This is a genomic window from Mesorhizobium sp. WSM4806 (assembly GCF_055811635.1).
Window position 1 is genome coordinate 1 of sequence record NZ_JBVVQZ010000008.1, and the last position, 57,671, is coordinate 57,671.

The window sequence follows — 57,671 nt, forward strand, 5'->3', positions numbered from 1 at the left end:
GAGGAGGAGGTGGCTGGGGAGGATAGCGTTGAATGGCTGCTGCAAGTAAGCCAAACAACTAGAGAATTCTGCAGCCAAGTGGGTTCACTTGGCGTCGCAGGAATGCGGCTAAATCAAACAGATAGAGCTGGATGCTCAGTTCAATTTGAACGTATCCCGCTCGCGGATACGGGCTACGATCTAACTTGCATCCGCTGATTGGCGCAGCGCCTCTGTCTCTGCCAACTGGATGCCCATTTCGACAAACGCGGAAAGAACTGAAAAGCGGTCCTCCAACGCAACACGTGCCAGTCCGGCCAGAACTCCCGCACTCACCGCGCGGGCGGCTGGCGGCAAGGCTGGCGCCTCCACAGCTGAACCGTTGCCATGCCGTCCTGCAGCCAGGGCAATCCAGGCGGCCGGCGTTGTTGGCGGCATTGCCGCAGCCTTGCTCACGTCCGGGCGATGGTGAGGGCTCTCCGGTTCGCTGACCCAGTCACGAACAACCGCGAGCAATTCCTGATCCCTGCTGTCGAGCAGAACGGTGAGGTGGCTCAGGCATTCATGTGCCCACCACACCGCAGCCCGCTCGGGTAGCAGATAGGCACAGAACGTAATCGCCTCCTCGGGCACCCGCCCGGCCAGCAGGGCGCGGCAAAATTCGATTGAAGGCTGTTCGGTCGGAAGTGCCACCATGTCCCTGGAAACAGCGGGGCAGGCCATGAAAAGGTCCCGTGCCGTTTTGAATCGAAGCTCATTGGCCATGGCGCCACGCTTTCCCCCGGGAACAATCGACACTGAAGCCCTGGGCGGGGCGGGTCAAGTCTCCAGTCCCTGGCAAGATGCAACGGCCCTCCATCACTCGTATGCTTGACGTTTATTGACAGACAACCGCTTCGCAATTTGGTATTGTCCGCAGTCGATGAAATCGATGCTCAAGACAGGAGTAACCGTTATGCGGTTGGGCAGTTTAGCCTTCGTGTTTACGGTCGCGTTTTATTCGACCCACGCTTTTGCTGATCCACTTCAGAAATCAGAAGACATCGTGAAGTTTTTTGACGCGGCGAGCGAGCTCGGCCCGCCGCGTGGAATTTGCGTCGGCACCGAAGAAGAGTGCAACAGCAAGAACAAGGCAGCGCCTGCCGAAAAAACCAGCCTCGACATGCTGATCAATTTCGGCCTTGATTCTGCGGAACTCGATGCGACTGCCCGCGCTGAACTGGACGAGTTCGCCAAGGCACTGAAGGACCGCCGCCTGAGCACTTTGAACTTCGTTGTCGAGGGTCATACCGATGCAACCGGCTCGGAGCGCTACAACGAGGGACTGTCGGAACGCAGAGCCAGATCGGTAACAACCTTCCTCACCTCCAACGGCATCGATCCTGCCCGCATCAAAGCGACAGGCCTGGGCGAAGCGAGTCCGCGCAACCCCAATCCATTCGATCCGGTAAACCGCCGGGTGGAAATGCGGATAAGGACCGAGTAGGGCCGCTCCGACCACCGAGGCACGGCCCGCGTCGACACGCCTGAAACTGGCTCGTCAGTTGTTGTTGAGCACGCCACCCACGGCCACACCGGTGCCGAAAATCAGCGCCTTGGTCAGGAAGTCGTTGTTGTCCGGCGGCGGAACATCCCGTCGAACCTCGACCTGCTGCCTGCGGGGCTTCTGTGCCACCACCGGCTTTTGTGTGCGGGCCTTCTGTGCCACCGGCTTCTTTGTGCGGGCCTGCTGCACCTGTTTCTTCGGCTGTGCTCGAGCCAGATCGGCAGCGTAGCTGGCGCGCACCGATTCCATCATTGGATCCGTCTGGATCACCAGGAACGTCAGTTGCTCGCGTGTCAAAAAAGTCGTCTGCGGCAGGCCGTTTTTCGCTTGCCAGATGCCGATCGCCTGGCGGGTTTTTGGGCCTATGTTTCCGTCGATACGGCCAAGCTCGTTGCCCAAGGCTTCGATGCGCAACTGCAGATCGATACGGCCCTGGCGATCGAGACCGATCGCGCTTTCCGTCAACTCGGTGCCCGGGGCCCGCTTCACCTCGTCCGAAACTCCAACCGAGGTGCGAACGGCTGAGCCGGAAATTGCGTTGGCCTCGTCCTCATCGACTGCCGCGAGCTGCCGATCTTCGGCCTTCGGTTCGTTCAACTGGTCGATGTTCAGCCGTGCCACCGTGGCGAAGCGGCCGCTCGGAAACTGTTCAAGATAGGCTTCGTAGAACGGAATGGAATTGCGCTTGGAAGCTTCGTCCCACAGACGCTGCTCAACCTCCCAGGAAGGAGGCTCGTTGGTCACCGGGGCAGGCGCCGGTGTCATCGCGCCGGACGCACCAGCGATCGGTTTTGTGGCAGGCGCCGCTTCCGCTTTGGACTGTCCCAGGAAGACCTCGCGTCCCAGTGATGCGTTGTGCCAAGGTCTTTGGCGACCTTGTGTCGTTTCGGTCACCTGGCCGCGCACACGCGTCAGCGCGCTCTGGATTTCAACGCCAGGTTCAGTCAGGTGTCTGGCGAGCGCCGCGGAGTAGGGACTGTTTACGCCGTTGCCGTCGAAAGCGATGGCGCCGGGGTCGGTTGCATACGCAATCAAGACTCCGCCGGTTCCAACGCCGTCCGATCTTGCTTCAATCGGCGCCAGTCCGGAGCCAAACGAGGCGGAACGGCTCTTCGGCATCGAGGCGGCCAGCGTCCTGGCCAATGGATTGTCGCGGCAGGCATCGAGGATGATGACGCCGATCGCCGGCTCGGCTGGTAACGCCGCCATGAAGTCGTCGATCTGAACGGTGCGGGTCTTGAGATGAGCGGGCGATGTCAGTTCGGCGTCTATCGGAATCAAGAAATTCTTGCCGTCGACCTGCATGCCGTGGCCGGCATAGAAAATGACGGCGAGCTCGGCATCGTAGGATTGCTCGGTAAACCGACTGATGAGGCTGTGCATGCCCGCATTGTCTTGATCGAGCCCCTCGATCACCTGGAAGCCGGCATTGCGTAGCGTGGATGCGATGAGGTGCGCATCGTTGGCGGGATTGGGCAAGGCAACGGCATGGACATATTTACTGTTGCCGATGACCAGTGCCACGCGTTTGGCATCAGGCGCGGCAGCCTCGGCTCCAAGCGACGTGACAAACAGGACAAACCCGCTCAGAAAGACGGCAAATGCTTTCATGGTCCAGCCCTCCGCCCCGCCGGGGCGCACTATCGATGTCTGCGCATGCCAAAATGGCTCCTGGGCGTATGTGATCTCGACCACAGTTTTGGTTCACAAAGGCCCAAAAAAAGTTGGTTATAGTAGCACTTGGCAGCAGGAACGCCAATGGACTAACGGCAAACTCGCGCGCCTCGAGAAGCACGTTCAAAGGGTATTCTGCATCGAGCCTATGAGAGCCGTGATCGCCTGCTTGTATTTTTCGAACTCGGGCGATGTCTGCCGGACTTCCGTCGTTGTCGTTGTTTGTTGGCTCACTTCAACCATCGCCGGGCTCAGCTTCCGCCCCATTTTCCTTTCGGCCCAGCTCACGACATAGCTGGCGGACTTGCCGGTGAGAAACGGGTTGGCTTGAATGACGGCCGATCCGAGCACGGCGCTCAATTGCGCCGAACCCGGCGACGACAACACTTGATGGGCGCCTTCCATTCCCAGGAAATGACAGAGATAAAGCCGGCCGGCTGTGATCTGGTGGCCGCGTGCCCGAAGATAGGCTTCGCCTTCGCGCGCCAGATTGCTGACCATCTCGCGCGAGATGGTGGCGTCAAAACGCAGAGCGAGCAGGTCGGCGGTTGACAGTGTGCGCGCCAGTTCGGGGCGGTAGGTGTTCATCATCCGGATCCACGTCTTGGTTATGAACTGACCGGCGCCGGTCGCCGAAGAAAGTGGGTTCTTGGCGCGGGCCTTGCCGCCACTTTCGACTTGAACGATACGCTCGGTCAGCGTTTCGACAGCGGAAGCGTCCGTCGCGATTGCCGTAACCGTGCCCAGCGGATCGATCGCCTGCCCATTGCGATAGAGTTCGAAATGCAGGTGCGGCCCGGTCGAAAGACCGGTGGTGCCGATGTAGCCAATGATATCGCCTGCCTTCACCTTCGCGCCGACACCGGCCTTGTCAGCGAATTTCTGCATATGCGCATAGCGCGTCTCGCTGCCGTTTCCGTGCGAGATCTTCACCAGATTGCCGTAACCACTTCCATCACCCTGAAAGACGATTTCGCCGTCGAAGGCGGCGGCTATCGGCGTGCCCAGCGGCGCCGCCCAATCCACGCCCTTGTGGATGCGAACGGTTCCGAGGATTGGGTGCTTGCGTGGGCCGAAAGTCGAGGTCATGACCCCGTTGACCGGGGTGACCATGCCGTTGGCGACTGTCAGCGAGCGAACCTGATCGTCGCCGCTGACGCATGCAAACTGGCCGTCGGCCTCCTGGAACACGAAACAGTCGAGGCTTTTTTCGCTGCCCTGGACGCCAACATACAGCACCCGTCCGGCCGTCTCTTCCTTGCCACGCGGCCTTTGCGAATAGATCAGGATCAGACGCTGGTCTTCGCTGGCGAAGGCATCCAGATCCTGTCCTCGCGACAGATACATGATCGCCTCTCCGATCACGCCGGTCGGGACTTTGTTGCGTGCTGCTGTCGAGTAGATCGCGTCGAGCAGCCGGTATTGCCTCTTGTGCGTGCCTTGCGCCTGTGCGCCCGAGTAGTTGAATAAATCTTCGCGGACCCAGGGGTCGACACCAGACACAAACACACCGGCGGCATTGCGCGTCAGCGTGCCGACAAATACGTTCTTGGCGTAGATCGAAACCTGCATGAGGGACGTGGTTGTCGTCTCGCGCGTCGGCCTGAAACCGCGCATGGCGACGACATGACCTGGCTCAAGGCTTTCCCGATTGAAAAGCGCCTTCAGGGCCTCGCCTGCCAGCTTGGCATCCTCGGCGGAGAAATGCGCATCCAGGGCGACACTGTCCAAGCTGCGGTCGTTGAGGATCTTTACGAAAATGTCCTCGGTAGCCTGGTATCGTTGATGTTCACTGATGACATTTGCAACGCTGGTGTTGTTTTCGATCTGGGTTTTCTGGAACGCGGGAAGGGCTGCCTTGCCTGAATCGATTGTTTCGCCCCAGCCTGCTTCGGCATCATCGATACCCCCCTGCGGGTCAGAAGCAACCGGAGCCTCGTTTGGAACGGGCGGTGGCTGAACGTCGTTTTGCAGCTCGTTGGATGGCGCCGGCGCGGTCTGTCGCTGCGCCTGGAAGAATGCGAAATCTTCTTGCGTCGACGGTATCGTCGTCATGAACTTTTCGCTGGCGCTAAGCATCACGTCGGACAGAATTTCGATCTGCGGAGAAACGCCGGCCTGATCCAGCTCTGCCGGCCGCGGGATCACTTGGCTTTTTGTTGCGCCGCCGGTGTCGGGCGCAAGGGTGATCCACATCGGGTCGCCTGCGAGATCGATGATGGCAGGCACATAGACAGATGCGTCGGCTGGCACATCGTCGGTTCCCTCGACGGCGTGCAACTCCTCATCTTCGTCGCCAAACGACCAATAATCCGCGGTGAGATAGAAGCCGGCAGCGATCGACAACAGGACAGCCACAGCAAGACCGGCAAGAAGCCTGCGCCAGAGCCTGCGTCTGCGCAGGGCGGCGCGCGCCTGCTTTTTCAGCCTGAAGCTTGTGTCGATACTGTGCGTCACGGATTGCTTCCGGTCAGAAAAAAGGTCCACCGCACCTGTTCAAGCGTATCGACTTCGAGAAATCGTGCGGCGATATGGCCGCGCTGCCAGCATTCATCGATGCCGCGTATCGAGAAACGCCGCCGGTCGATGCACATTTCGGTCGACCCGGTCAGGGTCGCATGGCCAAAAACGTCCGTCGCATAGATGTAGATGTAGCGGTTGGTGAGTTCCTCGCGGATGACGTTCACGCACTGATTTGCGCCGATGGTCCACCAGCCATCGGTCTGGTCCGCATTGTCGACCTTTTGGCCGACAGCGAGATTGACGACGTCGAGCGTCTGATTGCAGACGGTGAATTCGGCGCGCGCTTCGTGGGACGACAGGAGAGCCAGCAATGTCGCGCCCAATATCACCGTAAGTCTCATACGGCCTGTCAGGGCAAGCAGGCCGCGAAGCCAGTCACGCTGATTGTTGGGCGGGACAGCGGTCAGAAAGGAAAAACGCGAGCTGCGGAGGTCCATCGGCGTCCATGCTACCCGCCGAGCCGGAAGTACTTTGCCGTGGCGGAGAACTCAGCTCGATTGGCGTCGATCTCTTCGAGAATCCTGGGCAACAGCAGCGCGGCTGGTGTCGGCTCGGAGAACGCCGCAGCGTGAATATCCTGTGGACCCGTGATCACCATGATGATCTGCGGCACGACCTTGCCGGCCGCCTTGTCGGCTGCGCCAAGATCGATCGGAATGTTGAAGGTCGCCTTGTCCGCTTGCGCCAGGATAAGATCGTCGAGGCTGAATGCCATGCCCCTGTGGTCGATCAGCAGCACGCTGGAAATAAGGCCGCCATGCGTCACCAGCGAGCCGCCGATCGGCGAGCCGCTCGGCACTGTCGTTCGATCGAGAACAAGCTGCGGCTTGTCAGCCGGCATCTGGTCCAGAAAGCGCAGAAAGTTGGTGACTTCGCATTGAGCCGGCTCAATGAGGCGGACGCTGATGTCCGGTTCGACACGGAATCTTGCCTGGAAGTCGGACAGCATTCGTTCGAACGGCTGGACCTCGGTGCCCAATCCTTCGATGGCGACGGCGGCCTCGGCTGCCGACGTCAACGTCGCATAGAAACAGTCGCCGCCGTTGAAGTCCCGCACCCAGGAGACCCGTTGCGCAGCGGGGTCGAGGCCATTTTTCGGCTGCAGTTTTAGGTCCGGTTTCGGCACGTTCAAGGCAACAGTGGCTTCGCCCGGCTGTTTGCCTGCCGCCGGCTCGTCCTGCTGCCGTTTTGCGTTCGCATCATCCGTCTGGTTTTCGGCCCGCGCGTGCTGGCTGGCCGGCCGATCGGGCCTCCGGCTCTCCATAATTTCGGGCCGGACCGCTGAGGGCGGCGAGGTCTTGTCGGCCGGCGGCATTGGCGCGACCTGGATGTGCGGCGGGACCGGGCTTTCCTCGGCTGGCGAAAGGACTTCGGCGGGCCGTGTCGGCTCCAACTTTTGATCCGCCGCGGCATCTGCCCGATTTTCAGCTGGCGATGGCGCCTCGGCTGCCGCTGGCTCCGAGGTGTCCTCGGTTGGCGAGAGCACTTCGGCGGGCCGCGTCGGCTGCAAGCTTTGATCCGCCCCGGCATCTGCCTGACTTTCAGCTGGCGGCTGCGCTTCGGCTGCCGCCGGCTCCGATCTTTCCACGGCTGCCGCCGGCTCCGGGTTTTCCTCGGATGGTGAGAGGACTTCGGCGGGCCGTGCCGGCTCCAACTTATGATCCGCCGCCGCACCTGCCTGACTTTCGGCTGGCGGCGCAGTGGCTTCTGTTCGTGACTGCTCAGGTGGAACTGCCTTTGCCGGCTCATCGCCCGGCGAATTTGCAGCGCTGGCCGTCGGGGCAGGTTTGGATGCTTTTGGCGACAAAAACGATGTATCACCGGCGGTCGGCGTGGAAGGCGTCATCACGCCGCTGAGATAAACGCCTGCACCCGACGCGACAGCCAATGTCGCCAGGACAGCGATCGCGATCGATCGGGTCCTGGCGGACTTTGCCGGGACCTTTGGCAAGACCGCCCGAGCAGGACCGGCAACTGGCGACGGCCTTGGCTCGGACAGAAGCGCCGGCCGGACATGCGGAACGAAGCGCTGCTCACCGGCGGCCGCCGGAGATTGACTTGCAATCTTGGGGCCGGCAATCTCGGGGCCGGCAAGCCTGGGGCCAGGCGCGGCGGTTCCCCCGGTTCGCGGCGTCCGGTCGCGCGGTGTGATCGACGTTGGCGGCCTTGTCTCCTCGTCCGTGTCGTCACGTGTCGCCCTGGCGATATCGGCCATGCTGATCGGCCGGTCTTGTGGGTCCGGCTGCAGCATGGCCTCGACAATTCCACGAAAATCGGCGTCGATGTCGGAGAGGTCCGGAACGGTTCGGCGTTTTTCCACGATCTCGTACTGGGAGCCGCCCATGTCGATCGGTTTCCCGCGCAGAGCAGCGGCCAGCACCAGGCCCAGGCTGTAGATGTCGGATTGCTCGCTGACATCGCCGCTGTACAGCCCGAGTTGCTCGGGAGAAACGTAATTGTACTTTCCCGCGAACTTTCCGCCGATCAGCGTCTCGCCGCCGACGGTCGCCGATCGCGCGATGCCAAAATCGATGATCTTTGCGCGATCGACCCGGCCTCCTGGCAGGATGATGTTATCCGGGGAGAGGTCGCGGTGTATCGCTCCGGCCTGGTGCACGGCGCTCAAGCCGGAAGCCAGACGATGGCAGAGCTTGCGCACGTCTTCCGTCGGCATCGGGCCACGTCCCATGATATCGAACAGCGATTGGCCGTCGACGAACTCCATGGCGAGGTAGGGGCGGCCGATACCCGGGTCGATCGTGAAGACGTGATAGCGCACGACCGCGTCGTGCGACAAATGATTGAGGATCGTCGCTTCCTTGCGGAACAGCGACAGGATCGTCTGGTCACGGGCGAACTCGGGCAATACGATCTTGATGGCGACATGGTCGCCGGTCTGGATGTTGTGGCCACGGTAGACTTCGCCCATGCCACCGAATGCGATTCGCTCGTCCAGTTCATAGATGCCGCTGAGTTGCGTGCCGACCGCTGTGGTGGCCACGTCAGGCGATATCCGCGTCTTGTCGTCGGCGCTCATCGGCCTCAGCCTTCCGCTCTGGAAGGACCGGGATAGGCCCCATTGCGCCCGTCTCCGATCTTGACGAGCACGATCGTGACATTGTCCGTTCCCCCGCGCGCCAGCACCATCTGCAGCAGGTTTTCGCAGGCCGCCTGAGGTGTCGCCGACACCGCCGCCGCCTCGATCTCGGCGTCTGTGACATGCGCTGTCAGCCCGTCGGTGCTCAACACGAATATGTCGCCCGGCATGATTTCGCCTTGCTGGAAATCGATCACGATCTCGTCGCTGACGCCGACCGCATGGGTGATGACGTTGCGGCGCGGCCAGGCGAGTGCTTCGGCTGCGCTGATCATGCCCTTGTCGAGAAGTTCCTGGACTTCGGTATGGTCCTTCGAAATCTGCGAGATCGAGCCGTTGCGGATCAGGTAGACGCGACTGTCGCCTGCCCACAGGCAGGCAAACCGCCCATCCATCGCCAGCAGGGCGGCGACAGTGGAGCCAATGGTTACCCCACGGGATTGCGATATCCTGCGGATTTCGGCGTTGGCCCGGCTCAGCCGGTCCTCGAAGCGCGCGCGCAGATCCGGTGCAGAGCTTGCAATGCCGATCGTTGCCAGATGATCGACGATGCTGGCCGAAGCGACTTCCCCGGCATCATGGCCACCCATTCCATCGGCTACCACCCACAGGCCGGTTTCCGGCTCGACCAGATAGCTGTCTTCGTTGAGCTCACGGACACAGCCTCTGTGGCTAACGCCGAAGCTTTCAAAGGGAAGGGCGACAGTGTTCACTTTGCCACCAAGCGCTTCTCAAGCGTCCTCTGCGGCGCCCCGTCAGGTGCTCGCTCGCGCCAGTTTGCCACAGGCTCGAACGTTAGAGTATCGAAATAAACGTCCGCCCATCTGTTGCCGATGGACAGCCGCACCGTGTTGGGAAATTCAAAAATCATCTCAAAACGCCTTTGGACAGCTGAACCCGGAAAGCGCAGGAAGGAAGAGAGGGTTTTGGTCCGAACTGGCCTGGACCGTATAGGCGACATCGCGTCCGCCGATCACGAAGCGGGCTTGCGTGTTGCCGCCGGTGCTGGTGATATCGGCCTTGTCCAGCAGGCGCTTCAGTGCCCACGGACCGTCGAACTTGATCGCGGACTCACGGCCCGGCATTTCGGGAATGAGGCTCAGGCTCGCCGACGCGGAAGCCATGCCGCTCGGCCAGGTCACCGTGCTTGGCGCGTTGCCGGCCTGGTTGCTTTGGACGATCTGGCCATCGACGTCGAGTACCGCCGTATCGGCATCGCCATGCAGTGAAAACGGTGTAAAGGTGACACTGACCGACGGCACCGAACCACCTGAAGGAAAGAAGGCGTTGCGGATTTCCGCCGCCAGCTGGAAGTTTTTCAAGGTCGACTTCGACAGGTCGCGCCCGAAACGCGCATCCTGCTTCCAGTTCCAGTCCTGGCCGGTCATGTCGATCAGCGATGCGAGATTCTGTGCGAAGAACCGGTCCATCAGCCCGCCTGGAGCGAACAGTTTCGCAAAATCCGCCATCGCAATATCCTCCGGGCCATCGCTGGCGAAGGGATAACGGCCCTCGACCATCTCCTCGCAGGCGCGCGTGACCGTCTGGTCGAGCAGCTGGTTCAAATTCGTCAGCGAGGTTTCTGCGACGTTGCCGTCAAGCTCGTCGGCGGTCGCAGTAACCATTCGGGCGAGTTGCTTGGGCAGCCGCGAGACATTGGCGCGAAGCGTGGATATCTGCAGCTGCAGATTCATGTTGGCGCGTTCCGTTTGCGAAGGGATATCGGCCGCCAATTGCAGGCTTTGATGGATGTCGCGGAAATTCTGGGTCAGTGCATCGATCGGGCGGCGCCCAGTGGGACCGCTCACCAAAGCCTGGAATGATCTGAATTGCGCTTCGATGTTCGCCCCGGGGTACTGGTTTTGCGCGCGAGCGGACCCCGTGCCGGCCCGGCTTTGCGATTTGCCGCCGGCGATTTGAATGCCGATGCGGGCCAATCCGCTGGCGATATCTGCAGCGTTTTGCGGCTGGTTTTGAAGCATGCCGGCTTCGGCCCCGGAGCCTGACTCTTCACTGGAACCAGCTTCTCGCGTCAGCGCTGTTTCGTCGGCTATCGCCGTAAAAAGCTGGTCGATTGGCGAGCTTGGTGACGCGGCGGCGGAGAGCGCGATATAGTCCGGCTTGTCCTCCAGCATTGGCTTGAACTTCAGCTTTTCGAGAACGCCGTTCCACGCCGCGGCGAACTCCCTGCCATAGCGCTCGACAAGTTCGGGACCGAGTTTTGGCAATTCCTGGTCGATGCCGCCTTGCTCGGCGCCGCCGCCGAGAACCCACTGGTCATCGACAAGCATCTGCGCGATGCGCGAGAGTTGTGCGAGATAGAAGTTGTTGAAGCCGCTATAGGTGTAGATACCGGGAACGCGCAGGCCCGACAGATCGCCACCATCGACACGCTCGAACAACAGCTGCGCTTCCGGGCCGCCTTTGACGGAGACTGAAAAATCGTCCAGTGCTGCGGCGTATACCGCCGACTTCACCAGGGCAGAGGCACGATCGGCAAGGCTCATGCGTCCGAGCGAGCGTTGAGCGGCTTCGACAAGTGGCTGGTTGAGTTCGAAAACCGGATCATAGGCGTCGTCCAACGCCAGCATGGCGCGCAGATGCTTTTCGAGTTGCGCCCGTCCCTCGCGGTTGTTTTCACCCGGATACCGGTTCTGCTCCCAGTCCTGCCTCATCCACGACACGATCAGTTCGTCGTCGACCTTGGGCGCCTTGCCGCCAAGCATCATGTAGATCTTCAGCGGTTCGTAGAGCGCGGTGGGATCAGCCATCCTGGCCTGGATCGTCCGTTCGGCCTGAAGCAGCAGGCGCGAGCGGAACATGCGCTCCAGCGCCTGCCGGTAAGCTGTCTTTGATGCCGAAAGCAGTCTTTGCCGCTGACTGAGACCGAACGTCTCCTGGATCGGGATCGGCAAGGCACCGGTGTCAAACCCGGCCGGCAGTTCGCGTAACTGGTCGAGCGGGCCGATGACGTTTTCAAGGTCGACGTCGGCGACTTCAGTGCTTTTGAGGAGCGGGTCTGCCGTCTCGCGATACTGGCTTGCAGCTTGCGTGGTGGAAGCGATCAGCGACCTGTTGGCTGAAAAGCTCAGGGCCAGGGTGCCCAGAGCCGCAGCAGCCATCAATGCTATTGCGCCAAGGCCGCCATACCTGGCGATCGCTGCACGCCTTTCAGCCGATTTGTCGTATGAAACCCAGCCGGATTCCGCGAAAATGACGCCGGTCAGAAGATCATGCAGGAAGAAGCTTTTGCCGGTGCCGGAAAGATGGGCGCGAGAAGCGCTGCCGAAACTGCGACCGATTGCGCCCAGCACCTGGTCGATCGGCGTGCCCTCCTGCGTGCCTGACGAAAAATAGAATCCGCGCAGGCTGACATTCACCTGGCTGCGGGCCGGATCGAATATGCTGGCGACGAAACCGGCAATACGGCTTTTCAGCGCGTCGAATTGAGCTGGAAAGCCAAAGATGGCTATGCGCGCGACCGGATCGGCCTCTTCCTGCAGGCGGTCGGCCATCTCCTCCGCCAGGCGCTTTGCCAGTGCGTCGAATTCGGCCGGTGCCTCACCGGCCATGTTCTTGCTGCGATCGGCGGTCTGGAATGTCGCGCCCCACACTTTGCGGCGGCGCTGCTCGTTGAAGCCGCCAAAATAATCCATGAAACCGGAGACAAGGTCGGCCTTGGTGAAGAGCAGGTACACCGGGAACTGGATTTTCAGTGTTTCGTGAATTTCGCGCAGACGGCTGCGTATTTCGACGACATGGGCGTCAAACTGCCGATCATCGAGGCTGATGAGATCGGCAAGGCTGATGGCCAGAATAACCCCGTTTATCGGTTGCCGGGTGCGGTATCCCTTGAGCAGCGACAAGAAGGCGAGCCAGCTCTTCTTGTCGCTCTGCGCATTGGAATCCTGCGTGGTGTAGCGCCCGGCGGTGTCGATCAGCACCGCCTGGTCGGTGAACCACCAGTCGCAGGATCGTGTGCCGCCAACGCCGGCCACTGGCTGGGCGTCGCCCGAACCGGCAAGCGGAAAATTCAGGCCCGAATTGACCAACGCCGTTGTCTTGCCGGCACCAGGCGGGCCGATGACGACGTACCAGGGAACCTCGTAGAGGAAATTGCGCTTGCCGCTCGACCGCTTGAGCGCAGCGATGGCTTCATTCATCCGAGTCTCGAGCACCTGCGAGTCGTCGTCCCTGTCGTCGTTGCGGGCGACTATCGTCTCGAGCGCCTTTTGCGCCTTTCGCTTTTGCCAGAAACGCACGCCATAAAGCAGCGTCGCGATCGCAACGATCACGCCGATGATCGTCACGCGCAGCCAGACGGGTGCCAGTGGACGCGTGTCGGCAAAGCGGATCAATGGTCCGGCAAACCAGACGGCTGCCGCGAAACCGGCCAACGCGATCGCGCTGAATATCCGCAGCAGCCAGCGCGTCATCGGCGCTTCCAAATGGCCGTGCTCACAGCGTTTCCTCCTTGGGGATCATCAAGTCGACACGGCGATTCTGGGCGCGGCCTTCCGGCGTCGCATTGTCGGCGATCGGTTCGTCTTCACCCTTGCCGTCGACGGTGATCCGGGAAGGCTTGCTGAACCGTGGCGCCATGACAGCTGCGACGGCCTTCGCCCGGGCGATGGAAAGGTCGAAGTTGGATTTGAACGGGCTCGATTTCCGCGGCTTCACATTGTCTGTGTGGGCGACGATCATGATCGGTCCAGGCTCCGGTTCCAGCGCGGCGGCGATGTCCGCGGCGATTGGTCCAAACTCCGGTTTTATCTCGGCCCTGCCGGACGGGAACAGCAGGACATTGTTGATCTCCACGATGATGAACCTGCCCTGCGTGCCGACGCTCAGCCCGCCGCGCGCGATAGTCTTGGCCAGTGCCGCATGGATGCGGTCGAGCTGGGAACGGGTAGGGGCGACAGGCGGAGCGACTTTCACCGGCGCAGCCGACGGCACCACGCTGGCGCGTTCGATGGCGATCGGCGTCGACGGATCGAGCGCCAGCAACCTGCCGGCAAGGGCATCGCCCTCGTTGGTAATGAAGATCCGCAATGCGAAGAATGCCGCCGTCAGCAGCGCCGACGCAGCCGCCGCAATCACCCAGAGCGGCAACCGGGCCGACGACTGTGGGCTGGACACCGCCAGGCTTTGCCAGTGGGGCGAGATGTCGTCGTCGGCGCGCGCCCTGAAGTAACGAAGCGTCTCGTAGACGTCGCGTCGAACGCGTTCGAGATTGTTGTCCTCGCGCGCAAGGCCTCGGTACTGGCCTTCGAACCCCAGCGACAGGCAGGCATGCATCAGTTCAAGCAAATCGTAGTGTGCCTCCGGCGCAGCCAGTATCTTGTTCAGCGCTTGGTAGAAGCCCGAGCCGGTGGGCACGACTTGAAAGAACTGTGACAGCATGCTGTGCTGCGCCCAGGCGTCTGTCTGGGGCCAAGGCAGGTTGCCGATGAGGTCGTCAGCAGTTTCGCAGAGAGCAAATTTTGCGATCCGTGCATCTTCTTCGGGAACACCGGCTTTCTCCATTGTCCGGTCGAATTTTTCGATCGCCTCGGCGACATGTTCCGCCAGTTGCTCCGCCTGCCTTTCGACAGCCATAAGCCTGAGCTGGCCAAACAGCATCAGCAAAGGAGCGGCCGCGGCGAGGATCTGATTTGCTGCGGAATATCTGACGTTGTCCGTGGCATGCAGCAGGATGTCCTGCTGAATGCCCGGCGCCGCCGCAACTGAGCCGGTTGCCGCCGCTGCGCCGGGGTCTGCCCCCTGATAAATCACGGTTCCGGATGTCCACCCCGGCGGTGCATGCCGAGCGACACTCGGATCGAATACCGTTGAATCCTTGACCCGCGAGGAACCGGGCTGCTCGTCGTCGGGAACAGGTCTGTGAGGAGCCGGCGCTGATTTCTCAGCGCGGCGCGGTGCGCGAAAAACGGTCTTGCCCGCTGGGCCGAAAGGATCGTCCTTCGAGCTCATCGCCATACGTCCGTCCACGCGTCAGTGCGGCGTGTGCGCCACATCAGGGCAAGACGGTCCCCGGCCGGGCGCAGGGACTGCAGGCGCAGGAACTGCAGGCGCTGCTGACGAGGGCAGTGTCTGGAGGAAGATCGACTAGATCTTTCTAACCCGCCGTAACATGACATGTGCCGCAGACCCCCAGGTCAATCAGCCTTACCCGCTGGCGAACTGTCGAAAATGATCGTAAGCTTAGAAACGGTCGATTGGAACCAGATGCAGCGCTGCGAAAGGATTTTTCTTCGCCAACGACAGCGCCGTATCTTTGGGCTCGCCAGGGATACATTCCACCTGGTACGTGATCCGCTCCGCAGCCGAAGCTAAGCGCAGCAACCGATCCGATTTTCGGGGCACCTGCCAGGTTCAGTGCTCCCGGTCTACTTTTGCTTGTCGGCTTTGGCATAGGCTTCGCTGAAATAGGCCAGGAATATGTCCAGCATTCCGTTTTCGTGTGCTTCCTCCATGGTCCGCCATTTGGCGACGAAGGCGTCCCAGGCCAGGCCCTTCTTCGATGTGAACGACGTCGGTGGGAGTTTTTTGCTGATCGCCTCAGGCGACAAATCGTCAAGCAGCCGGGAGAGCGCAGCTTGCATGGCTGCATAGGTGGCAAATTCGTGCGTCTTGAGATCGCGGAACGCGTCTTCGACACTGTGCCTGGCATCAAGGTAGCCGGATCTGCGCCGCGCAAACATGATTTCGAGGATGTCGTCGGTTCCCGGGACGAACTTTAGGGGATTGTTGTCGGCAGCGCTGATCATCGTCCGGTGCGTGCTCTTGGCCAGTATTTTCGCAGCCGCACGAGCCTTCAGCAGCTGGGCCAGCTCCTCGACAACCGTCCGCAGCACCGCGCCGATTTCGGCGCCCACTTCATGCGGATCACGCGATTGAAGCAGTTCCGGCGCGATGCCGGCTGCGATCGCGATGTCCCGCAGCACCTCGTCTCTGGTCGTAGCGAGAGGCGCGGGCGGCGAAGCCACCGGTGCTCTCTGCCCGGGCCGTTGCTCCACCGGCTCGAAGAAAGCCTGGTCTGCGAAATTCTGCGGCCCGCCGGTTGCGACAGGCATTTGTCGCTGCGTCGAACCGTGGCTGCTTCGAGGATCACTTGTCGCGGCGCGCTCGTCATCAATCGAAACCAGGACGACATAGCGGCCGATCAGCAACCGGTCGCCTTGACCGAGCCGGTGAGGGCCGGCCATGCGCTGGGTCGATCCGTTGATGAATGTGCCGTTGCGCGAGATGTCGTGCAGCCAGAACGCGCCTCCCTGGTAACGCACTTCGCAGTGTCGGGCGGAGATGAACTTGTCGGGGTCGGGCAAGGTCCAGTCACAGGCCTCGCGGCCGATTTCAAAGCTGCGATCACGAGCGGAGTAGCCAGTCGACAGACCGGCGGGCAGGGAGACGACATTGTTGATCTGCAGCCTGATGAACATTCAAAATCGCCGTCGATCCTGTCGGGAAACTCGCCCAGGACACCCCATTATACCAGCAATTTCTGAGCGCGGCGGCACAGAAGCGTTCAAGTCGATGATTCGACAGGCGACCAGGCTGCAGCCGCCAAGGGTCCCCTTTGGTCGGTGCAAGACATGTGCTAGGCTCAGGCAGAAACGAGCGGCGGGAGGGGGCACGACCCATGCCGAACGAACGTGCCACGGTTGTGCAGACGCCGGTTGGCGCTGACCTGTTGACCTTCACGCATCTTGTCGGGCGCGATGAGATCAGTCGTTGTTTGGCCTATACGGTCGGGTTCGTAAGCAACAGCCCCGACGTCGATCCGCTGAAGATGCTGGGCGGTGCGGTTTCGATCGAAGGTGAATCCGATCCCAAACGCTGGTTCAGCGGCCTTGTCTCCGAGTTTCGGCTGGCCCGGATCGAGGACCGCCTGGCTTACTACGAAGCCGTCATCAGGCCATGGCTCTGGTTTCTTGGCAATACCACCGATTGCCGTATTTTCCAGAACATGAGCGTCATCGAAATCGTCGAGGAGGTTTTCTCGAAATACAGCACGGCAAAATTCGAGAAGCGCCTGCAAGGGTCTTATCCGCCGCGTGAGTACTGCGTCCAGTATGACGAGACCGATCTCGATTTCGTGCAGCGGCTGCTCGAGCACGAAGGCATCCTGTATTTCTTCGAGCATGACGAGGGCAAGCACACGCTTGTGCTCGCCGATGCCATGAACAAGCTCAAGCCGGCGCCGGGCTATGAAAAGGTGCCCTATCACTTTGAAGGGCAGGGCTCCCGGCGCGATGTCGAATACATCACGGAATGGATTCCGGGCAGCTCGGTGCGGCCGGGCGCCTATGTCCATACCGACTATGATTTCGAGAAGCCGGGCGCCGACCTGATGGCCAAATCCGCCCAGCCGTTCAGTCACAAGCTGGCCGCGGGCGAGAACTACCGCCAGCCGGGCGCGCATCTCGACGTCGGCCGCGGCGACAGCCTGGCCGCGATACGGCGCGAGGAAATCCAGGCCGTGCACCAGCGCATCGCTGCAGTCGGCACCGTGCGCGGCCTGTATTCCGGCTGCACCTTCAAGCTGGACGGCTTCCCAAGGGAAGACCAGAACCAGGAATATCTGGTGGTCAGCGCCGAATACAGGCTGTTCGATCCGGGCTACAGAGCCCTTGCCGACGTCGAAAGCGAGAACTTCAAGGTGATCCTCGGCGTGGCGCCGACCGCCTTGGCCTATCGCCCGCCGCGGGTCACGACACGGCCGATCATGCGCGGCCCGCAGACGGCGACGGTGGTCGGCCCATCCGGCGAGGAAATATTCACCGATAAATATGCCCGGGTAAAAGTCCAGTTCCACTGGGACCGTCTCGGCAAGAAGGACCAGAACAGCTCCTGCTTCGTGCGGGTGTCGCAGACCTGGGCCGGCAGCGGCTGGGGTTTCATCCAGATACCGCGCATCGGCCAGGAGGTGATCGTCGACTTCATCGAAGGCGACCCGGATCTGCCGATCATCACCGGCCGCGTCTACAACGCCTCGCAGATGCCGCCATACGGACTGCCGGGCAACGCCACGCAATCCGGTTGGAAATCCGACTCTTCGAAAGGCGGCGGCGGTTACAACGAGCTGATGTTCGAGGACAAGGCCGGCTCCGAACTGGTCAATTTCCAGGCGCAGAAGGATCACAACCTTCTGATCAAGAACGACCGCACCAAGCTGGTGCAGCACGACCAGTCCGACCGCATCGACCACGACGCCAAGCACTCCGTCGGCCACAACCTCGACGAGGACGTCGGCAACAACAAGACGGTCAAGGTCGGCGTCGACCAGACCACGGATATCGGCAACAACGACACCGAGACGGTGGGAGTGAACCGTTCGCTGACGGTGGGGTCGAACGAGACGATCAATGTTGGGTCAAACTCCACCGAGACAATCGGGGCCAACCATACGCAGACTGTGGCGCTTGTGCAGACGATCACGGTGGGCGCGGCGCGAATTGATTCTGTGGGTGCTGCCGAAACCCGAACCGTTGGGGCGGTTCAGATGAACACCATCGGGGCGACCCGCTCGGTCAGCGTGGGTCTCGGTCAGAGTCATGAGATCGGTGCCTCCGATACCTGGAAAGTCGGGGCCAGCCAAACCGTAAAGGTCAGTGCTGACCAAAGCTTCGACGTCGGCGGCGCCCACGTATCGCAGATCGGCAAGGCCAGATCGGCCAAAATCGGCGCCGATGACGCCACCGACATCGGCGGCGGGCACACCCTGAAGGTCGGCAAGGCCAGTGCCGTGGATGTTGCCAACGACGGCAGTTTCAAGATCGGCAAGAACTTTGCGATCGACGCCGGGGATTCGATTTCGCTGACGTGTGGGAGTGCCTCGATCACCATGAAGAAGGACGGAAACATCATCATCAAGGGCAAAGACATTACCGTCAACGGATCCGGGAAGATCAATATCAAGGCATCGAGCGACATCACCATGAAGGGTTCCAAAATCCACGAAAACTAGAGGAAAGCCTTGTTGTCAGTTCACTGATGGCGGGGTAGCGCCTTAACAACATCGCGTACCGGGAGAGAACGGCTGCTTTGCCCAAATGATCATCCTAGAGAATATTGTAGGGCAGCATGCTGAGCAGGCGGCATCGTTGTGGGCACAAAGGGACAGTCTAGCCCTTGACGATCCTCCAGATCTGGACGCCGTGGCGGCCATAGACGACAGATTGGAAATAAGCCTCGATGGCATAAGGGTCGCCAGCCGGGCGGCTTGGCCCTGTGTCCTCGCCCTCCATCAGGCATCGCCCGGCAAGGGTGAACTCTTCGTCGTGTCTTGGACGGCTCTCGAATTCGAGAGTGCCGATTATGTTGCGCAGGCAGTTGAAATGGGTCGCACCGCGATCGACGGCCCAGGGGGCCTGCTCGGCGCGCTGGCATGGCATGCGCCTCGCGTAATTGCGCCATGGGTGCGAGCGTGGATTGATGACGCGCGTGACCCGTTCAAGCGGTTCCTGGGCGTGTCGGCCTGCGTCGAACACCGCGTCGATCCAAAACAGATGCTGTCGTTGCGATTGCGCGATCCCGACACGTCAGTACGTGCGGCGACCCTTCGGCTGGTCGCGAAGCTCGGTCGCACCGATCTGACGGGCGAAGTCAGGAACGCGGGTGCCGATGAGGACCAGCAGGTGCGTTTCTGGGCGGCCTGGGCTTTGAGCGAACTTGGCTCGGGCGACTTCGCTGTTCCTGAACTGAGGAGGGTAGCAGTGCAGGGCGACGACAACGCGCTGAGCGCGCTTCGAGCTGCGGTGAAGGCGACGCCGATGAAGGAAGCGCGAAGCTGGATAGGCTCGCTGTATACCTCGCCGCAGAGCGCCTCCCTCGGGGTGAGAGCGGCGGGCATGCTGGGCGATCGATCGATCCTGCCGTGGTTGATTGAACAGATGGGCAATCCCGCCCTTGCCGTGACCGCGGGTGCGTCGTTTCTTGAACTGTTTCCCGAGGCGCGGCAGGAGAGCGATCTCTTTACGAATGACCCTGGCGCGGCAGGGCTTCGCTTCGAGGAATATTTTGGTGATCAGGCCGTAAGTGTCCCCCTTGCCGGCAAGGTCCTGGAATGGGGACAGCGCCAAGGACACATCAAATAGTCGGAATGAATGAATGAGCGGGGCGCCAGGCGGGCCGCTCGGATCACAGGACCACTGTCGAGTCTCAGCCAGCTGGCGCGAGCCGCTTGAGCGAACGTGCCGAGCTGTTGGCCAATGGGGCGTCCGGCGCACTTAACGCCAAGTCAAGAGCAGCGCATCGCCTCTGACGCAGCGTCCCGTTTGCAAAGACCTCCGCCAGACTCGCCGCCGCCAGAGGCTTGCCCTGCAGATACCTTTTACCCTGACTGAAGTCCGTCTGGTTGCGTCGCCACCATTCGCGAATCTTGCTGACATCGGGCCAGACCAGATCCTCGTCGCGAGCGAAATAGTCGGCTGGCGACGCATTCTCGAAATCCACGTCAGCCGGCGGCTTGATATGCATCCCTTCGCGCTCGATTGACATTCCGGTTATGGTCTCAAAACTTTCGCCGGCCAGCCGTGCGAGCTTCGGGTCGCGCATGCGTGTGGTCAGCCACGGCACGAAGATGGGGTCCCCCAGGGTGCCCGCCCCGGCAGCAATCAGACGTTCCTTCGAACGATCCCCACGCAGACTAAGCAGCCATTGCACGGCTCTTTGATGATCTGCGGCTCGCAACAGAAGTTGCACGCCCTTCCAACCAATCCCGTCGAGGCTGGCGTGCATCCGCAAGATTTCCAGCGCCTCATGCCTGTCTCCCAGCAGCACGCAGGACCATGCGGCCCAAAATCGACAAGTTTCGTGCGGGTCATTAAGCGCCGCCTTGATGTCGGAGAGCAGATCGACGCGCCCAACTTCCCCGGCCAGGCGCAAGGCTCTGGCGCGCACCGCCGGGGTATCGTTCAGCAACTCTGAAAGGCGCATCGCGGGGTCGATCCGCCGGACCGAACACGCGGCCAAACCAAGCAGGCGCCGGATGGGGCGCGGATCCTCCAAAAGGGAGCGTACCCATTCTTGAATTCGATACGGCTCGACCCAACCCAGGGCCGATACTGTGGCTCGGAACAAATCTGGAGATGCCTCGGCGAGATTTAGAACGTAGCCAATCCTGTTCTCGGACAGGCTCTCGAAGGCAAGGACGGCAGCCACGAAAGTCTCGCCCGGCTCCTGATACTGGTCGAAGGCCGTCTCGGCTACCTGCCAGCCCCACTCGCCCGAAACACGAAGACCGTCGATATGTGCCTCCAGCCGGTCGTCCAGTCTGCTCAAATTCTTGAGGTACTGATCGGGAGCATCGACCGCCCTGTCACGCTGCAGCCAAAGGAAGGCCGCGTCTTCGGCATGTTGTTCGACGATATGCTCGATAACGCGGCGCGACATCCGAGGCCCTAGTTAAGCTGGATCGAGCCACCTTTGATCTTGTTGGGGCCGGACGAGCGGCTGAGAATATAGGTTCCTCGCAAGATGATCTTGCCTGTGCGGGTCAGCGTGATGCTGGCCTTGCCGCAACGAAGAATTATCTCGCGTTCAGCGGAAAGCTCCAGGCGCTCGCCGTCCAGGGTCACGGCGACGTCCTTGGCGGCAACCGGCTGAGGACGCAGCAGGCGGCCCAGAATGATCGCGCGGTCTGGGTCGCCACTGTCGAACATCACCACCACATCACTCCCGAAATCCGAAGCCTCCAGCGTGGTGGCCGCGCGCGCAGAAACCAGCCTGCTTTCGATTCCGTGAGGGACCGAGACAATCGGGTCGCCTGACCTGTCGCGTCCCACGAAGGTGCCGATAACGAGGCCGTTGCTGAGGTTGCTGCCTGCGTGCGAGAAGTCGGGGCGATCATTCACTTGCATACCCCTTTTCGTAACCGTTCGAAGCATAGTCGCGCATGGAAGACGAAGCAACTCTGTAAGGCTCACGCAGCCAGAGAGGCATCGACCGCCGCCATTTGCACACAAAGGATGTAATTTTCCATTGTGCTGTATTTCACTTGGAGCGAATATTCTATGAAGTGCCAGGTTGCGTAACCCTCGAATTCCTCATCCAGCAAATGGTCTGGCGGGCGACCGATCTTTTGCATCATCTGTTCAGGTGAGTCGTCGAGCGAAAGCCCTTTCGGAAGCTGCCCGGGCCAACGTGCGCCCTCTGCCTCGTGCTCGCGATAAAACAGAACGTTTGCCAGCATCTGGTCGCGACCTCCATCTATATAGCGAAATCGCAATTCGATCCCGATATGCCTGGTGAAACTGGCAACCGATCCGGTTTCGTCTTCTTCCAGATTCTGGTCCAGACGTAACGGCGCGAAGGTCAACCGGACCTCCGGATCGGCTAGCGGCTTGCCCATTACCCGCTCGATCTGGTCGATCGTGGGGACCAAGGCGGCATCGTCCACATCAGCGGCCATGATGGGTGGGCGCATCAGGCACAGCACGAACCCGATCCGCGCGCCGTTGTCGACGTAGCTGACGGTCAACCGGCACTCTGGCATCTCCCAGGTATCGCGCAGATAGGATCGCCTGGTCGATTCGTAGGCTGCGAGTTTCGCCCGCACTGCGTCCCGGGTCTCATCGAGCCCGATGTTGAAGGGCAGTCGCCCTCGATATGGTTCCACCTCATCATGCTCGCGATAGAAGTACACCTGCGACAGCAGCATGGGTTCACTGTAGGGATCGAAATCATCGTCGCCGAGCAGATGCGCGCGCGCTTCGAACCCGAGTTCAATGCCGAGCTGTCGATTGATCAGCCAATCCTCGGCCGAAAGAACCGGGTCCTCGTCAGTTTCGTCGATGTCCATCGAGGGCTGACGAATGATGTTCAGGCTTGCAAGTAGCGCCTGCACGTCGGGATCCGTCGATGGCCGACCAAGAAGGGCAACTGATCTGCTGAAATCCATGAATGTCGATCGCAATCGCGGCTAGTCGGGTTCCGGCAGGCTTAGCATCAAGGCCTCGATCGAGGACCTGTCGCCGGTATACTGGGCGGTCAGCGTAAGATTGTCCGCAACGATCCAGCGATCCCACCCGATGTCGCCTTCCGACTCGCTTGGTTTGCCAAACCGGGCACGCAGATCAGACTGAGAAGAATCTCTTCTTATGTCGTAAGGCAACGGCCCCACGTAGGTGGAGGCCTTGTTCTTCTCGAGGCGGAGAACCACCCCGGTAAGAACGCAATTGCCTGACCCGACCGGAGGCAGGTCTTCAAAGAGTTCTGCGTCCTGGAAGTTCACGGTCATGCCCTGGATGTCGACGAGAAGATCCAATTCGTCGCGAGGCATTACGAGCCTCTTGGTGACCCCGGCCGATCGCAGCAAAGCTTTCACCGCGGGGTCTTCGGCCGTGCGACCGAAAAGATCGAGCCAATCCTTGTAACTTAGCTGAGTCATTGGAGGTCCACCTTGTTACATTTTGTGACTACTTGCACTCTTCTACAGCATCTCTGATCATCTGATCGAAATCGAATTTCTTGAGTTCCTTGACCGCATCTGCGTAGGCCGGACCGCAATCGGTGTCGTTGAGGTGGTCCTGCAGCGCTTTCGTATCTCGGTTAACAGCAGCGGTCATACTATCCTTCGATTTCGCATCCTGTCTGATCTGCTTCTTTGTGTTCTTGCTGCCGCAGGTTTTGCTGAATTTGCGATGTGACTTGCGAGGGATCACGATCGCCATGCCGCGGGATTCGATCTTTCCCTTTGCGCATTCGTAGACATCTGCGGACATCGTATTGAACATGACCTTCGCGCGCTTGAAAAGCGTGGCCTTGGCGGGGATATGGTCGCGTTCCCAGACCCTGGATCCGTCGGCGCGGCTTGCCTTTCCGCTGTTCTTGAGACTGCCATAGCTTTTACACTCGCCGCATTTGTGCATCGGCTTGTTGTCCGGAGCTTGCTTGTTTCCGGTCGAGGTGGCGGAGTTCTTAGCTCCCATTGTTTGTCATCTGATCGCCGAGCAGTTGAATGTTCTTGCCTTCTGCCTTCACGTCCATCGAGCCGGGCGCAACGAACTCGGTCTTTCCTTGCGTAGCCGACGATACTACGCCACCGCCGGTGCCCTGGCTCGCCACATCGGGCGACGGCGCGCTCATGTAGTAGCTGCCCTTGATGGCTATCTTCTTCCCCTCGATTTTGACCGTCGAGGTGGCATCCGACAGCCTATCGGCGGAACGTCCAAAATTCGGCAGCGGAACGGGCACGAACGGAGCCGGCGGTCCCGGCATCTTACATACATTGGGCACGTCCGCCGGCGCCATGTCTATGCTGCCCTCGGTCACCGGCGTTTTGGGCGGATTGACCCCAACGGAAACCATCATGCGGCCTTTCTTAGCGGATTGTCAGGGAAGTCCAGCAGCGTCACCGCGCGCTGGCCGCCTTCGGAACCGGCCCAGAGCGCCGCTCGCGAACCGTGACTGTAGCCCTTGCTGGAAGCGGCGTGGGCCAGCGCCGCAAACAGCGGTCCTGACGCCGCGCCGACATCGCCCCAGCAGTCGGCCGGATGCAAATAGTGAGTTGCCTCAGCTGAAAGATGCTGAACTCGCAGGATTGTGTAGACCAACTCCTCGCTGCGGTAACGCTGTCCATTGAGATCGCAGTAGGTGTCGGTGATTTTGCGCCGGTCTGCGTCAATGATCGGCCCGAGTCCGAGGAAGGCGGAACTCAGCCCTTCGCCCACACAAACCTCCTCCTCCCCGTGTCGCTTGATGCTGATCCGCTCGGGCGCAGTGCTGACGGCGCTCAGCCGCGCTAAGGCCCCCAGGCCCAGCTCTGATATCAGATTGCGACGTGCCAGCAGACACGCGCCCGCCGCCTCTCCTGGGAAGAAGCCGTCTCGGTTCACCTCGGATTTGAGTCGCCCCGTTTGATCCATCCAATCCAGCGTTTGATGGTCGTGATAGGAGTCCACGCCTGCCACCACCGCCAGATCCGTCTTGCCTTCATCGATCGCCTTGGCGGCGATACCGAACGCAAAGATTCCGGCAGCATGTCCGTGGGCCAGGGATTGCACGCGCAGGTTCGCCGGACCGAAGCGTTCAATAGCGGCACGGCCCAGCAGTTCGGCGATGCCATCCGGCAGCCCCGGCCGCGGCTCCGGCGTACAGATGACCAGCAGCGTTCTCAGGCCGCTGGTCGACAGCGCTGCAGCCTGCGGTAGTTGCAGCAGCATAGAAAGCAGCAGTTCCCTCATGCGCTCCGCCAGCGGCACATCAGAGCCCATGAGCGCATCCTGCGCCAAGCGAATGGGCTCGCCGTCCCGGTCGATGAGGAAGGGATGCTCGGAAATTGCCGATATTCCCGCCCGTACCGCTGCCGCAGCGCTTTCGGGGCGTAGGCCTACCGGGGTTCGCGCTGCAATGCCGGCCAGGCAGATCGTCGCCTTGGGGATATAGAACGCAGTGCCAGTAGCCGACATACTCCCCCCAATCAGATGAGCTTTTTCAAGCGTACGATGGTCTGATCGAGATAGTCGATATCCCGATTACACACGAGCGAGCTTTGCCAGACCATAATCACCCGCGGCACGTCCGGCTCGACGATCACCGTCGCCAGCGTGCCCCGGGTGTGAATCGTCTCGCGCTTGATACGCGTCGTGAAGCCAAACACCAGTCGCGGCAGATGGAATCGTATCGGGCCGTTCGGCGAGAGATTGATGAGCTGTACCGGCTCGCCGCCGCGCAGATAGCCGGCGATCTGTTGATCCCGCGGCGCGCAGCAATAGTAGTGAGAGTCGAGATCTTCCGCCCAAAGCGGGAAGCGCGACTTCTGCCAGGCCTCGTCATAGGTGCCTGAGAGTTCCCGGCGCGGCGACCAATGACAGGCCAGGGCATTGAAGCCGGCCGGCGCGGGGCGGCTGGCGACGGAAGAAACCAGGCTTGCCGGATCTTCGATATTGGGAAGCGGCCGCCCGAGACAGCCATTCGGGTTGGAGATGAAGCCCTGCCCGACCGGATTCCTCGCGTCCAGGCGATGATCCTTCGGATTGTTGGCAGTGCGATCCCAGCCGCCGAATGCGGCTTCATACCGGATCGGCATCTTGAGAAACGGGTCGGGGCTCGCGATGACACGTCGTCCGGCAAGGTTCACCGTCCACCAGCGATTGCCGAATACGCTCAGGCGCTTTTGAACCGGACCAACCTGGAATCCTACATCGAGCTCTGTGGTCGGCTTGCCGTTCGGTGACCAGGCGGTGCCGTTGACAAGCACGTCCGTGCACGGCTTTACCCCGAAAAAATCGGCCTCATAGATCAGGCTTTTCGCATAATCGCCGTCGAGAGGCTGCCCTTGTATGAACGGTGGCAGCTGGTCCCCCGAGGGCCGCGTGCTTCCGTCGGCCAGTATGTCGAAGGTAGCCTTCACGCAGACCAGCCAGATCTTGTTCGCGGCCTTGTCCTGAACCCAGCTTCCCATAGCCGGGAATCCTGTACCGTTGGATATTGCCCACATCAGCTGGTCTCCCAGCTTGCCACAAAGATCTGCTCCAGCGTCGCTTGCGGCGATAGCGGGTCAACATCGAACATGTCTGAACGGTCAGTCCACATCACCATGTCGCTGATGACCTCTGCCCCCGGCTCGACGGGCGGCACCGGCAGTTCGGCCAACGCAGTGTCCAGTTCATCAGGCGTCAGCTCGCCCCGCTGGGCAGCAAAGGCAGCCTCTTCAATCCCGTCAAACCAAGCATCGGCGTCGGCCAGCCGAACGGGTGCTTCAGCAAGCTGAACGACGACGCTGAGAGGGAACTGCCTGCCGACCCTGTCGGCGCTCTGCAGAATAATGCCTGCCGATCCGCCGAAAGCAGCCGGACCGGCCAGGAAGCGCAGCGCGGTGGTGCGCGGCCAGGTTTCCGAGCCGATCAGAGGCACGATGTGCTGCGCCAGCCAGCGGTCCCATATGCGCACAAAATCCCCCGGCAGCCGCCGCGTGACGAAATCGCCGGTGGCGGGCATTTTGCCGTAAAAGCCGGGCAGGATCATATCTGCGCCGGACATGAGAATTTCTTGAACATCTGCAAATTGTAGGGATTTTCGACGCTTGCCGCCTTGAGTTCGAAATCGGCGTACATACCTTGCGTGCCCAGTCGCAGGCTGTAGACGTCGGACAGCGAGGTGCCGGTGAAGCGGCCGCTGCGCAGCAGCCTCAGCCACGCCCAGCTGCCGGTTTCGTTCAACATGACTTCGGGCGAGCCGTCGATCGGCTGGAAGGCCAGCGAGATGACGCCGGTGCCGTCCTTGCCGGGCCAGGTCATCGGCTGCGGCCGCGTCGCGTTGTTGTAGTAGACGAGGTTCTGGCCATCGAGATTGAGCGTCACCCGCGTCACGTTGGGCGACAGGTCCGTCGGCTGCAGCGTGAAACTCATCACCGGGCCGGTACCGCCTGGAAACAGATCGTCGCGGATCCGCCTGGCCTGTTCGAACGCCGCAAGGGCCGCCGCGTCGAGGCCGAAATCGGCGCGCCATTTCCATGGCTGGCTGGCGGTGTCGACATAGCTGATCAAATGGTCGTTGATGAAGGCGTCGATCATCCCGGCCGGCCCGAACAGGCGGGCGAAATCGCGGACATTGACGTCGACCGCGCTTTCAGGGCTGAACGGATAGCGGTCGTTCAGCGCCGCCTGGCAGAACGGCAGGATGTCGGCGCGCCAGATGGCGTTGAGTTCCGAGGTGACCGCCTTCTGTGTCAGGCCGCTGGTGTCGCCGGCGATGCCGCCGAGCCAGTCGTCGACCGGATCGGGCAGGATCTGCGCCTGCCTGGCGACCGCTCCCGTCAGTTCGGCCAGCCCACCCTGCTTCTTGATCGCGTCCTGCGGGTCGGGATTGGCCGTGACCGTCTGCAGCACGTTCGACAGTGCGGTCAGCGCCACCACCGCGGCGTCGAGTGCCGGCGGCTGGCCGTCGACCTCGGCGATCGCCCCCTTGAGCGGCTTGAAATGTTCGGCAACCAGGTTGCCGGTAAGGTCCACCTCGTTGGCGGATCCTGCGCGCGGCAGCAGTTTTGCGCCTGTTTTCACGATCTTTCCAAGCTTCCCCAGCTTGCCGAGCAGTTTCGAGGTGCCCTTGGCTGCCGCCTTGTTGTCGGCCGGCGCTTCATCGGACCGGGTCAGTTCGGTCTCCTGAACCACCGCCGTAAGCAGGCGCTTCAGCGCGGAATCGGCGCTCGAAAGGTCTTTTAGGTTCTCGCTGGCGACATTCAGGTCGGCCAATGGCGCCAGCCTGATATCGCGCAGGATGCTGTCCCATTGCGCGATGTAGTCTTCGTAATAGAGCTTTAGAATATCCTCCGACAGCGCCGAGACCGAGGTTTCGGAATTTTCCGAACAGCCTCCGGCAAACACCGCCCGATCGAGCGCCGCCTGGGCGGCGACATCCTCGATCCGGTCGAGAATGGCATCGTGGAAGCCGGAATAGGTGAATGCGCCCGAAATGCCGACGCGCAGCGTTTTGTCGGAACGCCGTGCAAAAACCTTGGCGCCGTTGGGACCGGCGAAATTCGCCGGGATCCATTCCTTGAGGCCGGCCACCGCCGGGTCGGCCAGCAGCTGCCTGTAGGCACGCGCCGGCAGCGAAATCGTGCAAACCGTTTTCAGCGCCTCGGCAACCAGCGCCTGATCGGCGGCGATGTAGCTGTCGTCGACCGCCATGCGACCGATCGCGGCAAGCTGGTGCTCTTCCGCGTCGGCGGTCGGAAACGGCGCCGCCGGTGCGAATTCCGGCAAGTCGTTGACCCACCAGCTCTGGACGTAGTCGGCGTCCATCTGCGACAGGCCGGTCATCATGCGATAGGTCTTCAGCGCCCCCAGCATGAAATCCGGATCGCGGATCTGCCGCCACATGGTCGCCTCGAGCAGGGCGACCATGTGCGGCTCGAGGACGTTGCGCAAAGCGTGGTCGTAAGTGTCGGCCTGCGCCCGCAGCAGCTCTGCCGACGCCGACGGCCCGAGCAGGTCCTGGGCGCTGCTCGGCGGTGCGGTACGGGCGTTTGCGACCTCGGCCATCGCATAGAGCGCGCTGTCGATGGCGGGCTGCTCCACCGATGCCGGGCTCGCGGCTGCCGCGGTCAGCGGCGCCTGCAGCGCTTCGAACTGACCCGCCTGCGCTGCGATCGCATTGCGGTTGTCATAGTAGGACCAGGTGAACATCGCACCGGCCAACAAGGCGGCGGCGGCACAGGCGGCCGCGGCGCCACGCCAGATCCAGGCGCGGCGGCGCTGCGCCAGCGGATCGAACGTCCCCAGGCCGGCTTCCCTGAAGATGACCTCGGTCAGCAGGTTCTTCAGGAAAAAGCTGCGTTTTTCAACACGCGGCGCCGGCATCGCGCGCCGCGGCGGAAGACCGAAGGATGACGACAGCGCCGCGGTCAGCCGGTCGATGGGCGCCCCTTCCTGGGTCGCCGACGTCAGATAGAGGCCGCGCAGCCAGGCGGCTTCCTCGTAGCGGCTTTCGCCGAACATCGCCTCGACCAGCACCTGGATCGGCTCGGACAGGCTCGTGAGCTGAGCGGGAAACCTGAAAATCTCGGCGCGGGCGGCGAGTTTGTCCTCGTCCTCCAGGCGCGGCACCAGCCGCCGCTCGAGTTGCGTCGCAAGGGTGGCAATTTCCCGTTCTATGGTCTTTGCGTCGACACGCGCATCCAGCGCGAAGGTCGTGCCCCAGACCTGCTCGCGCGAGGCCGTCGACAGGCCGCCGAAGAAAGCCTCGAAACCCTTGATCAGATCGGCCTTGGTCAGCATCAGATAGACCGGAAGGCGGATTTCGAGCCGGTCGTTGAGCTCTGCCAGGCGCCGACGGATCTTGCGGCCATGCGCCTTGATGGCTTCGTCGCCCTCTGAAAGCGCATCGATCGAAAGCGCGACGATCACGCCGTTCAGCGCCCGGCGGCCGCGATGCTTTTTCAAGAGGTCGAGGAAGCCCAGCCATTCCGCCGCATCGACGTCCGGCTGGCTCTCCTGCTGCACGTAGCGGCCCGCCGTGTCGATCAGAACCGCGTTCTCGGAGAAAAACCAGTCGCAGTTGCGGGTGCCGCCAACGCCCTGCAGATCGTCGGTGAGGTCGATCGGAAAGTTCAGGCCGGACTGGCGCAAGGCCGTGGTCTTGCCGGTGGCCGGCGGCCCGACGATCACGTACCAGGGCATCTCGCGCAGGAACTTGCGTCCGCCCAGCTTGCGGCGCTTCAATTCGACCATAACCTCGGCGAACTTGGCGCCGACGGCGGCGACGTTCTCTTCGCCGGGGCTCAGCGGTTTTTCCACCACGGGCGCAGCGATTTCGGCGACGAACATGCGGTTGGCCCGGATCGCCCGGCGCTGCGCGACGATCAGCCAGATCAGCCAGAAGATGACCAGCAGCGCAATGATGACGATGCGGACATTTTCCGAGGCGAAGGGTTCGTAAGCACCGACCCTGACGATCGGGCCGAACACCCAGATAACCAGAGAAAGCAGCGCGATGCCGATCAGCGTCCACAGCCAGCGCGATGTCAGAACCGCCCAGATGAAGCGCAGGATGAACATCTCACAGCCTCTTTTCGACCAGCACCTCGACGCGGCGGTTCAAGGCCCGTCCCGCGCGGGTGCTGTCGTCGGCCACTGGATCGGTAGCTGCACGTCCTTCGAAGCGAATGCGGTCCTGCGGCACACCGTTCTGGACCAGCATCTCGGTAATGGTTGCCGCGCGCGCTTCCGACAGCCGCTGGTTGGTGGAAAGCGGATTGGATCGTTGCAAGGGAATACTGTCGGTATGGCCGACCACGGTGATGTTGCCGATCAGTTCCTGATTGGCGAGGATCACTTTGGCGATTGACCCGATCAGCGGTTCGAAGCCTTCCGTCAGTGTCGGCCGCGACGACTGGAACAGTTCGGGGTTGGAGGCCTGGATGATCAGCCTGGCCAGCGAAACGCTCTCGGTGCCGCTTAGCGCAGCCCTGAGATTGGCCGGCGCTCCGGCCTGAAACTCCGGCACCAGCGCGAAATCCACCGCCTCCGGCGGCGGCGCGTCGACCTGTGGCGATGTCCGGCTGATCTCGCCGCGGACTGGCGGCGGCAAAGCACGAACCAGCGTCGAAAGCTCGACCGCCTGACTGCTCAGTCCCATCGACAGCCCGAGATAGATTGCAGTGGCGAGAACCGCCGCGCCGAGCCCCATCACCCAGATCGGCACGATGAAGCGCTGAGGCTCGTCGGATGCGATCACGCCTTTCCAGTTCGGCGACAGCGGCGCGCCGTCGGCATCGGCATCGCGCAGAAAGCGCGCCGCAGCAACGCGAACCGCATTGAGCGAGCGGTCGCCCGACCGGCCTGGCACACGATATTTGCCGCGGAAGCCGAGCGCCAGGCAATGATATTGCAGTTCGAGCAATTCGCGATCCCGGTTCGGATGCCGCTCCAGTTCGTCGAGACGCGTGAAGAACTGCGTGCCGGCATCGACATCGCCTCGCAGCATCACCACAAGCGGCTGGCGCGGCCATGCGCTGGCGCCGCCCCATGGCGTGTTCAGGGCCAGGTCATCGAGCAATGCCGCCACCACCCAGGCTGCCTGGTCGGCGCGCTCCAGGGAGGACCCTGCCGCCATTGCCGCGTCACGCGCCCGGACCAACTCATCGAGCAACCGGGTGCGCAACGCTTCCGGGTTTTCCGGCGCCAGCGCGCTTTCCAGCTCGGGCGCGAACTCGAGCAGCGGCGCGAATGCGTTGACCAGCGTGTTCGGATGGGTGCGCGACCGTTTGATTGGCACACCCGACAACAGTGGCGTCATCGGTCGCGGCATCGGCGCGCCGGTCAGTCGTATGCGCGTGCGTTCGCGATCCTCCGACAGTCCGAAAGGATCATCCCGGCTCATCATCTCACCTGTTTACCGAATAGCAGTCGACCTGCGGCTCGCTCGGCAGCACGCCCGACACGCCGATGACGAAGCCGGGGGCATCGAGCAGCGAGGCCCAGTGCTCGCTTTTCTGATCCAGCTCAAGGCACAGCCGATCGCCATCGTAGGGGATTTCGCGCGGCTGGGAATGAAGCGGCTTCAGTGGAATGCCGGGTAGACGGGATTTCCACAGGCCCTCGAACTGATCGGCCGAACCGACAGTCGCCTGGTTGACGAAAATCTTGCGCAACGCATCTTCCGACAGCTCGGAGCCGACCCGGATGACGATCCGGCTGGCCACCAGCAGCTTCGGGTTGTCGATGCGGATTTTCCAGACATTGGTCGAATGTCGCATGACCGGCAGTGCGCGTGATTTAGGCTCGATGTAGCGCAGGCTCAGGATGAGCGAGCGCAAGGCGTCGGCCAGCGCCGAATAGGCGGGGCCGGGTGCCATGTGATCGTAGGCCGGCAACTCGCTCAGCCGTCGCGCGCTCGAGCCATAGGTCGCCATGGAGCCGGCAAGACCGGCAAGCTCCAGGTATAGCTCGGCCGGGTGGAAGACATCCTGAGCCAGCATGTGCGCCAGCCGCGGACGCGCCGCATTGGCGAGATTGAGCATCAGCAGGTCTTCGACGCTGCGCCCTGGCCCGCCCATGACCATTTTGCCATGCGCCTCGGCGATCTGGTCGAGGCCGGTGACAACTTCCAGAAGCAGCTGCCGGTACCAGGCCACCGCTCCGGTAACCAGTGTCGGCGGCAGGAACGCCTCGTCCAGCGAGACGCCGCCGTCGGCGCGAATCCCTTTGATGTCGGCTATCGGCAGCGCGGTGTAGCCGCCAACCGATTTTCCCGGTGCAATCAGCAGCGCCTGCGGGCGGGCGATTTCGATTTCTTCAGGATCCGAACCGCCCTGGACGGCGTCACGCACCGAAACGATCCGCCCATGATAGCGTGCGCCTGTCGATGCGGCGTGCGCCGGATCGAAGCCGACACCGCCGGCAGGCTCGAGCGGCAGGGCGACCAGCACCGGTCCGGCGCCGGTATCGGCGGTGACCGGCAGCGGTCGTGGCGCGTCCATCAGGTCCGGGATGGAGAAGGGGGTTCCATCTGGAAAGATGCCGCGTGCCGACAGGATCGAGACCTGGCCGGCATCGAGCATTGCCTGGTCCAGCGTCAGCTGCTGAAAGCCGAACGTATGCAGCTGCCCGGCCTGCAACGCGCCGCGCACCGTCGCCTCGAAAAAGCGATCCTGCTGCTGAAAATGCTGGGTCCGGAGAAACAGGCCTTCGGACCACAGCACCCTGTTTGCATCGCTCATGCCGCTACTTCCTGCATCGAGCACCCCTTGCCCTGGCCGCTAGGCGGAAATGCCGCCGCTGCCAAGCGTGACGTTGACGGTAACTGTTGATCCCGACGACACCGACTTGGTTGTACGCCAGGTCCGGCCGCCGGGCTCGCGAACGAGGGCAACGAAGCCCAGCGCAGCCGCGTCCGGCTCGACCGTGATGGTTTTGGATGCGGTCTTTCCAGGCCCGACGGAGATCTGGTCGGATCCGATGAGATCGCCTGCGAGTGCGGAGCCGGCATCCCCCTGCAGCGCGAAATAATCGGCCGAATTGAATTTGCCGGTGCTGCGCAGCCGCATCACCAGGACCGTCACCGGCCGGTCGCCGCCGCCGGGTCCCGGGTTCATGCCGGCCGCGCCGGTCAGGTTGACGGTCACCGCGGATGGTTTTGGCGGACCGCTCTGGCAAGCAGCAAGCAGCCCGGTTGCGCCCAGGGCAACGACAAATTCGCGGCGATCGATCATGTTTCACTCCTCCTCATATGCATCCCGAAAATCAGCGCCGATTTCGCCCAAAAAGCTCGATTCCGCACTCTGGGCGATGTCACGATGGCGTTTCTGGTAAAGCTCCCACAGCCTGGCGCGGCGCCCGCCCGAAAGCACGATGCCGATCGCGGAACTCGATTTGAGCTCTTCCTCGATCGCTGCCGGGTCAAAACGGTCAATCATTCGCCGCAAGGCGGACTGCACGCCTCGCCAGGCGCGCACGTGATGTTGCGCGAGATCGCGGACCGCGTCGGCGATTGCCGCTTCACCGCCTAGAAATCCGGGGCTGCGCTCGGCGATGAGGGTCACGATTGCGTCGTCGACCGTCGGCAGAAACTTGAGCGGATTGACTTCAGAGGCCCCAACCACCGTCTGGGCGACGCGAGCGTTGCCTTTTTCCTCGGCCCGCTTGCGCAGCAGCTGCATCAGGCCCTCCATCATCAGCCGATACTCGCGACCGAACTTCTCCATTTCCGCGACGCTGTCGCGTCCGGGAAACTCGGCTTCCTCGATGCCCATACCTCGCAGGAAAGCGCTGCGAAGGGCCATGTTCGCCGGTTGCGCCGCTGCCGGGGAGGGGGCGGGCCTGGGCGCGGCACGTGGCGGAGAAGGGATAGCTGCCGCGGGGCCAGGCAAATCCCAGGGATTGGCCGGCTGCGGCTCTGGGGCGATGTGTTTGCGTTGACCGGCCGAGCCGGCGCCGTTTCTCAAATCGGGCGACGCGGCCGGCCCGAAACCGAAACCGTCATCGAATTCGGAGGACTTTCTTGAAACGGGCTGGCTTGAAACGGGCTGGCTTGAAACGGGCTGGCTTGAAACGGGCTGGCCTGGAACGGGCTCGCTTGCACCGGAAGGCACCGGATCGAAGCTGAATGGGTCTGCGGCGTCCGGCGCACGACGTGGTTCGGAATAGCCGGCGCCATTCGGCGCGGGTGTCGATACCGGGTCGAGGCTGAACGGATCGTCGAAGGCAGGCGAACTGCGCTGGTTGGCGCGCTCGAACGCTCCTGGAACGGGTTGCTCGAACGGGTTCGGCAGATCGGCTGGACGCGGCCGGCGCGGCTCTTCTTCGACCGTGGCTGAAAAGAAGTCATCGCGGCCGATGCTTACCGGCGCTCGCGATGCCGGCGGTGACGGTTCGGCGAACGATTGGCTGGCCGCTGGCGCGTGAGCGACCGGCGTCTGCAGATCGACGCATACGATGTAGTCGCCCAGCCTCAGCCGCATGCCGTTCTGAAGACGGACCGACGTGCCGGTGCCGAGCGGGCTGTCAGAATCGTTTATGAACAAACCCCTGCTTGATGTGTCGGTGACGAAATACCCATCCGGCCCGCCGGTGATCCTGCAATGGGCGCGTGAAACGAACATGTCGGGGTCGTCAATCTGCCAGTCCGCGTCCGCGCTGCGGCCGATCACCAGTTCACCCTCGTCCAGCCGGGTCTGCCGTACCGCCTGGGTGCGTGGCCCGTGCTCCAGCGTCAGCAGCAGACTCATGCCGCGACCTCCGCCATTTCCGGCCGCCATCCGACGATCGTCCGCAGCCGCATATCGTCAGCATCGCCCCTTTCGGTGGGCCGCGCAAGCCAGGTGGTTCGGCCGAGCTGTACCGCTCCGATACGCGGCGGCGGCACAGCTTCGCGCGCGAGCACGATCCGCAGATCGACGTCGAGCGATTCCCCGACCATATCGCGAACCGCCTGCTTGAACATCTTCAGGCGTTGGCCGCCCGGCAGGAACGACTTGAACTCCTCGTAGCCGAGTGGGCCGACGCGGAGTTCGATCCTGCTTTGGCGGCTGAAAACGCGCGGGCCGATCGTCGCCCCGCGACCCAGCACTGCGTAAGCCTGGGTAAGCCGGGTCTGGAGCGTCGCCGGTATGGTCATCCAGGTGGCAACGAACTCCTTGATCGCGACCGGCACCTTGAACGCTTCCGCCAGGAACAGCGTCAGCCGCTCCGGACCGTCGACCTGGCTGGCGAGCGACGCGGCCTGGCGAAGCTTCACGGCGTCGAGATCGGGATTTTGGGTACCGGGAAGTCCGGTTCCCGCCATGGCTTCAAGCATGGCCCTTACCCGGCCGCCGACCGCGCGTTCGACCTGTACCGCCGGATGCGCGTCGGCCCAGGCTCGATAGTACAGGGCGATCATGCGGTGCTGGAGAATATTGACGAAGTCCACGAACGTCGTGTCGCTGGTCTGCCGTGCGTCAGCGCCGGTGAACCAGCGCTGCGACAGACGATCGAGCACCCAACGTGTCAAATGAAGCGGCATCGGGCCTTCCGGTCCCATCAGCCCGAGATTGGCAACCGTGACCCGGGCCGGCACCCCGTCGTTCCCCGGCGTCTTGTCCTTCGCTTCGCGGAATTCGACCACGTCCTTGGCGGAAAAGCTAAGACGCACATGCTGCCCGAGCCTTGCCGGCTCGCGATCTGCGCGGCCGGAATGGCCGAACAGCCCGCCCCGTTGTTCGAGCCGGCGCAACAGTTCGAAGAAGTCGAACGTATCATCCAGTTCTTCGGCCCGGACCGGGTCGAGCTTGCCTAGATCAGGTAGCGATTGCCGGGCGTCATCGGCCATGGCACATCCTCCTGCTTCTGCAGCAACCGCGTGCGGGTCCGCACAAAGCCGTTTATCCCGGCGTGACGGGCAAACAGCCGGGCAAGCAAGGCTGAAAGCAGCAATGTGCTTTGCCCGGCCAGGACCGACTGGTCCACATGCAATGTCACTTCCGTGCCCCGTCCGAAGCACATCGGCCCATCGATCTGCAGCCGTTCGATGACGGATCGCGAGTCGATGCGAACGATCGAGTGCACGTTGCGAGCCAGGCTCGGATCTCCCCGGTCGGCATAAAGATCGAGCAGCGCATGCAGCGGATCGACACCGCGGCCTTCCTTGGCGAGGCTGAGAAAGTTGAGGGCCAACTGCGCCACGAGCCGCCATGCGAGATTGTCGGCTCGAGATTCGCCTTCGGCGCCGGCGGGCAGCGCGGCCGGGATCGCCGGCTGGGGCGGGCGCAAAGCACCGATAAGCCGGACCGTTTCGACCGGATCGCCTGTCTCCAGCGTCAGGGTAGGGTTGTCGTCGAGGATCGGCAGATCGCGGTTGGTGCAAAGCGCCATGATGTCGAGCCGCTTCAGCGGCCGGTTCGCCGGGCTTCCGGCCGGCCGGGAAACCGAAAGGAAAACGTCGTCTCCGGTGTAGGAAGTGCGGGTCAGTCCGTCGCGCCGTTCATCTTCGGTGGCCCGGCGAGGGCGCCGTTCGGTGGAATAGACCCAGCCATTGCTGCGGTTTTGCCCCAGGCTGAAGAGTTCTGGAATTTCGGCGTCAGGACCCTCGGCGTCGGCGTCCTCGACATGGGTCACCCGATAGATTTCGAAGTCGCGCGCCCGCGTGCGGTCGGCATGCAACACCTGCCGCGTTCTGCGCGGATCAAGTTCGATGACGTTGCAGTCACGCTCGAACAGGTTGATGATCGGTGTCGCGAAAAGTTCGAAATCCGCCGGCGTCACATCGGCAAGCTCGGGCACCGGGCGCCGGAACATGAAGATGATCTCGACCCCGGCCTCGCATCGGCGCACGACCGGTTGCAGTCCTGAAACCCGCACGTAGTGAAAGCGCTCGGGCATCATGAAATATTCACGCAGCAGGCGGTAGCCTTCGAATGTCGGCCGGGTACGAGGCATCAACGCCTCGTCGTCGCTGATGCCGACCATTTCGGGTTCCGGCAACCGCGACAGCGGATTGGCCTTGCCCTCGGCGCGGGCGCCAACCGCCGAGCAGGCGCCGAAAATCGCGTCGAACAGCAATGGCGCCTTGGTGCGCCCGGCAAAATAGAAATCAAGCCGGTCGAGCGCCAGTTCGCCGAGCTTGCCTTTTCCGGTCCGACCCAGCGTGATGCGCAGCGCCGCCTCGCCGCCTGCGCCGCCGATCGGTGTTATGCCGGCCGCCGCCAACCCGCTGCGATCCTGGAAATAGCTGACCGAATTGATGGTTATCGGCCACAGCGTGATTTCCTGCGCGGTGGTGAATGTGCAGCGCGTCGACAGGCCGGGTTGCAGACTGGACACCAGCCGCGTGTTCCGCTTGATGGCATGGCCGGCAATCATCGACTGGACCTGCTGGCCGGGTTTCAGCACTGCCATTGCCGTAGCCGGGGCCGGGGTAACCAGATCGGGATACAGCACATCCAGCACGCTGCGTGAAAACCGCGAACGCTCGGCGTCGACTTTCAACCGGGTGCGTGCAGCGAGGAAAGCGACGCCGTCAAGCAGCCGCTCGACATACGGATCCGGGCACGGGACGGTATCGAGAGAAAGATTGCGCGCCACCGCCGGATGCATGTCGGCAAATTCCGCCGCGAGTCCGCGGATATGGGTCAGTTCCTCCTCGTAATATTCTACGAAGACCCGATCCATCTCAGCTGTCCCTGAATTCGGTCCGCGCCAGGCCGTTATCGAGATTGATCGTGGTGCGCAGGCGCATGCGTTCCGGCGTCGGCGTCATGATCAGAACGGCGTCTATCTCGATCTTCAGGCCGACACTTTTGTCACCGAGGGTCACCGTTACCTTGGTTGCGCTTTCCTTGAGACGGGGCTCGAAGGTGGCAAGGACCGAGCGGATCTCGCGCGCCAGGGTCTCGCGATCAAAGTCGCGGGACGAACGGCCCGAAAACGACGGCACGCCGTAGTTGACCACACTTCGGCGCACCTCCGGAAAATCGGCCAGCGACGGCGGATTGTCTGCGGCCTGTTCGCTTTCGAAATCGGAAAGAAGCGGAACAGCTTCAAAACGCTCGGTGTTGAACAAGGCCTCGATGTCGCGCCGCACCGCCTCCCTGAGGACGCGGGCCGATACAACCACGCCACGGCTTTCGATCTCGGCGCGGTGTTGGGTCTGAAAGGCCAGGCGGTGCAGACGCCGCTTCTGATCGGGAGTCAGCTCCGCGTCGGCGTCGATCAGCCGCGCGCTGCCCGCCAGCAGCGTGTCCAGCCGGTCCGCGCCCAACTCGTCCTGCAAGGTCTGGCGCAGCCCGTCGATCTCGGAGGTGACGCCCGGCAGATCGTTGACGAGGCGGTCCCAAAGAGAGGGCTGGACCGCCTCGCGTTTCGCCCGCGAACTGCCGGTAACCTGTAGCTTGTCGGCGCCGGGCCGCCGCGCCTCACTTGCCGACATAGACATCCATTTCGATTTCGTCATCCTTGTCATAGACGAACTTGATCTTCTTGTAGGCGAAGCTGACCTCCTCCTCGATCAGGTCTTCCTCGTCCTCGGCCTGCGACATGTCGTATTCCATGATCGAAGCGTCGGTCAGGGTGACGACCAGATAATCGCTGGTCTCGCCATCGATGGTCCGGCGGGCGGAGAACACAACTTCGTCCAGCGCCTTGTTGTCGAACAGCGCCTTTTTCAGATAGGGCGATGACTTGTCATAATGCTTGGTGAACTTGATCATCCCCAGCGACACGCGACCGCGGCGTGAGAGCGAATTCGGATCGTATGGCGCGATTATCTTGTAATCGACCCCGTGGACTTCGATTTCGTCCTCATGGCCGTCTCGAACGCTTGGCCCTTTGATATCCGGAACTTTTAGAAAACCATCAATTTTCACGGGCATTGTCTTCCTCCAGCGCTTTCAAAACAAAACAAGGTGGATGTTGCTGCAAAATCAAGCCTTTACGGACGGTAGTTCTGACACCAGTCGAAGCGAGGCGTTGATGCCCTCCAACTGGTAATGCGGGCGCAGATAGAAGCGGGCGTTGTAGTAGCCCGGCCGCCCCTCGACGCTGTCCACCTGGACTTCAGCGGCGGCAAGCGGGCGCTTGGCGCGCGCCTTGTCGTCGGCAAAGGCCGGGTTGGCCAGCACGTAGCGGTTGATCCACTCGGTCAACCAGATCTGCATGTCGGAGCGCTCCTTGAACGACCCTATCTTGTCGCGCGCAATGGCCTTGAGGTAGTGCGCAAAGCGCGAAACCGGGAAAAGATAGGGCAGGTTGGCGCTCAGCCGTTCATTTGACTGGGCGTCGGGATCGACCAGCCGCCCGGCGCGCGTCTCGTCGTCCTGCAGCGAATGCGCACCGATAAAGGCTGCGAGATCGGTGTTCTTGCGGTGCAGAATGGGCATCAGGCCGAGCTTGGCCAGTTCCGCCTCGCGCCGGTCGTCGATGGCAACTTCCGTCGGGCATTTCATCGCGATCGATCCGTCGTCCGTGGGGAAGGAGTGCACCGGCAGGTTGATCACTGTGCCGCCGTTCTCGACTCCGCGGATCTGCGTGCCCCAGCCATAGAGCTTGTGACTGCGGTTTATGTTGACGCCCATCGGGAAGGCGGCGTTCATCCAGACATATTTGTTGTGGTCGCCCTGCACTTCTTCCTCGAAAGTGAAGCCCTTCACCGGAACGGTTTCCGAGCCATACGGCAGTCGCGCCAGAACACGTGGCATGGTCAGGCCGATGTAGCGCGCGTCCTCGCTCTCGCGCAGCGATTGCCACGAGGCATAGGCCGGGTTGGAGACGATCATCTGCAGGTCCTGCGGGTTCGGCAGTTCCTGCCAGCTGTCCATGCGGAACAGCCGCGGGTCGGCGGCTGCGATGAACGGCGTATGCGCGGAGGCACAGATGCCCGAGATGTTGCGCAACAGGCCGACGTCACGCGGATGGTTCGAGAATTCGTAGGCGCCGATCAGGCAGCCGATCGGCTCGCCACCCAGCATCGAATACTCGTCCGTATAGACCTTCTTGAAGATCGGGCTTTGATCCCACATCTGGCCTTCGTAGTCTTCAAGCGTGTCGGCAAGCTGAACCTTGGAAATGTTCATCACCCGGATCTTCAGCTTCTGATCCGTCTCGGTGTTGTTGACGAGATACCATAGGCCGCGCCATGTGCCTTCCATTTCGCGCACTTCCGGCGCATGCAGAATCTCGTTCACCTGGGTAGTCAGCATCTTGTCGATGCCTGCTATCAGCGACTTGATCGATTTGATCGCGTTGGACGAGATGGTCGTGGTATCGGAGCGGGACTGCGCCGCCAGCGCGAGATTACGGACGAGCTGCTGCAGCTTCTCGCTGTCGTCCTTCTTGACCTTGAAATCCTTCTCGAGGAGCCCGCTGAATTCTCCGAGGTCTATGGCTTCCGCCTCAGCGGCGACGGCTGCGGTTTTTTGTTGTTCGGCCATGATTTACTCCTGAACCTTGTCGTCGTCGGATAATGCCTGGTTGGCGATCTTGCCGAGAAGCGGCTCGTTGTTCAGAAGTTGCGCGATGCGCTTTTCGGCGTCGACACGGCCGTCCATGAAACCGAGCAGCTCCTCGAGCTGACGACGCATCTTGAGGATCTCGGCCAATTGCGGGACTTGTTCGGCGATCTTGTCCGGGGCGAAATCGCCCATTTTGGTGAAGGTAAGATCGAGTGCTAGCTCTTCGTCCCGCTCGGCGCCCTCAGCCTGGGGCAGCGTATTCTTCACACGGGCTTTGACGCGCGGCCCGAGCGCCTCCATGAAACGGGGGAAGCGGTTGGCGTCAGTCTCGACAAAGGAGCGGTCCAGTACCGACTTCATCGCTTCCCTGGTCTGTGAAGCGCCGGAGAGGTCGGCCATCACGCCCATGACGAACGGCAATTCGATCGTCGTCGGGCTGCCATAGGTTTCCACGTCATAGGCGATCTGCACGCGCGGAGCGCGGTTCCGTTCGATGACTTTCGCTTTGCTTTCAGCTGCCATGGCTCGTTACCTTTCATCCTTCTGGGCCGTCTTCTTGGCATCGGGAACGCCGGCAAGCAGCCGGAATTCCTTCAGCCCCGACGGGGCGAGATCTTCCATCAGTTCAACGAAATCCATATGCACCATCCGGCGCACCCGGCGGGCCAGGTGCGGGATCGGGCTCGACGGTTCGGTGCGGTCATAAAAGGCGACGACGAGGTCGAGGCATTTCACGACGTCGTCGCGCGAGGAAATCCGTTCCGGCAGCCCCGTGCTCGGTTCCGCGTAACTCGCCACACTTGCCATAGTATCGGCTCCATGGCCCTTTGCAGGCATTTGACCGTTTCGAGCAGGCATTTCCGGATCTGCAGTCGTGGGGGCTGGCTCGGCCGCGCCGTTCGTCGCCGTTTCGATTGCCGAATTCCGTTCGAGGGTCGACAGCAAACGCTGCAGAAACCGTTTCAATTCCGGAACAGCGGCGCCACCGCCCTGCAGACGGCCGTTGAGAGCCGTCTCGACCGCATCAAGAGCCGTGATCGCCGCATGAGCATCGGCAATGAGCGACATCATCTCCGCATTGGCTTGATCGGCCTGCGCCTTGCACCCGCTATGAACCCGGTTCAGCAGTTGACCGTGCGCGCTGGCCAGCGTTGCCTTTTCCGCCGCATTCAATCCCGAAGCCGCTTCCAGAAGCATGACCCGCTCGTCGAGTGCGGCTTGTTCCAGATCGCGTCCGCTGATCGGCCCCATAGGGCGCGGCGCGAAGAAAATCATTCGCCGCAAGTCCGCCAGCAGCCCGTCCTGGCCATTCTGGAGGTCGAGCAGGGCGTTGATGCGACGCAAGGCGGCGTCGCGTGGTGAAGCACTGGGCCGCAGGGCCGGGTGCATGGTCTCCCAATGCTGATCGAAGCTCCGCGCAACAAGGGTCAGGCCATGTGCGAGCCCGGCGAGCCGCTGCTCATTGGCCAGCGCGCGCGTGACAATGACGAGCAGGCGCAGATCCCGGCCATGCGCACGCAATTCCTCCGCCTTGTCGAGGACGGCAGGCCAGTCGACCGGAATGGTGCTTTGCGACGAGGGCTGGTTGTGGCCGCCATGGACGACCTTGACCTGCGGCTCGGTGAGACGCTCCAGCTCATGAAAGGCTGGATCGTTGCGCAAATCCTCCCCTGACGGATTTTCACCGTCCAGCGGATTCAGCCAGAGTGCGAGATCAAGCACACCATCCCCCAGCGCGCGGCTCGTGGGCCGTGCCTGACCCAACGTTACCACACTGCGACACTTTACCACAATTTAGTTGATGCTCAATCTTAATACGAGCCTGCAACCGGCGCGCTGGGCTCAAAAGTGCTGGCGGATTTGTCGAACCCTGTCGGTGAACGCATCGCCATCAGGCGGGGCGTTCGATGGCGTTGCAGCCGATGGCGCCGGCGCCTGCCGGGACGGAAGAAATCGACTGAATCGCACACCCGGACGCCCCGCTCATAAACGCTCTTTGTCAAGTCGCTGCTTATGTGGCAGTTTGTTGGCTGGCAGATTGGAGGGGCAAGTTCGATGGAACAGCGCCGGTCGTCGCAGAGCTTTAAACGCAAGGAACTGGTCGGCAAGCTCAACCCCATCTGTTTGCGCGCCTTCAAGGCTGCGGCCGACACCGCCAAGCTGCGCGGCAATCCTTATGTCGAGCTCGTTCACTTCATCGAGCAGCTGGTGCTTTCAGAGCGATCGGATGTGCAGCTGATACTGGCAGACGCCGGGGTGGATGCGAGCCGGCTCACGGCCGATATGACCCGCGCCGTCGACAAGCTGCCTTACGGCGCCACTTCGATCGAGGAATTTTCCGATCATATCTTTCACGCCATCCAGGAGGCCTGGGGCCTGGCGGGACTGGAATTCAGCGTCGAGGAAGTGCGCAGTGCGCATATTCTGCTCGCCTGCCTGAAGACGCCGGTGCTGGAAGGCCTGCTGTCGAAGATCAGCGGCGAATTCGACAAGATCGATGCGCAGGCCGTTATTGCGCGGTTCGCGGACGTCATGGAGGGTTCGCTCGAAGCCGGCGCCTCGACTGCGGTTGCCGCCGCCGAAACACCGCGGCGGGCTCCGGGCGCGGATTCGGCGCTGGCCAAATATGCCACCGACCTGACCCAGCGCGCCCGCGACGGCAAGATCGATCCGGTCGTCGGCCGCGATCCCGAGATCAGGCAGATCGTCGATATCCTGATGCGGCGCCGGCAAAACAACCCGATCCTGACCGGCGAGGCGGGGGTCGGCAAAACCGCGGTCGTCGAGGGCTTTGCCTTGCGCATTGCCGAGGGCGACGTGCCGCCGACGCTGCAGGGCGTCAGCGTGCGCATGCTCGATGTCGGCCTGATGCAGGCGGGCGCCAGCGTAAAGGGCGAATTCGAAAAACGGCTGAAGGCGGTCATTGACGAGGTGCAATCCTCGGAAACGCCGGTCATCCTCTTCATCGATGAAGCGCACACCTTGATCGGCGCCGGCGGCGCGGCAGGAACCGGTGATGCGGCCAATCTGCTGAAGCCGGCGCTGGCGCGCGGCGAGCTTCGCACGATCGCGGCGACGACCTGGGCCGAATACAAGCAGCACATCGAGAAGGACCCGGCGCTTACCCGTCGCTTCCAGGTCGTCAAGATAGATGAGCCGTCGGAAGCGGTCGCCGTTCTCATGCTGCGTGGTGTCGCCGGTGTCCTCGAGCAGCATCACAAGGTGCAGATACTCGATGAGGCGATCGAGGCGGCGGTCAGCCTGTCCCACCGCTACATCCCGGCACGGCAACTGCCCGACAAGGCCGTGAGCCTTCTCGACACCGCCTGCGCCCGTGTCGCCATTTCGCAGCATGCCACCCCGGCCGAGGTCGAGGACATCATGCGCCGCCGCCAGGCGCTGGAGGTCGAGCGCGCCATCATCGGCCGCGAGGCAGCGATCGGCATCGACGTGGCCGACCGGCAGGCTCGGGTCGAAACCGGGCTTGCCGAGACCGAACTCACGCTTGCTGCCGCGCAGCAACGCTGGGATCGGGAAAAGGCGCTGGTTGGCGAGATACTCGAACTGCGCGCCAGGCTGCGCGGCGAGGGTGTGCCGCTCGACGCCGTGGAGCCTTCGGGGGCGGTGGCCGAAACCGCAGGCGCCGATGTATCTGAGATCAAAGCGCCCGAACCCGATGCGCCCGAACCCGATGCGCCCGAACCCGATGCGGAAGCAACGGCCGCTGCCGGTCCTTCTCCACCCGACCCGGCTGCCGATCTCGCGCGGCTGCGCGAGCTGATGGCCGAACTCGCAGAAGCGCAGGGCGAGACGCCGCTGATCCTGCCGTCGGTCGACCGCAACGCCGTGGCGGCGGTGGTGCAGGACTGGACCGGCATCCCGACTGGCCGGATGCTGACGAGCCAGACCGAAAAGGCGCTGCGGCTCGCCGTCACGCTGTCCGAGCGCGTGGTCGGTCAGGATCACGCCATGGAAATGATTGCCAAGCGCGTGCAGACCAGCCGCGCCGGGCTCGGCGCGCCCGAAAAGCCGGTGGGGGTGTTTCTGCTCTGCGGTCCCTCGGGCGTCGGCAAGACCGAAACCGCGCTGGCCCTGGCCGAGACGCTCTATGGCGGCGAGCAGAACCTCATTTCGATCAACATGTCCGAGTTCCAGGAGGCGCACACCGTCTCAACCTTGAAGGGCGCGCCACCCGGATATGTCGGCTATGGCAAGGGCGGCATCCTCACCGAGGCGGTCCGGCGCAAGCCCTATTCGGTGATCCTGCTTGACGAGGTCGAGAAGGCGCATCCGGACGTGCACGAAATCTTCTTCCAGGTCTTCGACAAGGGAATGATGGACGACAGTGAAGGCCGCCGGATCGATTTCAAGAACACGCTGATCCTGCTCACCTCGAACGTTGGCTCCGAAGTCATCATGGACCGGACCAGCAGCGGCACGGTGCGGGCGGGGCTCGACGATCTCGACACAGCATTGCGCGCCCCGCTGCTGAAAGTTTTCCCAGCGGCCTTTCTTGGCCGGGTGGTGACCATCCCTTATTACCCGCTCTCGGACATGATGATCGAAGCGATCACCCGCCATCAGTTCGCCAAGATCGCCCGCCGGCTGCGCTCGAGCAACGATGCCGAGTTGGTGATCGGTGACGGTGTCATGGATCTGGTCAAAGCCCGCTGCACCGAGATCGAATCCGGCGGCCGAATGATCGACGCCATTTTGACAAACACGCTTCTGCCCGAATTGAGCCGTGGCGTGCTGAACCGGTCGCTCGAGGGCGAAAAGATGACGAAGGTGACGGTCGGAGCCTCCGAAGGAGGTTTCACCTATTCCTTTGAATAGCTGAGCAGAACGTGGGACCCCGATTCACTCGGCGGGCTGGACCGGCTGCGCGGTGGGTTTCGCGGAGCCGCTGGCCCGCCGTCAGCATGCCGGAGCCGGCCGATCGGAAGATGTCGTTTTACCCAGGGCCGTTGCGCGAGGCACGTCTTATGGTCAGATGCCTGACACGGCGCGATGCAACTCCAGCTTTGGCGATGGCGGGCGCACTGCATTATTGATATTGTACGCCCAGAACAGGCGCGCAAATGACATCCACTTCAGACAAGGCCGATGCGGTCGAGCAGTTGCTTGACACACCTGAACTCGCAACCGCACTGGAAAGCGAACAGTTCAAGAAATTCCTTGACCAGGTGCCGATCGCCATAGCCGTTGCAGACCTGGCCGCTGAGGAGCGTGTAGTCTACGCCAATCCGGAGTTCGAGAAACTGTCAGGCCTGACGGTCGCTAGGCTAACTCGAGAAAACTGGTCGGCCCTTTCGGGCACAGGCCTCTACCAGCAGAAGGACCGCCCGCTGGCCGAGGCCGTGGTCCGGGAGACCGATTTGGTCGGCACCTACAGGCTGGAGCACAACGAGGACAAGTTGCCGATCGTCGACGTTTATTCCAATGTCATCGAGGACGACAACGGCAAGATCTGCTTCCGGTTGGTGGCGCTGGTCGACGTATCCGCCCATGGCGAAGCGGCGGATCAGCCCTCGGTGGAGGAGCGTGTCAGCGAGAAAGACACGCTGCTGCGCGAACTGCAGCACCGGGTGAAGAATAACCTGCAGATGATCACCGCCCTGATACGGCTTGAAAGCCGCAATGCGACTGAGGCCGACCGGAGACGGTTTGAACGGCTCGCCGGTCGCGTCGACGCCCTGGCGATCCTCTACCAGACGCTGACGGCCGACGAGCAGAAGGAAGAGGTCGATCTTGGCGTCTATCTCAGCCAGATCGCGTCCGCGGTGATGAGCTCGCATGCAGTCGAGGGGATCCGCCTCGATATGAGGGTGGACACATATCCGGTGTCAATCAACGTCGCCATGCCGGCTGGACTGGTGGTCAACGAATTGCTGACCAATTCGCTAAAACATGCTTTCCAGGGGCGCGAAGGCGGCACGATAACGCTGCACAGCATCGTCGATGGCGACGGCTGCCGGGTCATAGTGGCTGACGACGGAATTGGACTGCCGGAAGGCGAGACGTGGCCCAAGCCAGGCAAGCTCGGAGCCCTGATCGCGCACTCGCTGACCGAGAACGCCAAGGCGCGGCTCGCGGTCGACTCGAGCGCCAGCAAAGGGACGAAGGTGACGATCGTCTTCACTCGATCAGCGGCTGCAAGCTGACACCCGACTAAGGCAGTTGGCTTCATGTCCGGCCTTGAGCAATTGCGCAAATAGCCGGCAGGCACGCCGTAAGGTAGCAGGATGAAGTGCGGGCGTTTCGCTCGTTTGCGCCGGCGTATCAAGCCCGCTGCCCCGAGGGCCTCTTCGAAGATCTTTTTCACGCCGTGGGGCAGCGGGCTAGGAGGCAGCTCTGGACTCGGCGGACCGCGGGTGAGGGGACACGTTGCGGGTGCAAAGGAGCTCCGGGCGGGCGTGAAGGCGGATCAAGCGCTCGATTGGAATGAAGAGGCCTCGCGCGAGCCGGTTACCCGATCGCTGCTCGGAGATTGCCACCAGATACTCCTGTGTCGCGCCCGATCAGCAGCCCCTGGTCCATGCGATTTCGCGCATCGGTTGCATCGCGGCCCCAGACACGCTATTATACTGTCTCGCATTCCCGGGGGGGGAAGGTGGATGAGCATCGTCCATAGTGTCGGTCCAATTCTAGATCAGGCAATTGCCGCAGTTCTCAACAGGGCCGGCTTTGGGGATACCGTCTCGGTCAAAGCGGCATTAAACCTGGTTCGGCAGGCTGCACCTGATTTGGTCGCATCCAATGACGATCTGACCGAAGCTATCCTCGAAGTCGCTGCTGCCCTGGGTCTGTTCGTAGCTTTCGATGAGCAGGAAGAGTATCCGCTCAGTCCCGCTTAGGTGTCCGATCACCCCTCGAAAGATTTAATCCATGTCGCGTAAGCGGTTTTGCGACTACGACATGCATAGAACAAGAACTTAGCGTCCCGTGAATCCATTCAGCCGCGACGCGATTTAGCGAAATAATCCGCCCCCTCATGGAACCCTTTAGCAATCGACGAGTTGCGTTCAAAGCTGAAGGTGACAGCCATGGCAACCAGAGAGAGCGATCGTGGCTTCCGAGATCTGGTCCGTTCGGAAGACAATCGTCGGAGCCTGCGCAAGCGATTAGGACTGGAAGGCGATCAAACCCTGTCGCCGAGGCTTGTCGCATTAGCTCAAAAGCTTCACAAGGAGCTTGAGCGGCGAGAGCAAGAGATGGCTGACGAGAAGCCCCCGTCGCCCTGAAGTTGGTCATGGCATCTCATTCTTTGACCAGAGATTGGCAACGCGTGGCCGAGCGGGCCATAAGACCTGGCAACGCCGTTCGCAAATTGATCGGCACCAAAGCCAATCGTCGTCACGCACTGAAAGCGTCACTCGAAACTGATGCCTGACCGAGGCTGCGGACCAGTTGGCCGCAACGAGTGGCCAACTTTGCGACCATAGATATCGACCCGTGGGGACCCCATCACACTCGGCTTGAGCACCTGCAGCCCGGCTACCCCTTCGAGTCTTGCCCTAGTTTGTGGAAGATGTTTCGGGTAGCTCTGCCTGGACCAACGGGGACGCCTCGACCGACAGGAACGCGGATGAAAGGTCATGGCGCAGCTACGACGCCTCGTGCCGTCGTCCCTGTTAGGCGACTCGTGAAAGGACTTGCTGATCCAGGTCGCACCTTGCCAGTCCGAAACGCCAGCGATGGTTCGTTGCCTCACGTCTGCTCTGGTAAAACAAGGTCAGTTTCCCGCCCTCGATCATTACCGTCGAATGGCCGTTCTCCCCAGGCTCACCAGGATCAAGCACGGGGCCGACCGACACGTAGGGACCCTGGACGTCGTCGGCGATGGCGAAGAATACGCGCTGACGACTTCCGCGCGGACCCTCGGGAAGGAAGCAGGTGGCGTTGAGAAGCACGCGGCCGTCGGGCAGTTCGACCAGTTGGGCGCCCTCGATCCCCCATTCGTAGTCCGGATGCTCGCGCGCATTGTGATGGGGAACGTCGAGATGGTCCAATATCTTGCCGAGACGTTTCCACGGCCCGAACCAGGAATCGGATTGGCTGCGCGCCAGATAGACGTCAGGCTGCGGCACCCTGGTGAATTTAGGCATGCCTGAATAGACGATGTAGCGCTTGCCGCCGATGATCGCCGGATGGGGATCATAGATCCCGTCCTCATCGGTGCCCGGCAGGGACAATATCGCCGGTTTCAGCACCACCCAGTTGAATCCATCATTGGAAACCGCATGTTCGCAACGTCCGCCCGACTTCATGAATTCGGTCTGGATAAACATATGGAAGACGCCGCATTCATGAATGACGCCGGGCGCCGCTATGCCCGATCCGGTTACCGGCAACTCGAGCGCCTCATGCTCAGTCCACGGCCCATAAAGGTCCGGAGCCGTGGCATGTAGTATTTTCCAGCTCTCGGTCGTGACAGTGCCGCTGGAACCGAAGACGTGCCAAATCTCGCCGTCGAACACCGGACAAGGATCCTTCAGATCATCCACGGACTGCGGGTGAAACAACGGAAAGACGTTGGTTTCAAAGTTAAACTTCATTCCTTGCGGCTCTCTCACGGTGGCTGCCCTCTTCGGCCATCTGTGGCGACCAAAACGAATCATGCGCGGCTCATTAACTCTTATACCTGCGCTCATGAATGGTTGTTGAACGATTGAGCGGATTTCAGCCGTTCTGTGGCAATGCGCCACATTTGGCGAGATATGAAGCTGCAAGCGCCTCCGCCTTGGCCGAGGCGACATGTCCGTCGGGTGTTGGTAGCAGGCCGCTTCTCTTCGAACAATTGCGCAAGTGGCCGGCTCGGCGGCTACAGCCAATTAAAATCCATGGAACAACTTACTCAAATGAAAGTTAGATGTGCGGATAAAGGATTCATCAGGAGCGTGCTTCGATTAACATATGTTAATCTGGAGAATTACGAACTATAATTCAGAGGAATCTTACATGAAAATAGCGGGTGGCAAAAAAAATAAATCAAATATCCCGATAAAATCGTCTATTATACTTTGCTTTTCTCACCTCAGGTGGGATTTCGTGCACCAACGCCCGCAGCATATTCTGACGCACGCCTCAAAACAGCAGCAGCTAATTTACTTTGAGGAGCCGGTCTACGAGGAAATATGCTATCCTTCGATCCGGGTGAACGATCGATCTGCAATGACAATCGTAACCCCGGTTCTTCCGGCCGGCATTTGCGCAACAAAGGCGGACGCCATCCAGCGCAGGTTCGTCGACCAGATCCTCACCTCAGCGCCGCATGACCGGCTGACTGTATGGTATTACACGCCCATGGCGCTGCGTTTCAGCGATCATCTCCGCTACGACGTGTGCGTCTACGACTGCATGGATGAACTCTCCGCCTTCAAGAACGCGCCGGCAGAGTTGACGCAGATGGAAAAGGCGCTGTTCCAGCGCGCTGATGTCGTGTTCACGGGCGGGCAGAGTCTGTACGAGGCCAAACGAAGCCTCCACAAGTCGATTTTTCCCTTCCCCAGCAGCATCGACGTTGCGCATTTCCACAAGGCAAGAGAGCCCGGCGATGACCCTGTAGACCAGGCACACATACCTCACCCGAGAGTGGGCTTCTTCGGCGTGATCGACGAACGGCTCGACGTTGAAATGATCGCACAGGCGGCTGAGGCAATGCCCGAAGTGCATTTCGTCATGCTCGGCCCGGTGGTCAAGATCGACCCGCTAAGCTTGCCGCGCGCAAGTAATTTACATTGGCTGGGTGCCAAGCCCTACGCCGACCTGCCTCGCTATCTCAGGCACTGGAGCGCCGGCTGGATGCCCTTCGCGCTCAACGAGGCGACACGCTATATCAGCCCGACCAAAACTCCTGAGTTCCTGGCCGCCGGACTGCCGGTGGTCTCCACGGCGATTGTGGACGTCGTGCGCACCTATGGCGCCGAAGGCCTGGTCGACATTGTTGACGCCGAAGACATCGAAACCAAGCTTCGGTCCCTTCTGTCACGTCCCCGGAATTTCCTGTTGAAGGAAGTCGATGCCTACCTCGCCAACATGTCCTGGGAACGAACGTGGGACGCAATGGCTGCCCATATCCAGCGCGCCTATGCAATGAAAAGCATTGTGCCTTTGCGCCGGGGAGCCTGACCATGTTCGATTGGTTGATTGTCGGCGCCGGCTTCGCTGGCAGCGTGCTCGCCGAATGCATCGCATCGCAACGGCAGGAAAGCGTCCTGCTCATCGACCGGCGAAATCACATCGGCGGCAACGCTTATGACTGTTACGACGAAGCTGGAATTCTGGTCCACCGCTATGGGCCGCATATATTCCACACCAACGCCCAATCGATCATAGACTACCTCTCGCAGTTCACCGAATGGAGGCCTTACGAACATCGCGTACTGTCTTCGGTCGACGGAAAACTGCTGCCGATACCGATCAACCTCGACACGATCAATCGTCTGTACGATCTTGAATTGACGCCCGAGCAGTTGGAGGAGTTCTTCGCATCCCGGCGAGAAACGGTCGAGGAAGTCCGGACAGCTGAAGACGTAGTTGTGAGCACCGTTGGCAGGGAACTCTACGAAAAATTCTTTCGCGGCTATACAAGGAAGCAGTGGGGTGTCGATCCGGCCCAGTTGAGCAAGTCGGTGACGGCGCGGGTCCCTACCCGGACCAACCGCGATGACCGCTACTTTGGCGACATCTTCCAGAATATGCCGGCTGGCGGGTATACACGCATGTTCCAGCGCATGCTGGACAAGCCAAAGATCAAGATCATGCTGCAAACCGATTATCGCGAAATTCGCGACACGATCCCCTTTCAGCGGATGATCTACACCGGGCCGATCGATGAATATTTCGACTGGAGCCTTGGTCGTCTGCCTTATCGGTCACTGCGGTTCGAACACGTGACGCTTGATTGCGAGCAGTTTCAGCCGGTCGCCGTTGTCAACTATCCGCAGACGGAAAACTATACCCGCATTACCGAGTACAAGCATCTGACCGGTCAGCAGAGCCCGAAGACCAGCCTGACTTACGAATATCCAACCGATATCGGCGATCCCTATTACCCGGTGCCGCGGGCGGAAAACGAGGCGCTGTACAAACGCTATCAAGCACTGGCAGCGGCGTGCCCCGACGTGTGGTTCGTCGGGCGCCTAGCCACGTACCGCTACTACAATATGGATCAGGTCGTCGGTCAAGCGTTGGCGACGTTCGCGCGCATTCAACAAAGCCTGCCGGCAAATGGCGTGGCGCAGATGCCAACGCACCGAGCGATGCTCGATTCGTCGGGCACGGCTCGCGGCGAACATCTATACTGATCTCGGATAGTGGTAGCCAAGTCGTGCCTTGCCGTGATCCGCCGCGAAAGTCGCCAATGGTCGCGCGCCTTTTTTCGACGGCTACGAAACACCCGCCGAGAACAATGTGCGTTGGCGCTCCAATTCATTGGCGACCGGCTGGCGAAGACTGCGCGAACCGTCGGCATGAATCGTGGAGAATAAGCCGACTTCCGCGTGGCGCGAATTGTCCCAGCCGGGATACGCGGTCACCGGGTAAAGGCATATGCCCTGAATCGGCGCACCAAGGCTCATCGCGTCACGGATCTCATCGCAAACATAATGGAGCCATGCCGGCCGGCCTGACCCTTCAGCACCCGTCTCGGCGATAAACATAGGTTTCCTGTAGCGCTCAGCGACCTCGACCAACATGTCCGAAAGTGCCCGGTATTCGTGGTGACCCATCGGTATCGTTGGCCCCTGAAAGTACCATTGATTGTGCGGATAAAAGTTGAGCCCGATGACGTCGACACAGTCCTCGCTGCCGCCCAGTTCGGGCTCGGCACGGCCCGTCAGCATGTCATAGGCTTCAAACTGGCCCTGACGAACATTTTCTGCGCGCCGCTGCTCGGCGCGAGTGCGGTCGCGAGGAGCGACGTGGATTAGCGGTTCAGCCCAGATGAACCTGCAATCAGGTTCGGCATCCCGCATGGCTTTGACGCCCGCAACCGCTGCCCTCACAAGCTGCCGCTTGAACCATCCCCGCTTCTTCGGCCCCACGCGCGGGAAATAGCCGACCTCTATCGCCCATGCGAAGAACGAGATTTCATTGATGGGACATACTAGGGGAGCTGTCCCGGCAACGGAGCGGTGAACCCGGACAGCCTCAGCGGCGAATCGCACATAGGCCTCGGTGAAGCCTGAGCCACCCTGGTCGACATGATCCGGCGAGCCGTAGTGAAAGATATCCCAGATGACCTGCACCCCGGCGGCCTGAGCTGCTTCGATCATCGATATCCAACCCGACCAATCGAAAACTCCTGGCGCTGTCTCAATCAGGTGCCAGCGCAAGCCGTCGCGAATCGTGCGAAGCCCAAGGGCAGCACAACTGCGATAGTCGCCGAGGGCGTGCGTGTCGTGTGCGGTCGCGCGGATCAAATCGAGGCGCACTCCGTCGCCGCGCCGATGGGATGAACACTCGAAACCAGCCATGAAGAAGCTGGCAAACGCGGACCGGTACTCGCCTGGCGGACGCGCCGGATCGCTGCTCATACGTGCGACCCGTCGGCCAAGGCTCGCGCCGACGCTCCCGCCAGGCGACCGGCCATTGCCATTCTCGACCGCCACAATTGCTTTCGGGCCTCCATCACGTCGTCCCCTGAGCGGTACATGCCGTGCAAGCGTCGAAAGTTGACCAAGCGAGCGTGAGCGGAGCCGAGTCCAGGTGTTGTCGGTGAGCAGACGTTGACCTCCGGATGACAGACTGTCGCTCTGAAGCCGCGCCTCGCCAATCGTTGTCGGGCTTGATGATGGAATCCGAGGAAGGAGAAGATCGCACGCACGACAACTATAAAGCCGATGAGATGCAACGACACGCGCAATCTCCCCCACACGGCCTACCGAACTTGCCTGCGACCGTTAGGTTCCCCTTCGGCTAAAGTTTTTCTGGTCGGGCAGGCGACCCGCCAACCTGGCATTTCTGCCCTTGTCGACGAAGCGACGCACGACAATTCCGCTCCCTCGTCATGTCCGCAGCGAGGGTTCCGCCTGCAACTTCTCTGGTGATCGGTCGACATCACCAGCTCCGCGCCGCTCTTGAGGCAGGGCGCCGCGGCGTCGAGACAGGGCATCGTTGTACCCAAGATGGGGGTAAAGATCATCGGCCTGCCAAGCCTGGCGAAACATTTTGCCACCGCGGCAGTTATACCGCTCCGGCGACGAAATTCGGGGCATGCCTTTGAACGATATTAGATTGGCGATACCGCTGGTCGGGGAAGTGGGAGACTCTGCGCCGAGACCGGCTGCCGGCCTGCCTTGGATTAAGTTAGCCGGTTCCTATTTCGCCACCGAGGACGGCGAGGCATGGACGCCGATCGGGCAGAATGATGCGGTAAGCTGGCCCGAACTCAATGGCCTGTTCCGGCGCGCCGATATGGCCGGCGTGGAAAATCATCTCCGTTGGCTGAAGGAAAGCGGCGTCACATGCCTCAGGCTGATGCTGGAATATGCCCAGGTTCGCCACCGCTACTTCGAGAAGCCGCAGGGCCGCTTCGTGCCGGCGATGGTGCAATTGTGGGACGACCTCTTTCGTCTTTGCGAAAAGCAGGGCTTAAGAATCCTGCTCACTCCCTTTGATACGTTCTGGCAGTGGCTCCATTGGCGCCACCACCCCTACAACCGCAATAACGGAGGCGTGCTGGACCACCCGTCGCGATTCCTGGTCTGCGCCGAGACGCGCCGCGCGATCAAGGCAAGGCTGGAATTCGTGGTTCGCAGATGGAGCGGCAGCGGAGCCTTCTTCGCATGGGACCTCTGGAACGAGATCCATCCCGAGCAGGCTCAGGGCAGCGCGGATGGATTCGGCGCCTTCATCCATGATGTCAGCGATTTTGTGCGCCGGCTGGAAACGTCACTTTACGGTCGCTCTCACCCGCAGACCGTCTCGCTTTTCGGACCTGAGCTTCGCTGGCGGCCTCACATGCCGCTGCCCGGGCCGATCTTCCGCCACCCCGACCTCGACTTCGCCTCCCTCCATCTCTACGAGGAGGGCACGATCGACGACCCCAGTGACACGGTGGCGCCAGCGCTCGGCATGGCGCGGATCGTCGGAGAGGCGCTTGGTGAAATTCATGACGGTCGCCCTTTTCTCGATTCCGAGCACGGCCCGATCCACTCGTTCAAGGACAAGAAGATCACGCTCCCCGAACCCTTCGACGATGAATACTTCCGCCATCTGCAATGGGCTCACCTGGCTTCGGGGGGTGCCGGTGGCGGCATGCGGTGGCCGAACCGCTCCCCGCACGTGCTCACCCCCGGAATGCGGCGGGCGCAGCGTTCGCTGGCCGACTTCCTGCCTCTGATAGATTGGGTTTCGTTCCGGCGTGTCCATCTCGGCGACAAGATGCGGATTTCCGGTCCCGACATCGCGCCGGTCGCCTGCGGCGACGATTCCCAGGCAGTGGTCTGGCTGGTTCGCAGCGACACGATCGGGCGAAATGGCATGCTGCGTGCCGGCACTGCGCCCATTCCTGCCGTCCTGGAGCTGCCCGGGTTGGCTCGCGGCACCTATCGCGTCATCGCCTGGGACACCGCGGCCGGCAGGCAAACAGCGGAATGGCAAGCGAATTCGGACGGCTGGCTGAAGCTTGATTTGCCGCCGTTCTCCGCCGATGTCGCCCTTGCCATCCGCCGGATCTAGGGAGGCAACTTCGCGCCGATGCCGATTTTCAGTGACCGGGGCTTTGGAACCGTGTAGCCGGTGATGGGCTCGACATCGCAACACTCCTCTGTAACCGCCCGCACGGTCGAGCCGCCGGCAACCTCAGGATTTCGGTGACCGCAGCGGCTTCTTGAGGCTGCGCGCGGCCTTGCGCGTAAAGACATGTGACCTGCCAGCCGGAATTGAGCGGTGGCTAAGTGGCGCGAACCTGATCTGCTTCTCTCGGCGTCGCCGTCGATAGCCGGGCATGATGCCGATCCGTCCCCCAAGCTACAGAGGGTGACGGGTGATGCCGTCTGCCCCGTCGCCACATCCTGCGTCGCAGCGCGGTCAGCCGCCAGTAGTCTGATCTGGTCGACCAAGTCCTTTCTTTGTAGGGAGTTTTTGCTTTTCTTTCAGCAGCCGAACAATCGCGTCGACGGGCGGCGCAAGGTCGGGCGGCGACTTGCTGTTCGAGCGCCACAAGTATCCAAAGAATGTTGTCAGTATGCGCATTGTCGTTACCTCCTGGACCACCAAACTTCGCTTGGGCGTTGTTGTTCCTGAACGGCAGGCCAAGCGCCGCTGTGGCAGGCAGGCACGGCTGGAGTCTGGACGGGATAGAAGTTCTGGAACTCGTTCCTCCAGAACTCAGCCGTGATCGCTCCCGGTTGCTGACCTCGTCCATTCTTCCGACCTGGAATTCGGGGAGACGGTCGAGGAGGCTTGGCTGAATAGACCGAGGGCAGGTTCTGGCGGTGGGCAGGGCGCAGGTGTCGTGGCGATACCGACAAGCTAAAGGAGGGGTGCGTCCCGCCCCTCCGAATGGCGCTACTGAGCCGCATGTTCGACCGGCCAAAGGGTCGAGGCTCAATCTGGAAAACGACGTGAAGTGCTCGCGTCTCGGATTGTTGCAAATTACATGGCAGAAGGGCGGACGAGTAGAGCTTCTTTGCGAGACGACCGTTGGACGGGGCTTGTTAGCAGGCGGTTTGTCTTTCGTTCGGGGACCCGGCCGAGCCAAATGCGTTCGGGTCGGGCACACTTTGACCTAGTGCTGAACCCTCTCCGATCAGCCCGCGTCCTTCCCATTCCCTCGGGGCGCGGTCGTTGGCGATGTGATGCAGTCCGCCGTGCCGAAGGATATGGCAACCTTTTTGCTGTGCGGGTGGAATCCGATCTGGCGACGATGGTTCGGTGCGGCAACACAGCGCTGTGCTGTCAGATCGGGGAGAACAATGCGGCAAAGGCAAGCATTCACTGAAAAGGAAAAACGAGACAGAAAGGAGCGTACGACGGATGCTGCGCGGGAATTGATCGAGGTCGAGCGCGCGGCACGAGATGCAAAGACAGCTCGGCTCCGGGAACGACGACTGAGGACTGAAACCGCTCTTTCTGGGGCACCGGCACCGAAGAGGAATTCGAAGAAGTCGTAGTAGGCACGCTGCACCTGGCGCTTTCCACTCATTCCTGGCGGTCTCCGCAAGGCGCAGTTTAATTCACAGGCTGCAGCAACTGGCGCTCGATCTTAGCACGATGACCCAGCTGGCCCAGGTCGCGCTTCTCGAAGTCTTGTCCGCACACTGGACAATACTCGAAATGGTCCGCCCGCGGCCGGACCGGGTGGTCGTGGTGTTTGCCACCTGTGGCCTGGTTGGCTGTTGTCCTTTTTATTTGGACCGGCGCCGATTGAGGCACCAACTGGGCTTACCTACAAGACGAATAAGGCGCGGCGAACATTCCGAGCCGTGAGATAACAGGGATTGGCTGCTGAGGTCACCCTCCCGCCGCCTTAAGGCTCCGCGCGGCTTCCTCGATGGCCGCGCGATCATTGCCAAGCCTATCGATCAGTTCTTGTGCCTGGTCACTGCTTATGCCCGTTCGCATTGCCAGAGCCTCGACGGTCAAAAGGTCTGAGCTGGCGATCTCGCGAGTTTCCGGGAGAGCATTGTCTGCGGTAAGGGGCGGCGCAAATGCCCGCCACCGGCGCCCAGGCAGCCTGTGTTCTCAAGCCTACATTCCTCTCATATTGGGCCGCTCGCTGTTTCCGCTCGAAAGTTCTCATGGCCCGATGGATGTTCCGGAGAGCTTGGCTGGAATCGTGCCGCCCTTCGAATTCGATCTGCTTGTCGGTGCCGGACACTGACGCGAGGAAAAACTGCTCAATCTCGGATCGCAACCGATCCGGAACATTCTCGCCAAGGAGAGACCCGCTATGCGCATCTTGCCTGTGCGGGCAAAATACATAGCGATCGTTTCTCACGGTCTCGGCGTTCTCCGTCCGCATGACACGAAGG

Annotated in this window: 43 protein-coding genes and 3 pseudogenes (1 of these 46 running past the window's edge); 11 read left to right on the top strand and 35 right to left on the bottom strand. The window is 61.6% G+C overall.

Annotated features, from left to right (window positions below; genetic code table 11):
- Positions 1–198, top strand: a 198-nt coding sequence (locus AC0L2M_RS13920) for a hypothetical protein (RefSeq protein WP_473535145.1), incomplete at its 5' end; no start/stop codon positions are given.
- On the opposite strand, the gene AC0L2M_RS13925 is transcribed toward AC0L2M_RS13920, so the two are convergent.
- Positions 181–744: a DUF6931 family protein gene (locus AC0L2M_RS13925; RefSeq protein ID WP_473535146.1), complete on the bottom strand. Its 564-nt coding sequence runs from the start codon at positions 742–744 to the stop codon at positions 181–183. The genes AC0L2M_RS13920 and AC0L2M_RS13925 overlap by 18 nt on opposite strands.
- Before the next feature lie 190 nt (positions 745–934).
- Between AC0L2M_RS13925 and AC0L2M_RS13930 the strand changes: the two genes are divergently transcribed.
- Positions 935–1,465 carry an OmpA family protein gene (locus tag AC0L2M_RS13930; protein WP_027153493.1) on the top strand — a complete coding sequence of 177 codons (531 nt, stop codon included), beginning with the start codon at positions 935–937 and terminating at the stop codon, positions 1,463–1,465.
- Positions 1,466–1,519: 54 nt separating this feature from the next.
- On the opposite strand, the gene AC0L2M_RS13935 is transcribed toward AC0L2M_RS13930, so the two are convergent.
- From AC0L2M_RS13935 to tagH (AC0L2M_RS13970), 8 genes are all read right to left on the bottom strand, one after another.
- Positions 1,520–3,136: a caspase family protein gene (locus tag AC0L2M_RS13935; protein ID WP_473535147.1), complete on the bottom strand. Its 1,617-nt coding sequence runs from the start codon at positions 3,134–3,136 to the stop codon at positions 1,520–1,522.
- Positions 3,137–3,322: 186 nt separating this feature from the next.
- Positions 3,323–5,656 (bottom strand): M23 family metallopeptidase, encoded by a 2,334-nt coding sequence (locus AC0L2M_RS13940; protein WP_473535148.1) that lies wholly within the window; start codon positions 5,654–5,656, stop codon positions 3,323–3,325.
- Positions 5,653–6,159 (bottom strand): DUF1036 domain-containing protein, encoded by a 507-nt coding sequence (locus AC0L2M_RS13945; RefSeq protein WP_473535149.1) that lies wholly within the window; start codon positions 6,157–6,159, stop codon positions 5,653–5,655. Before AC0L2M_RS13945 ends, AC0L2M_RS13940 begins: the two co-directional genes overlap by 4 nt.
- Before the next feature lie 11 nt (positions 6,160–6,170).
- Positions 6,171–8,759, bottom strand: coding sequence for a serine/threonine-protein kinase (locus AC0L2M_RS13950; RefSeq protein ID WP_473535150.1), 2,589 nt, complete (start codon positions 8,757–8,759; stop codon positions 6,171–6,173).
- Between the two features lie 5 nt (positions 8,760–8,764).
- Positions 8,765–9,532 (bottom strand): PP2C family protein-serine/threonine phosphatase, encoded by a 768-nt coding sequence (locus tag AC0L2M_RS13955; protein ID WP_128172598.1) that lies wholly within the window; start codon positions 9,530–9,532, stop codon positions 8,765–8,767.
- Between the two features lie 159 nt (positions 9,533–9,691).
- A complete protein-coding gene (gene tssM / locus AC0L2M_RS13960) occupies positions 9,692–13,255 on the bottom strand; it encodes a type VI secretion system membrane subunit TssM (RefSeq protein ID WP_473535151.1) in 3,564 nt (1,187 codons plus the stop codon).
- Positions 13,256–13,277: 22 nt separating this feature from the next.
- Positions 13,278–14,792, bottom strand: a complete 1,515-nt coding sequence (gene tssL, locus AC0L2M_RS13965) for a type VI secretion system protein TssL, long form (RefSeq protein WP_473535152.1) — start codon at positions 14,790–14,792, stop codon at positions 13,278–13,280.
- A gap of 416 nt (positions 14,793–15,208) precedes the next feature.
- A complete protein-coding gene (tagH, locus tag AC0L2M_RS13970; protein WP_473535153.1) occupies positions 15,209–16,261 on the bottom strand; it encodes a type VI secretion system-associated FHA domain protein TagH in 1,053 nt (350 codons plus the stop codon).
- Positions 16,262–16,461: 200 nt separating this feature from the next.
- Here tagH (AC0L2M_RS13970) and AC0L2M_RS13975 point away from each other — a divergent pair, with 200 nt between their 5' ends.
- On the top strand, positions 16,462–18,789 hold the full coding sequence (locus AC0L2M_RS13975; protein WP_473535154.1) for a type VI secretion system Vgr family protein: 2,328 nt from the start codon (positions 16,462–16,464) through the stop codon (positions 18,787–18,789).
- Positions 18,790–18,874: 85 nt separating this feature from the next.
- Positions 18,875–19,918 carry a HEAT repeat domain-containing protein gene (locus AC0L2M_RS13980; protein WP_287228697.1) on the top strand — a complete coding sequence of 348 codons (1,044 nt, stop codon included), beginning with the start codon at positions 18,875–18,877 and terminating at the stop codon, positions 19,916–19,918.
- A gap of 64 nt (positions 19,919–19,982) precedes the next feature.
- On the opposite strand, the gene AC0L2M_RS13985 is transcribed toward AC0L2M_RS13980, so the two are convergent.
- The 21 genes from AC0L2M_RS13985 to tssA form a co-directional block, all read right to left on the bottom strand.
- Positions 19,983–21,215 carry a TIGR02270 family protein gene (locus AC0L2M_RS13985; RefSeq protein WP_287228701.1) on the bottom strand — a complete coding sequence of 411 codons (1,233 nt, stop codon included), beginning with the start codon at positions 21,213–21,215 and terminating at the stop codon, positions 19,983–19,985.
- Positions 21,216–21,223: 8 nt separating this feature from the next.
- On the bottom strand, positions 21,224–21,676 hold the full coding sequence (locus AC0L2M_RS13990; RefSeq protein ID WP_473535155.1) for a DUF6484 domain-containing protein: 453 nt from the start codon (positions 21,674–21,676) through the stop codon (positions 21,224–21,226).
- 68 nt (positions 21,677–21,744) lie between these two features.
- Positions 21,745–22,722 (bottom strand): hypothetical protein, encoded by a 978-nt coding sequence (locus AC0L2M_RS13995; RefSeq protein WP_287228704.1) that lies wholly within the window; start codon positions 22,720–22,722, stop codon positions 21,745–21,747.
- 21 nt (positions 22,723–22,743) lie between these two features.
- Positions 22,744–23,103: a hypothetical protein gene (locus AC0L2M_RS14000; RefSeq protein WP_287228705.1), complete on the bottom strand. Its 360-nt coding sequence runs from the start codon at positions 23,101–23,103 to the stop codon at positions 22,744–22,746.
- Between the two features lie 136 nt (positions 23,104–23,239).
- Positions 23,240–23,752, bottom strand: coding sequence for a hypothetical protein (locus tag AC0L2M_RS14005; protein ID WP_287228706.1), 513 nt, complete (start codon positions 23,750–23,752; stop codon positions 23,240–23,242).
- Complete coding sequence (locus AC0L2M_RS14010) at positions 23,742–24,134, bottom strand: PAAR-like domain-containing protein (RefSeq protein WP_126040110.1); 393 nt, start codon at positions 24,132–24,134, stop codon at positions 23,742–23,744. Before AC0L2M_RS14010 ends, AC0L2M_RS14005 begins: the two co-directional genes overlap by 11 nt.
- Positions 24,131–25,231 (bottom strand): beta-ketoacyl synthase N-terminal-like domain-containing protein, encoded by a 1,101-nt coding sequence (locus tag AC0L2M_RS14015; RefSeq protein WP_287228708.1) that lies wholly within the window; start codon positions 25,229–25,231, stop codon positions 24,131–24,133. The genes AC0L2M_RS14010 and AC0L2M_RS14015 overlap by 4 nt, the downstream gene beginning before the upstream one ends.
- 11 nt (positions 25,232–25,242) lie before the next feature.
- A complete protein-coding gene (locus AC0L2M_RS14020; RefSeq protein WP_473535156.1) occupies positions 25,243–26,226 on the bottom strand; it encodes a DUF2169 family type VI secretion system accessory protein in 984 nt (327 codons plus the stop codon).
- A gap of 35 nt (positions 26,227–26,261) precedes the next feature.
- Positions 26,262–26,789 carry a type VI secretion system-associated protein TagF gene (gene tagF / locus AC0L2M_RS14025; protein WP_287228712.1) on the bottom strand — a complete coding sequence of 176 codons (528 nt, stop codon included), beginning with the start codon at positions 26,787–26,789 and terminating at the stop codon, positions 26,262–26,264.
- Positions 26,786–30,322: a type VI secretion system membrane subunit TssM gene (tssM, locus tag AC0L2M_RS14030; protein WP_287228715.1), complete on the bottom strand. Its 3,537-nt coding sequence runs from the start codon at positions 30,320–30,322 to the stop codon at positions 26,786–26,788. Before tssM (AC0L2M_RS14030) ends, tagF begins: the two co-directional genes overlap by 4 nt.
- 1 nt (position 30,323) lies before the next feature.
- Positions 30,324–31,646 (bottom strand): type IVB secretion system protein IcmH/DotU, encoded by a 1,323-nt coding sequence (icmH, locus tag AC0L2M_RS14035; RefSeq protein ID WP_473535157.1) that lies wholly within the window; start codon positions 31,644–31,646, stop codon positions 30,324–30,326.
- Between the two features lie 4 nt (positions 31,647–31,650).
- On the bottom strand, positions 31,651–32,985 hold the full coding sequence (tssK, locus tag AC0L2M_RS14040; RefSeq protein ID WP_473535158.1) for a type VI secretion system baseplate subunit TssK: 1,335 nt from the start codon (positions 32,983–32,985) through the stop codon (positions 31,651–31,653).
- A gap of 39 nt (positions 32,986–33,024) precedes the next feature.
- On the bottom strand, positions 33,025–33,477 hold the full coding sequence (tssJ, locus tag AC0L2M_RS14045) for a type VI secretion system lipoprotein TssJ (RefSeq protein ID WP_027154116.1): 453 nt from the start codon (positions 33,475–33,477) through the stop codon (positions 33,025–33,027).
- 3 nt (positions 33,478–33,480) lie between these two features.
- Positions 33,481–34,992, bottom strand: a complete 1,512-nt coding sequence (gene tagH / locus AC0L2M_RS14050) for a type VI secretion system-associated FHA domain protein TagH (protein WP_473535159.1) — start codon at positions 34,990–34,992, stop codon at positions 33,481–33,483.
- A complete protein-coding gene (tssG, locus tag AC0L2M_RS14055; protein WP_473535160.1) occupies positions 34,989–36,074 on the bottom strand; it encodes a type VI secretion system baseplate subunit TssG in 1,086 nt (361 codons plus the stop codon). The genes tagH (AC0L2M_RS14050) and tssG overlap by 4 nt, the downstream gene beginning before the upstream one ends.
- The gene (gene tssF / locus AC0L2M_RS14060; protein ID WP_128172612.1) at positions 36,038–37,912 is read right to left on the bottom strand and encodes a type VI secretion system baseplate subunit TssF; all 1,875 of its coding nucleotides are present in this window, start codon (positions 37,910–37,912) and stop codon (positions 36,038–36,040) included. Before tssF ends, tssG begins: the two co-directional genes overlap by 37 nt.
- Before the next feature lies 1 nt (position 37,913).
- Positions 37,914–38,669: a type VI secretion system baseplate subunit TssE gene (tssE, locus tag AC0L2M_RS14065; protein WP_023801310.1), complete on the bottom strand. Its 756-nt coding sequence runs from the start codon at positions 38,667–38,669 to the stop codon at positions 37,914–37,916.
- Complete coding sequence (locus AC0L2M_RS14070; protein ID WP_023801311.1) at positions 38,656–39,111, bottom strand: Hcp family type VI secretion system effector; 456 nt, start codon at positions 39,109–39,111, stop codon at positions 38,656–38,658. Before AC0L2M_RS14070 ends, tssE begins: the two co-directional genes overlap by 14 nt.
- A 51-nt stretch (positions 39,112–39,162) precedes the next feature.
- Positions 39,163–40,668: a type VI secretion system contractile sheath large subunit gene (tssC, locus tag AC0L2M_RS14075; protein WP_023801312.1), complete on the bottom strand. Its 1,506-nt coding sequence runs from the start codon at positions 40,666–40,668 to the stop codon at positions 39,163–39,165.
- 3 nt (positions 40,669–40,671) lie between these two features.
- A complete protein-coding gene (tssB, locus tag AC0L2M_RS14080; protein ID WP_023801313.1) occupies positions 40,672–41,211 on the bottom strand; it encodes a type VI secretion system contractile sheath small subunit in 540 nt (179 codons plus the stop codon).
- 6 nt (positions 41,212–41,217) lie between these two features.
- Positions 41,218–42,411 (bottom strand): type VI secretion system protein TssA, encoded by a 1,194-nt coding sequence (gene tssA, locus AC0L2M_RS14085; RefSeq protein WP_473535161.1) that lies wholly within the window; start codon positions 42,409–42,411, stop codon positions 41,218–41,220.
- Between the two features lie 333 nt (positions 42,412–42,744).
- On the opposite strand from tssA, the gene tssH reads away from it, so the two are divergent.
- The 3 genes from tssH (at position 42,745) to AC0L2M_RS14100 (ending at position 47,546) form a co-directional block, all read left to right on the top strand.
- Entirely contained in the window at positions 42,745–45,525 is a 2,781-nt protein-coding gene (tssH, locus tag AC0L2M_RS14090; protein WP_473535162.1) for a type VI secretion system ATPase TssH, read from the top strand.
- Between the two features lie 245 nt (positions 45,526–45,770).
- Complete coding sequence (locus AC0L2M_RS14095) at positions 45,771–46,853, top strand: sensor histidine kinase (RefSeq protein WP_287067601.1); 1,083 nt, start codon at positions 45,771–45,773, stop codon at positions 46,851–46,853.
- Positions 46,854–47,306: 453 nt separating this feature from the next.
- Positions 47,307–47,546 carry a hypothetical protein gene (locus AC0L2M_RS14100; protein WP_027154105.1) on the top strand — a complete coding sequence of 80 codons (240 nt, stop codon included), beginning with the start codon at positions 47,307–47,309 and terminating at the stop codon, positions 47,544–47,546.
- 777 nt (positions 47,547–48,323) lie between these two features.
- Here the strand turns inward: AC0L2M_RS14100 and AC0L2M_RS14105 are convergent.
- On the bottom strand, positions 48,324–49,523 hold the full coding sequence (locus AC0L2M_RS14105) for a glycoside hydrolase family protein (protein WP_473535163.1): 1,200 nt from the start codon (positions 49,521–49,523) through the stop codon (positions 48,324–48,326).
- A 127-nt stretch (positions 49,524–49,650) separates the two neighbouring features.
- On the opposite strand from AC0L2M_RS14105, the gene AC0L2M_RS14110 reads away from it, so the two are divergent.
- Both AC0L2M_RS14110 and glf read left to right on the top strand, forming a co-directional pair.
- Positions 49,651–50,820, top strand: a complete 1,170-nt coding sequence (locus AC0L2M_RS14110; protein WP_473535164.1) for a glycosyltransferase family 1 protein — start codon at positions 49,651–49,653, stop codon at positions 50,818–50,820.
- A 2-nt stretch (positions 50,821–50,822) separates the two neighbouring features.
- Entirely contained in the window at positions 50,823–51,998 is a 1,176-nt protein-coding gene (glf, locus tag AC0L2M_RS14115) for a UDP-galactopyranose mutase (RefSeq protein ID WP_473535165.1), read from the top strand.
- Between the two features lie 81 nt (positions 51,999–52,079).
- Here glf and AC0L2M_RS14120 read toward each other — a convergent pair whose 3' ends face one another.
- A complete protein-coding gene (locus tag AC0L2M_RS14120) occupies positions 52,080–53,228 on the bottom strand; it encodes a glycoside hydrolase family 1 protein (protein WP_473535166.1) in 1,149 nt (382 codons plus the stop codon).
- A 679-nt stretch (positions 53,229–53,907) separates the two neighbouring features.
- Here AC0L2M_RS14120 and AC0L2M_RS14125 point away from each other — a divergent pair.
- Positions 53,908–55,374: a glycoside hydrolase 5 family protein gene (locus AC0L2M_RS14125; protein ID WP_473535167.1), complete on the top strand. Its 1,467-nt coding sequence runs from the start codon at positions 53,908–53,910 to the stop codon at positions 55,372–55,374.
- Positions 55,375–55,725: 351 nt separating this feature from the next.
- On the opposite strand, the gene AC0L2M_RS14130 is transcribed toward AC0L2M_RS14125, so the two are convergent.
- Positions 55,726–55,890 (bottom strand): hypothetical protein, encoded by a 165-nt coding sequence (locus AC0L2M_RS14130; protein ID WP_287244436.1) that lies wholly within the window; start codon positions 55,888–55,890, stop codon positions 55,726–55,728.
- A 68-nt stretch (positions 55,891–55,958) separates the two neighbouring features.
- On the opposite strand from AC0L2M_RS14130, the pseudogene AC0L2M_RS14135 reads away from it, so the two are divergent.
- Positions 55,959–56,101, top strand: a pseudogene (locus AC0L2M_RS14135) (ATPase domain-containing protein); the annotation flags it as partial.
- A 1,049-nt stretch (positions 56,102–57,150) separates the two neighbouring features.
- Here the strand turns inward: AC0L2M_RS14135 and AC0L2M_RS14140 are convergent.
- Both AC0L2M_RS14140 and AC0L2M_RS14145 read right to left on the bottom strand, forming a co-directional pair.
- Positions 57,151–57,348: pseudogene (locus tag AC0L2M_RS14140) on the bottom strand (DUF2934 domain-containing protein); the annotation flags it as partial.
- A gap of 91 nt (positions 57,349–57,439) precedes the next feature.
- A pseudogene (locus AC0L2M_RS14145) lies at positions 57,440–57,671 on the bottom strand (inorganic diphosphatase); its annotated part runs 224 nt beyond the window's last position; the annotation flags it as partial.

What these genes read in the sequence shown, in the direction of transcription:
- AC0L2M_RS13925 (WP_473535146.1), bottom strand. Translation starts at nt 744, where the DNA reads ATGGCCAATGAGCTTCGATTCAAAACGGCACGGGACCTTTTCATGGCC.
- AC0L2M_RS13930 (WP_027153493.1), top strand. Translation starts at nt 935, where the DNA reads ATGCGGTTGGGCAGTTTAGCCTTCGTGTTTACGGTCGCGTTTTATTCG.
- AC0L2M_RS13935 (WP_473535147.1), bottom strand. Translation starts at nt 3,136, where the DNA reads ATGAAAGCATTTGCCGTCTTTCTGAGCGGGTTTGTCCTGTTTGTCACG.
- AC0L2M_RS13945 (WP_473535149.1), bottom strand. Translation starts at nt 6,159, where the DNA reads ATGGACCTCCGCAGCTCGCGTTTTTCCTTTCTGACCGCTGTCCCGCCC.
- AC0L2M_RS13950 (WP_473535150.1), bottom strand. Translation starts at nt 8,759, where the DNA reads ATGAGCGCCGACGACAAGACGCGGATATCGCCTGACGTGGCCACCACA.
- tssM (WP_473535151.1), bottom strand. Translation starts at nt 13,255, where the DNA reads ATGACGCGCTGGCTGCTGCGGATATTCAGCGCGATCGCGTTGGCCGGT.
- tssL (WP_473535152.1), bottom strand. Translation starts at nt 14,792, where the DNA reads ATGAGCTCGAAGGACGATCCTTTCGGCCCAGCGGGCAAGACCGTTTTT.
- tagH (WP_473535153.1), bottom strand. Translation starts at nt 16,261, where the DNA reads ATGTTCATCAGGCTGCAGATCAACAATGTCGTCTCCCTGCCCGCCGGT.
- AC0L2M_RS13975 (WP_473535154.1), top strand. Translation starts at nt 16,462, where the DNA reads ATGCCGAACGAACGTGCCACGGTTGTGCAGACGCCGGTTGGCGCTGAC.
- AC0L2M_RS13980 (WP_287228697.1), top strand. Translation starts at nt 18,875, where the DNA reads ATGATCATCCTAGAGAATATTGTAGGGCAGCATGCTGAGCAGGCGGCA.
- AC0L2M_RS13985 (WP_287228701.1), bottom strand. Translation starts at nt 21,215, where the DNA reads ATGTCGCGCCGCGTTATCGAGCATATCGTCGAACAACATGCCGAAGAC.
- AC0L2M_RS13995 (WP_287228704.1), bottom strand. Translation starts at nt 22,722, where the DNA reads ATGGATTTCAGCAGATCAGTTGCCCTTCTTGGTCGGCCATCGACGGAT.
- AC0L2M_RS14000 (WP_287228705.1), bottom strand. Translation starts at nt 23,103, where the DNA reads ATGCCTCGCGACGAATTGGATCTTCTCGTCGACATCCAGGGCATGACC.
- AC0L2M_RS14005 (WP_287228706.1), bottom strand. Translation starts at nt 23,752, where the DNA reads ATGGGAGCTAAGAACTCCGCCACCTCGACCGGAAACAAGCAAGCTCCG.
- AC0L2M_RS14010 (WP_126040110.1), bottom strand. Translation starts at nt 24,134, where the DNA reads ATGATGGTTTCCGTTGGGGTCAATCCGCCCAAAACGCCGGTGACCGAG.
- AC0L2M_RS14015 (WP_287228708.1), bottom strand. Translation starts at nt 25,231, where the DNA reads ATGTCGGCTACTGGCACTGCGTTCTATATCCCCAAGGCGACGATCTGC.
- AC0L2M_RS14020 (WP_473535156.1), bottom strand. Translation starts at nt 26,226, where the DNA reads ATGGGAAGCTGGGTTCAGGACAAGGCCGCGAACAAGATCTGGCTGGTC.
- tagF (WP_287228712.1), bottom strand. Translation starts at nt 26,789, where the DNA reads ATGATCCTGCCCGGCTTTTACGGCAAAATGCCCGCCACCGGCGATTTC.
- tssM (WP_287228715.1), bottom strand. Translation starts at nt 30,322, where the DNA reads ATGTTCATCCTGCGCTTCATCTGGGCGGTTCTGACATCGCGCTGGCTG.
- icmH (WP_473535157.1), bottom strand. Translation starts at nt 31,646, where the DNA reads ATGAGCCGGGATGATCCTTTCGGACTGTCGGAGGATCGCGAACGCACG.
- tssK (WP_473535158.1), bottom strand. Translation starts at nt 32,985, where the DNA reads ATGAGCGATGCAAACAGGGTGCTGTGGTCCGAAGGCCTGTTTCTCCGG.
- tssJ (WP_027154116.1), bottom strand. Translation starts at nt 33,477, where the DNA reads ATGATCGATCGCCGCGAATTTGTCGTTGCCCTGGGCGCAACCGGGCTG.
- tagH (WP_473535159.1), bottom strand. Translation starts at nt 34,992, where the DNA reads ATGAGTCTGCTGCTGACGCTGGAGCACGGGCCACGCACCCAGGCGGTA.
- tssG (WP_473535160.1), bottom strand. Translation starts at nt 36,074, where the DNA reads ATGGCCGATGACGCCCGGCAATCGCTACCTGATCTAGGCAAGCTCGAC.
- tssF (WP_128172612.1), bottom strand. Translation starts at nt 37,912, where the DNA reads ATGGATCGGGTCTTCGTAGAATATTACGAGGAGGAACTGACCCATATC.
- tssE (WP_023801310.1), bottom strand. Translation starts at nt 38,669, where the DNA reads ATGTCGGCAAGTGAGGCGCGGCGGCCCGGCGCCGACAAGCTACAGGTT.
- AC0L2M_RS14070 (WP_023801311.1), bottom strand. Translation starts at nt 39,111, where the DNA reads ATGCCCGTGAAAATTGATGGTTTTCTAAAAGTTCCGGATATCAAAGGG.
- tssC (WP_023801312.1), bottom strand. Translation starts at nt 40,668, where the DNA reads ATGGCCGAACAACAAAAAACCGCAGCCGTCGCCGCTGAGGCGGAAGCC.
- tssB (WP_023801313.1), bottom strand. Translation starts at nt 41,211, where the DNA reads ATGGCAGCTGAAAGCAAAGCGAAAGTCATCGAACGGAACCGCGCTCCG.
- tssH (WP_473535162.1), top strand. Translation starts at nt 42,745, where the DNA reads ATGGAACAGCGCCGGTCGTCGCAGAGCTTTAAACGCAAGGAACTGGTC.
- AC0L2M_RS14095 (WP_287067601.1), top strand. Translation starts at nt 45,771, where the DNA reads ATGACATCCACTTCAGACAAGGCCGATGCGGTCGAGCAGTTGCTTGAC.
- AC0L2M_RS14100 (WP_027154105.1), top strand. Translation starts at nt 47,307, where the DNA reads ATGAGCATCGTCCATAGTGTCGGTCCAATTCTAGATCAGGCAATTGCC.
- AC0L2M_RS14110 (WP_473535164.1), top strand. Translation starts at nt 49,651, where the DNA reads ATGAAAATAGCGGGTGGCAAAAAAAATAAATCAAATATCCCGATAAAA.
- glf (WP_473535165.1), top strand. Translation starts at nt 50,823, where the DNA reads ATGTTCGATTGGTTGATTGTCGGCGCCGGCTTCGCTGGCAGCGTGCTC.
- AC0L2M_RS14120 (WP_473535166.1), bottom strand. Translation starts at nt 53,228, where the DNA reads ATGAGCAGCGATCCGGCGCGTCCGCCAGGCGAGTACCGGTCCGCGTTT.
- AC0L2M_RS14125 (WP_473535167.1), top strand. Translation starts at nt 53,908, where the DNA reads ATGCCTTTGAACGATATTAGATTGGCGATACCGCTGGTCGGGGAAGTG.
- AC0L2M_RS14130 (WP_287244436.1), bottom strand. Translation starts at nt 55,890, where the DNA reads ATGCGCATACTGACAACATTCTTTGGATACTTGTGGCGCTCGAACAGC.